Annotated in this window: 44 protein-coding genes (2 of these 44 cut by a window edge); 25 read left to right on the forward strand and 19 right to left on the reverse strand. The window is 65.1% G+C overall.

Features of this window, described 5'->3' with window-relative positions; all coding sequences use genetic code 11:
• Positions 1 to 586, forward strand: the final stretch of a protein-coding gene (locus DOM66_RS16500; protein ID WP_110690915.1) for a bifunctional DedA family/phosphatase PAP2 family protein. Its footprint begins 821 nt before the window's first position; 586 of the gene's 1,407 nt are visible here — the last part of the coding sequence; its start codon lies beyond the left edge, outside the window; the stop codon is at positions 584 to 586.
• An 8-nt stretch (positions 587 to 594) separates the two neighbouring features.
• Here DOM66_RS16500 and DOM66_RS16505 read toward each other — a convergent pair whose 3' ends face one another.
• On the reverse strand, positions 595 to 1,215 hold the full coding sequence (locus DOM66_RS16505; protein WP_110690916.1) for a flavin prenyltransferase UbiX: 621 nt from the start codon (positions 1,213 to 1,215) through the stop codon (positions 595 to 597).
• Entirely contained in the window at positions 1,205 to 2,572 is a 1,368-nt protein-coding gene (gene mpl, locus DOM66_RS16510) for a UDP-N-acetylmuramate:L-alanyl-gamma-D-glutamyl-meso-diaminopimelate ligase (protein WP_110676740.1), read from the reverse strand. The genes DOM66_RS16505 and mpl overlap by 11 nt, the downstream gene beginning before the upstream one ends.
• A 474-nt stretch (positions 2,573 to 3,046) precedes the next feature.
• Between mpl and DOM66_RS16515 the strand changes: the two genes are divergently transcribed.
• From DOM66_RS16515 to DOM66_RS16560, 10 genes are all read left to right on the forward strand, one after another.
• On the forward strand, positions 3,047 to 4,306 hold the full coding sequence (locus DOM66_RS16515; RefSeq protein ID WP_110690917.1) for a 6-phosphofructokinase: 1,260 nt from the start codon (positions 3,047 to 3,049) through the stop codon (positions 4,304 to 4,306).
• A 401-nt stretch (positions 4,307 to 4,707) separates the two neighbouring features.
• Entirely contained in the window at positions 4,708 to 6,087 is a 1,380-nt protein-coding gene (locus DOM66_RS16520; RefSeq protein ID WP_110676743.1) for a glutamine synthetase family protein, read from the forward strand.
• A 264-nt stretch (positions 6,088 to 6,351) separates the two neighbouring features.
• A complete protein-coding gene (locus DOM66_RS16525) occupies positions 6,352 to 7,461 on the forward strand; it encodes an ABC transporter ATP-binding protein (protein WP_232825258.1) in 1,110 nt (369 codons plus the stop codon).
• Between the two features lie 10 nt (positions 7,462 to 7,471).
• A complete protein-coding gene (locus DOM66_RS16530; RefSeq protein WP_110676747.1) occupies positions 7,472 to 8,401 on the forward strand; it encodes an ABC transporter permease in 930 nt (309 codons plus the stop codon).
• Positions 8,398 to 9,195: an ABC transporter permease gene (locus DOM66_RS16535; protein ID WP_110676748.1), complete on the forward strand. Its 798-nt coding sequence runs from the start codon at positions 8,398 to 8,400 to the stop codon at positions 9,193 to 9,195. The genes DOM66_RS16530 and DOM66_RS16535 overlap by 4 nt, the downstream gene beginning before the upstream one ends.
• A gap of 98 nt (positions 9,196 to 9,293) precedes the next feature.
• Complete coding sequence (locus tag DOM66_RS16540; RefSeq protein ID WP_110676750.1) at positions 9,294 to 10,367, forward strand: ABC transporter substrate-binding protein; 1,074 nt, start codon at positions 9,294 to 9,296, stop codon at positions 10,365 to 10,367.
• 76 nt (positions 10,368 to 10,443) lie between these two features.
• Positions 10,444 to 11,808: a glutamine synthetase family protein gene (locus tag DOM66_RS16545; RefSeq protein WP_110676752.1), complete on the forward strand. Its 1,365-nt coding sequence runs from the start codon at positions 10,444 to 10,446 to the stop codon at positions 11,806 to 11,808.
• A 70-nt stretch (positions 11,809 to 11,878) separates the two neighbouring features.
• Positions 11,879 to 12,940 (forward strand): polyamine ABC transporter substrate-binding protein, encoded by a 1,062-nt coding sequence (locus tag DOM66_RS16550; RefSeq protein WP_110676754.1) that lies wholly within the window; start codon positions 11,879 to 11,881, stop codon positions 12,938 to 12,940.
• 428 nt (positions 12,941 to 13,368) lie between these two features.
• Positions 13,369 to 13,914 (forward strand): glycine zipper 2TM domain-containing protein, encoded by a 546-nt coding sequence (locus DOM66_RS16555; RefSeq protein WP_110676756.1) that lies wholly within the window; start codon positions 13,369 to 13,371, stop codon positions 13,912 to 13,914.
• Between the two features lie 147 nt (positions 13,915 to 14,061).
• A complete protein-coding gene (locus DOM66_RS16560; protein WP_407071991.1) occupies positions 14,062 to 15,369 on the forward strand; it encodes an NAD(P)/FAD-dependent oxidoreductase in 1,308 nt (435 codons plus the stop codon).
• Positions 15,370 to 15,720: 351 nt separating this feature from the next.
• Here DOM66_RS16560 and DOM66_RS16565 read toward each other — a convergent pair whose 3' ends face one another.
• From DOM66_RS16565 to DOM66_RS16580, 4 genes are all read right to left on the reverse strand, one after another.
• Complete coding sequence (locus tag DOM66_RS16565; protein WP_110690918.1) at positions 15,721 to 17,469, reverse strand: methyl-accepting chemotaxis protein; 1,749 nt, start codon at positions 17,467 to 17,469, stop codon at positions 15,721 to 15,723.
• Positions 17,470 to 18,053: 584 nt separating this feature from the next.
• On the reverse strand, positions 18,054 to 19,793 hold the full coding sequence (locus DOM66_RS16570; RefSeq protein WP_188115208.1) for a methyl-accepting chemotaxis protein: 1,740 nt from the start codon (positions 19,791 to 19,793) through the stop codon (positions 18,054 to 18,056).
• A 201-nt stretch (positions 19,794 to 19,994) separates the two neighbouring features.
• Entirely contained in the window at positions 19,995 to 20,696 is a 702-nt protein-coding gene (gene hda / locus DOM66_RS16575) for a DnaA regulatory inactivator Hda (protein WP_110690920.1), read from the reverse strand.
• Positions 20,696 to 21,790, reverse strand: coding sequence for an AI-2E family transporter (locus DOM66_RS16580; protein ID WP_110690921.1), 1,095 nt, complete (start codon positions 21,788 to 21,790; stop codon positions 20,696 to 20,698). The genes hda and DOM66_RS16580 overlap by 1 nt, the downstream gene beginning before the upstream one ends.
• 137 nt (positions 21,791 to 21,927) lie before the next feature.
• Here DOM66_RS16580 and purM point away from each other — a divergent pair, with 137 nt between their 5' ends.
• The 5 genes from purM to DOM66_RS16605 all read left to right on the forward strand — a co-directional run bounded on the left by purM (position 21,928) and on the right by DOM66_RS16605 (position 28,232).
• Positions 21,928 to 23,022, forward strand: a complete 1,095-nt coding sequence (purM, locus tag DOM66_RS16585; RefSeq protein WP_110690922.1) for a phosphoribosylformylglycinamidine cyclo-ligase — start codon at positions 21,928 to 21,930, stop codon at positions 23,020 to 23,022.
• Positions 23,019 to 23,765, forward strand: coding sequence for a phosphoribosylglycinamide formyltransferase (gene purN / locus DOM66_RS16590; RefSeq protein WP_110690923.1), 747 nt, complete (start codon positions 23,019 to 23,021; stop codon positions 23,763 to 23,765). Before purM ends, purN begins: the two co-directional genes overlap by 4 nt.
• A gap of 281 nt (positions 23,766 to 24,046) precedes the next feature.
• Positions 24,047 to 24,826: an efflux RND transporter periplasmic adaptor subunit gene (locus tag DOM66_RS16595; protein WP_110676770.1), complete on the forward strand. Its 780-nt coding sequence runs from the start codon at positions 24,047 to 24,049 to the stop codon at positions 24,824 to 24,826.
• Entirely contained in the window at positions 24,823 to 26,139 is a 1,317-nt protein-coding gene (locus DOM66_RS16600) for an efflux RND transporter periplasmic adaptor subunit (RefSeq protein ID WP_110690924.1), read from the forward strand. The genes DOM66_RS16595 and DOM66_RS16600 overlap by 4 nt, the downstream gene beginning before the upstream one ends.
• Positions 26,139 to 28,232 (forward strand): efflux RND transporter periplasmic adaptor subunit, encoded by a 2,094-nt coding sequence (locus DOM66_RS16605; RefSeq protein WP_110690925.1) that lies wholly within the window; start codon positions 26,139 to 26,141, stop codon positions 28,230 to 28,232. Before DOM66_RS16600 ends, DOM66_RS16605 begins: the two co-directional genes overlap by 1 nt.
• Positions 28,233 to 28,239: 7 nt before the next feature.
• Here DOM66_RS16605 and DOM66_RS16610 read toward each other — a convergent pair whose 3' ends face one another.
• Positions 28,240 to 28,731 (reverse strand): GNAT family N-acetyltransferase, encoded by a 492-nt coding sequence (locus tag DOM66_RS16610; protein ID WP_110676776.1) that lies wholly within the window; start codon positions 28,729 to 28,731, stop codon positions 28,240 to 28,242.
• A gap of 70 nt (positions 28,732 to 28,801) precedes the next feature.
• Here DOM66_RS16610 and DOM66_RS16615 point away from each other — a divergent pair, with 70 nt between their 5' ends.
• Positions 28,802 to 29,104, forward strand: coding sequence for a DUF6916 family protein (locus DOM66_RS16615; protein WP_110690926.1), 303 nt, complete (start codon positions 28,802 to 28,804; stop codon positions 29,102 to 29,104).
• Between the two features lie 19 nt (positions 29,105 to 29,123).
• Here the strand turns inward: DOM66_RS16615 and DOM66_RS16620 are convergent, their stop codons facing one another.
• The gene (locus tag DOM66_RS16620) at positions 29,124 to 29,693 is read right to left on the reverse strand and encodes a phage tail protein (protein WP_110676779.1); all 570 of its coding nucleotides are present in this window, start codon (positions 29,691 to 29,693) and stop codon (positions 29,124 to 29,126) included.
• A 19-nt stretch (positions 29,694 to 29,712) separates the two neighbouring features.
• Positions 29,713 to 30,300, reverse strand: coding sequence for a phage tail protein (locus DOM66_RS16625; RefSeq protein WP_110690927.1), 588 nt, complete (start codon positions 30,298 to 30,300; stop codon positions 29,713 to 29,715).
• A 370-nt stretch (positions 30,301 to 30,670) separates the two neighbouring features.
• On the opposite strand from DOM66_RS16625, the gene DOM66_RS16630 reads away from it, so the two are divergent.
• The 3 genes from DOM66_RS16630 to DOM66_RS16640 all read left to right on the forward strand — a co-directional run bounded on the left by DOM66_RS16630 (position 30,671) and on the right by DOM66_RS16640 (position 41,535).
• A complete protein-coding gene (locus tag DOM66_RS16630) occupies positions 30,671 to 38,740 on the forward strand; it encodes an Ig-like domain-containing protein (RefSeq protein ID WP_110690928.1) in 8,070 nt (2,689 codons plus the stop codon).
• A 51-nt stretch (positions 38,741 to 38,791) separates the two neighbouring features.
• Positions 38,792 to 40,276, forward strand: a complete 1,485-nt coding sequence (locus DOM66_RS16635) for a TolC family protein (protein ID WP_110690929.1) — start codon at positions 38,792 to 38,794, stop codon at positions 40,274 to 40,276.
• 161 nt (positions 40,277 to 40,437) lie between these two features.
• Positions 40,438 to 41,535, forward strand: a complete 1,098-nt coding sequence (locus DOM66_RS16640; protein ID WP_245392472.1) for an aldo/keto reductase — start codon at positions 40,438 to 40,440, stop codon at positions 41,533 to 41,535.
• A gap of 125 nt (positions 41,536 to 41,660) precedes the next feature.
• On the opposite strand, the gene dcd is transcribed toward DOM66_RS16640, so the two are convergent.
• The 7 genes from dcd to DOM66_RS16675 form a co-directional block, all read right to left on the reverse strand.
• Positions 41,661 to 42,227, reverse strand: a complete 567-nt coding sequence (dcd, locus tag DOM66_RS16645) for a dCTP deaminase (RefSeq protein ID WP_106420371.1) — start codon at positions 42,225 to 42,227, stop codon at positions 41,661 to 41,663.
• A 182-nt stretch (positions 42,228 to 42,409) separates the two neighbouring features.
• Positions 42,410 to 43,213, reverse strand: a complete 804-nt coding sequence (apbC, locus tag DOM66_RS16650) for an iron-sulfur cluster carrier protein ApbC (RefSeq protein WP_110690930.1) — start codon at positions 43,211 to 43,213, stop codon at positions 42,410 to 42,412.
• 148 nt (positions 43,214 to 43,361) lie between these two features.
• Entirely contained in the window at positions 43,362 to 43,814 is a 453-nt protein-coding gene (locus tag DOM66_RS16655; protein ID WP_110676787.1) for a tellurite resistance TerB family protein, read from the reverse strand.
• Positions 43,815 to 44,071: 257 nt separating this feature from the next.
• Positions 44,072 to 44,587: an S-ribosylhomocysteine lyase gene (gene luxS, locus DOM66_RS16660; RefSeq protein ID WP_110676789.1), complete on the reverse strand. Its 516-nt coding sequence runs from the start codon at positions 44,585 to 44,587 to the stop codon at positions 44,072 to 44,074.
• A 110-nt stretch (positions 44,588 to 44,697) separates the two neighbouring features.
• Positions 44,698 to 45,426, reverse strand: a complete 729-nt coding sequence (locus DOM66_RS16665; protein ID WP_110690931.1) for a glutathione S-transferase — start codon at positions 45,424 to 45,426, stop codon at positions 44,698 to 44,700.
• A 203-nt stretch (positions 45,427 to 45,629) separates the two neighbouring features.
• Positions 45,630 to 45,899, reverse strand: coding sequence for a hypothetical protein (locus DOM66_RS16670; protein WP_110676791.1), 270 nt, complete (start codon positions 45,897 to 45,899; stop codon positions 45,630 to 45,632).
• 149 nt (positions 45,900 to 46,048) lie between these two features.
• Entirely contained in the window at positions 46,049 to 48,421 is a 2,373-nt protein-coding gene (locus DOM66_RS16675; protein WP_245392473.1) for a DNA polymerase II, read from the reverse strand.
• A gap of 244 nt (positions 48,422 to 48,665) precedes the next feature.
• Here DOM66_RS16675 and phnC point away from each other — a divergent pair, with 244 nt between their 5' ends.
• From phnC to phnE (DOM66_RS16695), 4 genes are all read left to right on the forward strand, one after another.
• On the forward strand, positions 48,666 to 49,532 hold the full coding sequence (gene phnC, locus DOM66_RS16680) for a phosphonate ABC transporter ATP-binding protein (RefSeq protein ID WP_223162043.1): 867 nt from the start codon (positions 48,666 to 48,668) through the stop codon (positions 49,530 to 49,532).
• A 340-nt stretch (positions 49,533 to 49,872) separates the two neighbouring features.
• Positions 49,873 to 50,802, forward strand: a complete 930-nt coding sequence (gene phnD, locus DOM66_RS16685) for a phosphonate ABC transporter substrate-binding protein (protein WP_110676796.1) — start codon at positions 49,873 to 49,875, stop codon at positions 50,800 to 50,802.
• A 133-nt stretch (positions 50,803 to 50,935) separates the two neighbouring features.
• Positions 50,936 to 51,814, forward strand: coding sequence for a phosphonate ABC transporter, permease protein PhnE (gene phnE, locus DOM66_RS16690; RefSeq protein ID WP_110690933.1), 879 nt, complete (start codon positions 50,936 to 50,938; stop codon positions 51,812 to 51,814).
• Positions 51,811 to 52,761, forward strand: coding sequence for a phosphonate ABC transporter, permease protein PhnE (phnE, locus tag DOM66_RS16695; RefSeq protein ID WP_223162045.1), 951 nt, complete (start codon positions 51,811 to 51,813; stop codon positions 52,759 to 52,761). Before phnE (DOM66_RS16690) ends, phnE (DOM66_RS16695) begins: the two co-directional genes overlap by 4 nt.
• Here phnE (DOM66_RS16695) and DOM66_RS16700 read toward each other — a convergent pair.
• The 3 genes from DOM66_RS16700 to DOM66_RS16710 all read right to left on the reverse strand — a co-directional run bounded on the left by DOM66_RS16700 (position 52,722) and on the right by DOM66_RS16710 (position 55,378).
• Positions 52,722 to 53,651 (reverse strand): AEC family transporter, encoded by a 930-nt coding sequence (locus DOM66_RS16700; RefSeq protein WP_110690934.1) that lies wholly within the window; start codon positions 53,649 to 53,651, stop codon positions 52,722 to 52,724. The two genes, phnE (DOM66_RS16695) and DOM66_RS16700, sit on opposite strands and share 40 nt — an antisense overlap.
• A gap of 82 nt (positions 53,652 to 53,733) precedes the next feature.
• Complete coding sequence (locus DOM66_RS16705) at positions 53,734 to 54,792, reverse strand: glycosyltransferase family 2 protein (RefSeq protein ID WP_157959083.1); 1,059 nt, start codon at positions 54,790 to 54,792, stop codon at positions 53,734 to 53,736.
• A gap of 157 nt (positions 54,793 to 54,949) precedes the next feature.
• Positions 54,950 to 55,378: a DoxX family protein gene (locus DOM66_RS16710; protein ID WP_223162047.1), complete on the reverse strand. Its 429-nt coding sequence runs from the start codon at positions 55,376 to 55,378 to the stop codon at positions 54,950 to 54,952.
• Positions 55,379 to 55,636: 258 nt separating this feature from the next.
• On the opposite strand from DOM66_RS16710, the gene metG reads away from it, so the two are divergent.
• Positions 55,637 to 57,671 carry the 5' portion of a methionine--tRNA ligase gene (gene metG, locus DOM66_RS16715; RefSeq protein ID WP_110690936.1) on the forward strand. It continues 41 nt past the right edge of the window, so the window shows 2,035 of its 2,076 coding nt (coding positions 1-2,035); it begins with the start codon at positions 55,637 to 55,639; the stop codon falls past the right edge of the window.

Here is a 57,671-nt window from a genome sequence, read left to right on the forward strand (position 1 = left end):
GGCCCTGGCGGCGATGCTGCAGCATCAGTGGCTGCTGGGCACCAGCGAGACACTGGCCAAGATCGGTGACGCACTCGGCATCACGCTGCTGATGGCACCGTGGCTGTTATGGCTGGCCTGGGCACGGCGTTTCGCCGCACTGCTGCATCTGGCCGGTGCACTGATCGCGGTGGCGGTGACCAACACCCTGTTCAAGGCGCTGGCGGGACGCGCACGGCCGGACACGCCGGACTATCTCACCGGTTCGATGTCCTACCCCAGCGCCCATACCTCCACCAGCGTGGTGGTGGTGGGGCTGACCGCCGCCTTCGCCGCCCAGGTCATGCCACTGCGCTACCGCGCCTACGCCTACTGGGCCGGTATTCTGGTCTGCACGCCCATGGCGCTGTCGCGGCTGGTGATCGGGGTGCACTGGGCCAGCGATCTGATCGGTGGTGCCCTGCTGGGTCTGATCGTGTGCGCACTGACCCGCATCAGCTACCAGCGCTGGCAGCGTCAGGACCTGGAGATGCCGCCCTGGCCCTGGCTGGCGCTGGCGTCGCTGCTGCTGGAGACGGGGCGCGTGCTGCTGTTCCCGCCGGTATAAGAGGCGGCCTACTCGCCCCAGCTGGGCATCAGGCGCTGGGGAATGCCGAGCTGGCCGAGCACCCGAGCGACCACGAAGTCGACCATGTCGGCGACGCTCTGCGGGCGATGATAGAACCCCGGCGAGGCCGGCATGACGACCGCCCCCATGCGCGTCAGCGTCAGCATGTTCTCGAGATGGATCTGCGACAGCGGCATCTCCCGCGGCACCAGGAGCAGCGGGCGGCGCTCCTTGAGCGCCACGTCCGCGGCCCGCTCGATCAGGTTGTCACTGGCCCCGCAGGCGATCGCCGACAGCGTGCCGGTGGAGCAGGGGCAGACCACCAGCGCGCGCCAGTCGCCGGAACCGGAAGCCACCGGCGCCAGCCAATCCTCGCGCCCGAAGCAGCGAATCTGCCCCGCTTCTGCGCCGAAGCGCTCGCTCAGCGCCGCGGCCAGACGCTCCGGCTGGGCCGGCAGCTCGAGATCGCTCTCGATCGCGATCACCCGGTGCGCGGCCTTGGAGATCATCACATAGAGCGGCTGGCCGGCGGCGGCCAGGCACTCGATCAGGCGCAACCCGTACTGGGCCCCTGAGGCGCCGGTCAGCGCCACCGCAATCGGCCCGCCGCGTGAGGCGTCACTCTGCATGCTGTACCTCCAGCGCCGCGAGCAGCTTGGCGTGAATACCGCCGAAACCACCGTTGGACATCACCACGATGCGATCGCCCGGGCGCGCCGCAGCCACTACCTCGCCAATCAGTGCATCGAGGTCGGTCACCACATGGCTACCGGCATGCCCCGCCACCACCTCGCTCAGCGACCAGTCCAGCCCCGGCGGCTGATACCACCAGACCGCCTCGGCCAAGGCCACGCTAGCGGCCAGACGTGACTTCATGGTGCCCTGGCGCATGGTGTTGGAACGTGGCTCGATCACCGCCAGCAACCGGCCGCCGTGATGGTCCCGCGCCAGCCCCTCGAGCGTCAGCGCGATCGCCGTGGGGTGATGGGCGAAGTCGTCGATCACCTGGATGCCAGCGACGCTGCCGCGCAACTCCTGGCGCCGCTTGGGCGCCAGGAAATCGGCCAGCGCGCGGCATGCATCTGCCGGTGCCACCCCGACATGGCTCGCCGCTGCCACCGCAGCGGCGGCATTGGCGGCGTTGTGGCTGCCGCTCATCGCCCAGCTCACCGGGTAGCGCTCACCGGCATGCTCGAGGGCGAAGGCGCGGCTATCGTCAGCATCCAGCGCCAGACGCCAGACGCTCTCCGGCAGCGTGCCGATCCGCTCCACCGGGGTCCAGCAGCCGCGCGCCAGCACCCGCTCCAGGGCGGGCTCACCGGCGGCCACGATCAGCCGCCCATCGCCGGGCACGGTGCGCACGAAATGGTGGAACTGGCGCTCTATCGCCGCCAGGTCCTCGAAGATGTCCGCGTGGTCGAACTCGAGATTGTTGAGAACGGCGACATCCGGATGGTAGTGCACGAACTTCGAACGCTTGTCGAAGAAGGCCGTATCGTACTCGTCGGCCTCGATCACGAAGGGCGCCCCGGCGCCCCCCAGCCGCGAGGAGACGCCGAAGTTACGCGGCACACCACCGATCAGAAAGCCCGGCTCGAGCCCGGCTGATTCGAGAATCCATGCCAGCAGGCTGGCCGTGGTGGTCTTGCCGTGGGTACCGGCTACGGCCACCACCGGGCGCCCGCCAAGCACATACTGGGCCAGCCACTGGGGCCCGGAAACATAGGGGATACGTGCGTTGAGCAGCGCCTCGACTTCCGGATTGCCGCGGGACAGGGCGTTGCCGACGACCACCAGATCCGGCCTCGGGATCAGGTTGTCGGCGCGGTAACCCTCAATCAGCTGGATACCGGCATCTTCCAGTTGGTGACTCATCGGCGGATAGACATTGGCGTCGGAGCCGGTCACCCGGTGCCCGAGCGCCTTGGCCAGGCGTGCCAGGCTACCCATGAAAGTGCCGCAGATGCCCAGAACGTGAACGTGCATGCCCTCTCCCTCGGGACGATTTAGGCTTGGCGGGGGCTTGTCGTGTCGCGCCCCGCCAGACGGCGGCCGCATAGGGCCGCGATGACGAAGCGGCGAGCCTAGCACGCCGTCGACGGGTGGACCACAGAGCCCCGACCCACGGCCGCGAGCGCACTCCCGGCATCCGTGGTTCCCCGTCTCTCATCCTCCCCCTGACGCGCCCCTGATAGACGCCAACACCGGGCGGCTCAAAAAAATGACCGCCGTGGTGACCAGCGCCTCGTATTAACAGCCATTGGCCTTTCGGCTATGCTTGGCCGCGCAACCGTGACTCGCACCCCCGACACTCGCCCATCGCGGCCGCGCTGCGCCCGCCACCGCGGGGCGTCACACGGCGCGCACCGGCGGCGCCATGGATGTCGCCGCCCCACTGCGTCCGACCAGACCGACGCGACGCCGTGTGTGAGATTCCAATCCCAGGAGATGAGAGCCGATATGGCCAAGCACAATGCCTTTTACGCCCAGTCCGGTGGCGTCACCGCCGTCATCAACGCCAGCGCCTGTGGTGTGATCGAAGCCTGCCGCCGCCATGCCGACCGCATCGGGCACGTCTATGCCGGCCATAACGGCATCATCGGTGCCCTCACCGAAGATCTGATCGACACCAATCAGGAGAGCGACGAGGCCATCGCCGCCCTGCGTCACACCCCGGGCGGCGCCTTCGGCTCCTGCCGCTACAAGCTGAAATCGATCGAGAGCCATCGCGCCGAGTACGAGCGACTGATCGAGGTGTTCAAGGCCCACGATATCCGTTACTTCTTCTATAACGGCGGCGGCGACAGCGCCGATACCTGCCTCAAGGTGTCGCAACTCTCCGAGAAGATGGGCTATCCGCTCACCGCCATCCATGTGCCCAAGACGGTCGACAACGACCTGCCGATCACCGACAACTCCCCCGGTTTCGGCAGTGTGGCCAAGTATGTCGCCACCTCCACCCGCGAAGCGGCGCTCGACATCGAATCGATGTGCGCCACCTCGACCAAGGTCTTCATCTTCGAGGTCATGGGTCGTCACGCCGGCTGGATCGCGGCCGCCGGCGCCCTGGCCGGCGAGAGTGCCGAACAGGCGCCGCACGTGATCATCTTCCCCGAGATCGCCTTCGACCGCGCCGCGGTCATGGCCCGCATCGATGAGGCGGTGAAGCGCCACGGCTTCTGCGTGATCGTGATCTCCGAAGGCGCCCAGTACGCCGATGGCACCTTCCTCGCCGATGCCGGCAGCACCGATGCCTTCGGTCACAAGCAGCTCGGTGGCGTGGCGCCGACCCTGGCCGGGATGGTCAAGGCAGACCTCGGCTACAAGTACCACTGGGCGGTGGCCGACTACCTGCAGCGTGCCGCACGCCATATCGCCTCCCGCACCGACGTCGAGCAGGCCTACGCCGTGGGCAAGGTGGCGGTGGAGCTGGCGCTGGACGGGCAGAATGCGATGATGCCGGCGATCAAGCGCGTCTCCGAGGCCCCCTATGAGTGGCAGATCGAGGCAGCACCGCTGGCCCAGATCGCCAACCACGAGAAGTTCATGCCGCGGGATTACATCAGCGAGGATGGCCTGCATATCAGCGAGGCCGGACGCCGCTATCTCTCCCCGCTGATCCAGGGCGAGGACTTCCCGCCGTTCGAGAACGGCCTGCCCAAGGTGGCCAAGCTGGAGAAGGTGCGGGTCGCACGCAAGCTGCCCGACTTCACCGTCTGATCCGCACGCCGTGATCAGCGCCACCCGAGCGGCACTGATCACGGCGCGTCTGTCCAGGCCGGATGCCTGGGCAGACGCTGGCCATACTCCCGACGACCAGCGCTTCTCCGCGGCCAGTGCCTTTTTGGCGACCAGCCCTTCGCCCCGTTTGGCGACCAGCCCTTCGCCCCGTTTGGCGACCGGCCCTTCGCCTTGGCCCTGTCAAGAATAATGCCCACCCTGTCCACTCTCCCCGGACTCTTCTCGGATACCACCAGCTTCGCACCGCCTAGCCTAGGCATTGGCGTAACGAATGGCGCATTCCAAACGCTACACCGGCGTAAAATATTCGGTAACGGATTTGACAACGGCGGGCCCATTTGGAATAACGAAGAGATCCCACCACCTCATTGTGTGCCCCCATGTGCGACCCAGAGCGTCTCCAGGAAGCCCAGGATTTCCTGGCCCAGCACCCCGAGGTGCAGAGCGTCGACCTGCTGATCAGCGACCTCAACGGCGTGCTCCGCGGCAAGCGCGTGCCGCGCGACAACGTGGTCGGCGTGCTCGAGGCCGGCATGCGCCTGCCGGCCTCGGTGTTCGCCCTCGACGTCTGCGGTAACACCATCGAGGAGACCGGCCTGGGGCTGGCCTCCGGCGACGGCGATCGTACCTGCAGCCCGGTGGCCGGCACCCTGGTCACCACGCCCTGGGCCAAGCACCACAATCAGGCGCAGATGCTGATGACCATGGAGGAGGACGATGGCACGCCCTTCGCCTGCGATCCGCGCCAGTTGCTCAAGCGCCTGCTGGCACGCTTCTCGGCGCTGGCGCTGACGCCGGTGATCGCAGTGGAGCTGGAGTTCTATCTGATCGACCGCGAGCGCGACAGCGTCGGTGCCCCGCAGCCGCCGCGCTCTCCGGCCACCGGCGAGCGCGCCAGCCAGAGCCAGCTCTACTCGGTGATCGAGCTGGACGAGTACGCCGACTTCCTCGAGGACATCACCCTGGCCGCGCAGGCCCAACGCCTGCCGATCGATACCGCGCTCAAGGAGTGCGCGCCGGGGCAGTTCGAGGTCAACCTGCTGCACCACGCCGATGCACTGCGCGCCTGCGACGAGGCGGTGATGCTCAAGCGCCTGATCAAGGGCGTGGCGATCCGCCACGGCTTCGAGGCCACTTTCATGGCCAAGCCGTACAGCCAGGAAGCGGGCAACGGCACCCACGTGCATATCAGCCTGCTCGACGCCGCTGGCAATAACGTCTTCGCCACCGCCGACGGCGGAGATCTGGGCAGCCCGCTGCTGCGCCATGCGATCGCCGGCCTGGCCGAACTGATGCCGGCCTCGATGGCGATCTTCGCCCCCAATCTCAACTCCTACAGGCGCTTCCAGCCCAGCCTCTACGTGCCGATGGCCCCCACCTGGGGCTACGACAACCGCTCGGTGGCACTGCGCATTCCCTCGGGCTCTCCGCGGGCGCGGCGCATCGAACACCGGGTCGCCGGTGCCGACGCCAACCCCTATCTGCTGGTGGCCGCCCTGCTCGCCGGGATCGAGCACGGCATGGCGCATGAACTGACGCCGCCGGCGCCGATCACCGGCAACGCCTACGAGCAGGTCGAGCCGAGCCTGCCGATCAGCTGGCCCCAGGCGCTGGATGCCTGGCTCGAGAGCGAGGTCTTCATCGACAGCTTCGGCGAGACCTTCCATCGGGTCTACCACGCCAACCGGCGCGCCGAATACGAGCTCTCGCGCCAGGCGATCAGCGCCCTGGAGTACCGCTGGTACCTGCGCAACACCTGAGATCGCGCAATACCCGCCACGCACATTCACCGGACACAGGCCCAGGAGAACGGCATGACAATCACAACGCCCCGTCTCACCCACCCGGCCCACGCTGCGACACCGCGCCAGCCTCGGCGAGATTGGCGCAGTTCCCCGCTGCATCGCGGCTAACGTTGGGTTACGCTTCGTCCTGTCGCGCCACCGCCATGCCGCCCGCCTCGCGCGGGCCAGCCGCGCCGGCGTCGACAGCCTCGACCACCGGGTATGGGAATCTCGCGACCTATGACTGTGTCTCCTTCTGCCGAGCCCGACGCCGTCGACACCCAACGGGTGCGTGACGCCTCGGCGATCGCCCTGCGCAACCTGCACAAACGGTTCGGGCGCGACGCCGTCGCCCTCGATGGTGTCGATCTCGACATTCACGCCGGCGAGTTCTTCACCCTGCTCGGCCCCTCCGGCTGCGGCAAGACCACGCTGTTGCGGATTCTTGCCGGGCTCGAAGCGCCCAACGAGGGCTCGTTGACCATCGGCGGCAAGGACGTCACCACGACCCCGCCGCATCTGCGCAGCGTCAATACGGTATTCCAGTCCTATGCCCTGTTCCCGCATCTCTCGGTGCATGACAACATCGCTTTCGGTTTGCGCATGAAAGGCGTGGCGGCCGCCGAGCGCGAACGCCGGGTGCAGGAGATCGCCGACTTCATCAAGCTCGGCGCGCTGATGGAGCGACGCGTCAACCAGCTCTCCGGCGGCCAGCGTCAGCGCGTCGCCCTGGCCCGGGCCCTGGTCTGCGAACCCGATGTGCTGCTGCTCGACGAGCCGCTGTCGGCGCTCGACGCCGGCCTGCGCAATCAGCTCCAGGTGGAGCTGCAGCGGACGCAGAAGCGCCTCGGCATGACCTTCGTCTTCGTCACCCACGACCAGGAAGAGGCGATGGTGATGTCGGATCGGATCGCCGTCCTCGATGGCGGCGTGATCCAGCAGGTGGGCCCACCGCAGACCGTCTACGAGCATCCGATCAACGCCTTCGTCGCCCGCTTCATGGGCCATGTCAACCTGTTCGAGATCGACTCGGTCAGCGGCGACAGGGTGACCACCGCACTGGGCCAGCTGCGCCTGGAGCAGCCACTGGCGGAGCACGAACGCCACGGCATGCTGCTGATCCGCCAGGAGGTGATCGAACTGGGACCGGAGGTGCCGGAGGGCTACAACGCCCTCGAAGGCGTGGTGCGCGAGCGCCTCTACCGCGGCAGCCGGGTGGAGTACCGACTCGAGGTCGACGGCGTGGTGCTGCTGGCCACCGCCAGCAACCTCGGCCAGCGCCTGCACGCGGTGGGCGACCGGGTAACGGTGAGCATCTGCCCTGAAGACATCGTCAGGCTCGACGCCTGAGGAGACGCGCATGAGCAAGCCCGAATCCCCCTATCCGCTGGCCGCCCACAGCCGCTCGCTGTCGCCGGATACGCGCCATCTGCTGTGGAGCGTCGCCCCCGGCGTGATCTGGATCGTCGTCTTCCTGGTGCTGCCGAGCCTCTATCTGATCGGCGTCGCCTTCATGACCAATGGCCCCTACGGCCAGCCGCAGATGCCGCTGACCCTGGACGCCTTCAGCCAGCTCGCCGGCTTCGGCTTCCTCGGCTGGAGTCCGGGCAATCTCTATACCCTGCTGCGCTCGCTGTGGCAGACCCTGCTCGCCACTGGCCTGGTGATCCTGGTCGCCTACCCGCTCGCCTATCGCATCTCGATCAGCCGCGAGAAGTGGCGTGCGCTGATGCTGCTGGCGGTGGTGGTGCCCTCCTGGACCAATCAGGTCATCCGCGCCTTCGGCTGGATGAACCTGCTCTCGCCGGGCACGCCGCTGGCCGAGCTGGCCCAGTTCTTCGGCCTGATCGGCCCCAACATGGGGCTCTATCCGTCGAACTTCGCGGTCACTCTGGGGCTGATCTACAACTTCCTGCCGTTCATGGTGCTGCCGCTCTACGCCGCCTTCGAGAAGCTCGATTACGCCCTGGTCGAGGCGGCGCGGGATCTCTACGCCTCGCCGCTGCGTGCCTTCTGGCTGGCGGTCTTCCCGCAGACCCTGCCGGGACTGCTGGCCGGCACGGTGCTGGTGTCGATCCCCGCCTTCGGCATGTACGTGGTGCCGGAGCTGCTCGGCGGCGGCCGCGCCATGATGCTCGGCAACCTGGTCGCCAGCCAGTTCGCCGGCGGCTCCAACTGGCCGCTGGGGGCGGCGGGGGCACTGATCATGCTGCTCGCCACCTTCGGCGGGCTGTTCGCCATGCGCCGGATCGGCAAGCGCCTGAGCGGCGGTGAGGAGGTGGTGATATGAGACGTGGCGCCTTTCACCGCGGCCTGACCCTGTTCTGGTGGGTCGTGATGGCCTTCCTCTACCTGCCGCTGGCGGTCATCGTGTTCTACTCGTTCAACGCGGCCAACAGCTCGGCCTACTTCGCTGGCTTTTCGCTGCGCTGGTACGACAAGCTGATCCACAACGACCAGCTGCTCAGCGCGCTCAGCAACACCCTGGTACTGGGGATCGCCTCCTCGACCCTGGCGCTCGGCATCGGCACCCTGATCGGTTATGGCATGTACCGCCATCGGGCGCGCAAACTCGGCTGGCTGATCGTGCTGATCTATCTGCCGATCGTGATGCCGGACATCGTCTTCGGGATCTCGGAGATGGCGTTCTTCATCAGCATCGACCGCCAGTTCGGCATCCTCGGCCCCAGCCTGCTGACCATGATCATCGCCCACGTCACCTTCCAGATTCCGTTCGTGGCGCTGATCGTCTACTCGCGTTTCGTCGGCCTCGACCCGACGCTGTTCGAGGCAGCCAAGGATCTCTACGCCTCGCCGTTCCAGCGCGCCCGCTTCTTCCTGCTGCCGACGCTGAAGCCATCGCTGATCGCCGCCTTCTTCCTCTCGTTCACGCTGTCGGTGGACGATTTCGTGATCAGCTTCTTCAACGCCGGCCCCGAGAACGCCACCCTGCCGATCTATATCTGGGGAGCGATCCGCCGCGGCGTGTCGCCGGAGATCAACGCCATTGCCACGCTGATGATCGGCGCGGTGCTGATCGCGGCACTCTTGAGCCTCATGTTCAACCGACACAAGCAGCACTGACATCGCGCGCCGGCGCCCAGGCAGCCGGCGCATGCGATCTGACGATTTCGTCGGGCCCCGCCGGGCCCGGTATCGACATCACCCGGAGGTATTCGTCGATGAAGCGCACAACAATCACAACCCGCGTCGCCCTGACCCTGGGCGGCATGCTGCTGGCGAGCTCGGCCTTCGCCCAGGACGCCAACAAGCTGTACCTGTTCAACTGGACGGAGTACATGGACCCCAAGATCATCCAGGCCTTCGAGAAGAAGTACGGGGTCGAGGTGATCCAGAGCTACTACAACTCGCTACCGGAGATGACCGCCAAGCTCAATGCCGGCGGGGTTTCCCAGTACGACATCATCGTCCCCTCCAACTACTACGTGCCGCGCCTGATCGACAGCGGCCTGGTGCAGAAGCTCGACAAGTCGCAGATTCCCAACCTGTCCAACGTCATGCAGCAGTTCGCCGACCCCAGCTACGATCCGGGCGCGCAGTACTCGGTGCCCTACCAGTGGGGCACCAGCGGTATCGTCTACGACACCAACGTCTTCCCCGACGCCCCCAAGAGCTGGTCGCTGCTGTTCGATCCCAAGGTCAATACCGACCAGCCCTTCGCCCTGATGGGCGATGGCCAGGTCAACATGGGCGCCGCCTGCGCCTATCTCGGCTCGGGTTACGACTGCACCGGGGCCGAGGCGTGGAAGCCGGCGGCCAAGTTGATCCTCGACACCAAGCACCGCGGCACCTTCAGCGGCTTCACCGACGGCACGCCGGTACTGCAGCAGATCCAGCGCGGCGTGGTGCGCGCCGGCATCTCCTACAACGGTGACTATCTGCAGCAGAAGCGCGAGAACCCGGAAGCGTTCAAGCACATCGCCTTCATGATCCCCGACGAAGGCACCGAGATGTGGGTCGACAACATGATGATCCCGGCCAAGGCACCGCACCCGGCACTGGCGCACAAGTTCATCAACTTCATTCTCGACGCCAAGGTCGGCGCCGAACTCTCCAACTTCGTCCAGTACGCCAGTCCCAACAAGGCCGCACAGCCCTATCTCGACGCCGACCTGACCCAGCCCCCGGCGCTGCCCGACGAGGCCGACCTGGCGCGTCTGAAGTTCTCGCCCAGCCTGAGCGGCCAGGAGCTGCAACTGTTCCAGCAGCTGTGGCAGGAAGTGCAGTCGCGGTAAGCAAGCGTTACCCGTCGGCGCCAATCGGCGTCGGCGGTCTCCCAGACGGCGCCGAGCGCGCCACAAGGACAGCGTCATGAGCGAAACACCGCATCACGTGCTCGAGGAGTGGTTCAGCCGCCACGGCATCACCGAGGTGGAGTGCCTGGTGTCCGATCTCACCGGTATCCTCAAGGGCAAGATCATGCCCGCCGGCAAGTATCTGCGTGGCGGGCACACCCGCCTGCCCGACTCGATCTTCATCCAGACGGTCACCGGCGGCTATCCCGATGACGACGATATCCGCTTCTGGAACCCGGCCGAGCTCGACATGCAGCTGGTGCCGGACCCCGACTCCGCTTATCTGGTGCCCTGGGCCGACGACCCCACGGCGCAGATCATCCACGACTGCCTCTACATGAACGGCGAACCGGTGGAGCTCTCGCCGCGCCATGTGCTCAAGCACATTCTCTCGCTCTACGAGGCCCGCGGCTGGCAGCCGATCATCGCGCCGGAGGTGGAGTTCTACCTGGTCAAGACCAATACCGACTCCGACTACCCGCTGGAGCCGCCGATCGGGCGCTCGGGACGCCAGGAGAGCAGCCGCCAGTCGTTCTCCATCGACGCGGTCAACGAGTTCGACCCGCTGTTCGAGCAGATGTACGACTACTGCGAAGCCCAGCAGCTGGATATCGACACCCTGACCCATGAAGAGGGTGCCGGTCAGATGGAGGTCAATTTCCGCCACGGCGACCCGCTGCGTCTCGCCGACCAGGTGGTCATCTTCAAGCGCACCCTGCGCGAGACCGCGCTGCGCCACAACATGTACGCCACCTTCATGGCCAAGCCGATGGCCAACGAACCCGGCAGCTCGATGCATCTGCATCAGAGCCTGCTCGACCGCGACAGCGGCGAAAACCTGTTCGCCGGCAGCGGCGGTACCCCCAGCAAGCTGTTCCACCACTATATCGGCGGGCTGCAGCAGTACCTGCCCTCGGCCATGCCGTTCTTCGCCCCCAACGTCAACTCCTACCGCCGGCTGATGCCTGGCGGCAGCAACAGCTCGGTGCCGATCAACACCGAGTGGGGCTACGACAACCGCACCGTCGGCCTGCGCGTGCCGGTCGGCCCGGCGCCCGGCACGCGGGTCGAGAACCGCCTCGCGGGCGCCGACGCCAACCCCTATCTGGTGATGGCGGCCTCCCTCGCCTGCGGTTATCTCGGCATGCTCTCGCAGATCGAGCCGCGCCCGCCGCTGACGGGCTCGGCCTGGTCGATGGGGCATACCCTGCCAGACGACATCGGCCCGGCGCTCAATGCGCTGAGCGAGTGCGCCCCGCTGGCAGACCTGCTGGGCGAACGCTTTACCCGTAGCTATCTGGCGGTGAAGCGCGCCGAGCACTCGGCCTACTTCCGGGTCATCAGCTCGTGGGAGCGCGAGCACCTGCTGCTGCGGGTCTGACCCCCACCGGCGGCCGCGCGACACACTGTTGGCTGCGTCGCGCGGCCGCCTCGACACGAGGTGACACCGCATGCGCCCGACCGCTGCCCTCTGCCTGAGTACGCTCTGCCTGACGCTGAGCGCCGCTGTCCAGGCTCAGACGCCGGACAAGCTCTACCTTTTCAACTGGACCGAATATGCCGACCCCGGCGTGATCAAGGACTTCGAGCAGCAGTACGACGTCGAGGTGGTGCAGAGCTACTTCACCTCGAACGCCGAGATGTTCGCCAAACTGGTCGCCGGCGGCGACGCCCAGTTCGATGTGGTAGTGCCCACCGACTACTATGTGCCAAGGCTGGCGGCGGCCGGCCTGATCCAGCCGTTGGGCGACGGCATCGAGGGGCGCGACAACCTGATGCCGGCCTTCCGTCATCCCAGCTACGACCCCGAGGACGCCTACAGCGTGCCCTACCTGTGGGGCGTCACCGGGATCGTCTACGACAGCACGGTATTCCCCGACCCGGCCCACTCCTGGTCGCTGCTGCTCGACCCCGAGATCAATCCGGACCAGCCCTTCGCGCTGCTCGGCGGCGACCCGCAGGTGCTGTTCGGCATGGCTTGCGCCTACCAGGGCCAGGGCTTCGACTGCACCCAACGCGACGCCTGGATCGCCGCCGCCAAGCTGGTGAGCCAGACCCTGCATCGCCCCAACTTCAGCGGCTTCGCCGACAGCACCGCGGCCATCGACCAGATCGCCCGCGGCGTGACCCGTGCCGCTGTCACCTACAGCGGCGATCTCGACTATCGCAAGGCGGATGCACCGGAGACCTATGGCAAGCTCAAGTTCTTCATTCCGGAAGAGGGGTCCCAGCTCGGCGTGGATACGCTGGTGATCCCCAAGCGTGCGCCCCATCCGCAGCTGGCGCGCGACTTCATCAGCTTCATGCTGCGCCCGGAGAATGCCGCACGCTCGGCGACCTACGCCTACTACCGCACGCCCAACCAGGCGGCACTGCCACTGCTCGACGCCGATCTGCGTGAGGCTTCGCAGCTGAGCGACGCCCAGCGCGCCAAGCTGACGCCAGCACCACAACTGAAGGGCGACCAATTGCAGCTGCTCCAGCAGTTGGCCAACGAGGCGCGCAGCCGCTGAGGCGCGCGCCCGAGCACTCGCCTTCAACCGCTAAAAGCCCCGCCAGACGGGGCTTTCACACCAAGTGTCGCGATCTGCAGACGCCTGTTTGTCAATATGAAAACAGCGTTCAACAATCCGTTGCACCCTTCTCTTCGTCGCCGCCCGACCTACACTGAGCCTATCGAGTGGTGGCGTCTCCCACGCCGCTGCCACCGAAGGAAGGCGGTGCGCCGCCAACAGGACAAGGACGTCGCCCCTGGCGCGTCGGCTCACCTGGACGTGAGCGACGAACGACACGCGCATAGATAGCGCGTCCCTCGCCAGTGGTACTCACTATCAGTAGTCACTGTCAGCACTCGCTACCAGTACCTGGGATCAGCGCAAACCGCGAGGTTTCCGTCCCTGGCTCGACGGAACACGAGCCGGTCCGCAAGAGGAGCAAACTCATGCAGAAATCGATCATCATCGGCGGTGTCATCGCCGCCCTCGGCGTCGCCGGCGGCGTTGCCATTGGTGCCTACCAGTCCGGTGACAGCCAGCCGCAGTACGCCGACATCATCAGCGTCGATCCTATTACCCAGACCTCCGAGACCCCGCGTCAGGAGTGCCACGAGGTGACCGTCACCCATCGCCGCCCGGCGCAGGACGAGCACCGCATCGCCGGCACCGCCATCGGCGCCATCGTCGGCGGCGTGGTGGGTAACCAGTTCGGCGGCGGCAGTGGCAAGAAAATCATGACGGCCGCCGGTGCAGTGGGTGGTGGTATCGCCGGCAATCAGGTCCAGGGACAGATGCAGCAAGGCGACACCTACACCACCACCGAACAGCGCTGCAACACGGTCAAGGACACCAAACAGGAGACCGTCGGCTACGACGTGCGCTATCGCTACGACGGTGAAGTCCACGAGGCCAAGCTCGACAAGAAACCCCAGGGCGAACGCGTCTCCATGCGTAATGGCGAGCCCCAGTGGCAGAGCGCCGGCGGCGCCTGACGCCCCCGCTCGCCCCGCTCCCTCCCACCGCGCCGGCAGCTTCTGTCGGCGCGGTCTGCGTCTATCCGGGCAGTGGCGGTTGAGCCGCGCAGCGCGACCGGCTACCCTCTTTTCATTCGTCGAATAAATTCAACACGCGAGCCCGCCATCGTGCCCCAAGCCTCTGCTGCGACCTTCCCTGATCGGCATGTCGACTCCTACTACGCCGCCTCCGCCAACCCAGCCCCGGAACGCCCGCCGCTGCATGGCGAGATCAGCGCCGATGTGTGCGTGATCGGCGGCGGTTTCAGCGGTATCTCGTCGGCACTGCATCTGGCCGAGCGGGGCCTGCGTGTGGTGGTGCTGGAGGCGACACGCATTGGCTTCGGCGCCTCGGGGCGCAATGGCGGGCAGATCGTCAACAGTTACAGCCGCGACATGGACGTGATCGAGGCCAAGTATGGCCAGACCACCGCCCAGGCGCTGGGCAGCATGGCGTTCGAAGGCAATCGCATCATCCGCTCGCGCATTGCTGACTACGACATTCGCTGTGATCTCAAGGAGGGCAACCTGTTCGCCGCCTGCAGCGACAAGCAGATGCAGGGGCTGGTCGAGCACAAGGCGCTGTGGGAGCGCTACGGCCACCGCCAGCTCGAGCTGCTCGATGCCCAGAGCTACCGCCGCGAGATCGGCTCCGAACGTTACGTGGGCGCGCTATTCGATCACTCCGGCGGGCATCTGCACCCGCTCAATCTGGTCCTCGGCGAGGCCGCCGCCTTCGAATCCCTCGGCGGGGTGATCCACGAGCACTCGCCGGTGGTCGAGATCCAGCACGGCGATCCGGTGATGGTACGCACCGCCCAGGGGCAGATCCGCGCCGAACGCGTGATCGTCGCCGGCAACGCCTATCTCAATGGCCTGCTGCCGGAGCTCGAGGGCAAGAGCATGCCCTGCGGCACCCAGGTGCTGGCCACCGCGCCGTTGGACGCCGATACCGCCCGCGAGCTGCTGCCCAACGACGCCTGCGTCGAGGACTGCAACTATCTGCTCGACTACTACCGCCTCTCGGCCGACAACCGGCTCATCTACGGCGGCGGTGTCACCTATGGCGGCCACGACCCGGCGAGTATCGAAGCAGTGATCCGACCCAATCTGGAGAAGACCTTTCCCCAGCTCAAGGGGGTCAAGGTCGACTACACCTGGAGCGGCAATTTCCTGCTGACACTCAACCGACTGCCGCAGTTCGGCCGTATCAACCACAACGTCTACTATGCTCAGGGCTACTCCGGGCATGGCGTGACCTGCACCCATCTGGCCGGACGCCTGATGGCGGAGGCGCTGAGCGGTGAGCTCGAGCGCTTCGACGCCTTCGCCAACCTGCCGCACACCCCCTTCCCCGGCGGCCGCCTCTTCCGCGTGCCGCTGACGGCCCTGGGCGCCTGGTACTACCGGATGCGCGACCAGCTCGGCTGGTGATACTCCTTGCCTGGCGGGCATGCCGCCAGCGCCATAGCGATCGATCACGGGTCGACATGCCGGTCTGACTCGGAGCCAAGAGTCAGACCTGATTCACAGACTCGGCAGGCAAACGCAAGGGGCGGCCACTGGCCGCCCCTCGAGCTAGGTTTTGTACGAAAACTACCTGCGCTCGGCAATACGGCGTTAAAAATCGGCTCACTGAACAACGTTCAGAACGTCCGAAGGACGGCCCGAAGGGCGAGCGGAGCGAGTAAAATGCTCATTTGCCCCCCGCGTTTTCGCCGATTTTTGCCTTGTCTTGCCTTCGCTCGCTGACTTTTCGTACAGAACCTAAGATCTACCCTCGGATCAGAATGTCTGCCACGCCTCTTCGTCTTGGTGACTGCGCTTGGCCGTTAGCGATGCCGGCTGCACGTTGGCGGATTTCGGCTGAGTATCGGGTGCCACAACCGCTTCCTCCGCAACGTCTTCCCCGAGCACAAAGGTATCGACCAGGCCGCGCAGGCGCTCGGCTTCCTGCTGCAAATCGGCCGCTGCGGTCGCCGACTGCTGCACCATGGCGGCATTCTGCTGAGTCATCGCGTCCATCTCCGCCACCGCGGTATTGATCTGAGCGATGCCGCTGTTCTGCTCCTTGGCTCCCGCGCTGATCTCACCGATGACATCGGTGACCCGGTTCACGCTGTCGACGATCTCGCGCATGGTGGTTCCGGCACGATTCACCAGCTCGCTGCCGCTGCGGGTATGCTCGGCCGACTGTTTGATCAACTCACGAATGTTTTTCGACGCCTCCGCCGAACGCCCCGCCAGCGAGCGCACCTCGCTGGCCACCACCGCGAAGCCGCGCCCGTGCTCACCGGCGCGCGCCGCCTCGACGGAGGCGTTCAGCGCCAGGATATTGGTCTGGAAGGCGATGGAATCGATCAGCCCGATGATCTCCTCGATCTGCGCCGCCGACTGGGTAATCTCGCTCATCCGCGCCTCGACCTGGGCCATCGCCTGCTCGCCCTCTTGCGCCACATTGCTGGTCGACTGCACCAGTTGACTCGCCTGGGTGGCGGAATCGGTGGCATGTGCCACCGTGGTGGTGATCTCCTCCATCGAGGCGGAGGTCTGCTGCAGGCTCGCCGCCGACTGCTCGGTGCGCGACGCCAGCTCGCCGCTGGCATCGGCGATCTGGGACGACGTTGCGTGAACGCTGCGGGTACTCGAGCGCACGTCACGCAGTGTTTCCTGCATGCGCCCGACGAAGGCGTTGAACTGGGTCGCGAGTTCGCCCACCTCGTCGCGGCTATCGACGGCGAGGCGGCGGGTCAGATCGCCCTGGCCGCTGGCGATATCCCCCATCGCCTCGGCGGTGCGCCGAATCGGACCTAGCAACCGCCGCACCAGCACGCTGGCGATCAGCGCCGCCAGCAGCACACCCCCGGCCCCCAGCAGCAACGAGCGCCACAGCATGGCGTGGCGATTGCTCGCCGCCTTGACCTCTGCCGCCGCCATCGCCTGATCGATGGAGGTGGCGTAAATGCCGGCACCGATCATCCAGTTCCAGCCGTCGATGCTCTCGGCGTAGGAGTATTTGCGCTCGACTTTGCCGGTGCCGGGATTGGGCCACAGATAGCTGTAGCGTCCCCCGCCTTGCTGGGCGACCCGGATCAGGTCGGCGATGACATGGTTACCATCGGCGTCCGTCACCCCGAGCATATTGGTCCCCTCCTTCTTGGTGTCGGGGGCAAACACCAGATTGGTGCCATCGAAGGTATAGGCAAAGATGTAGTTGGTGCCGTCGAAGGAGAGCCCGCGCAGCAGATCGCGCGCCTTGGTCTGGGCGGCCTGAGGATCGCTGCCGGCGTTCTCGACCAGCGGCGTGATGGCGGATTTGGCCAGATCGACGATGCCCTTGACCGCCTTGACCTGACTGTCGATCAACAATCGCCGCTGCTCGGCCAGATCTCGACGACTGTCATTGAGGTTGGAGACGATATTGACGCTCACCAGCGCCACGATGATGACAAACAGCGGTATCAGCGTCAGCGCCACGATCTTGGTCTGCAGGCTGAACGCGTGTCTGGCGTGCAAAACGGAGGGTGCCTTCATGCGTACGCTCTCGGTCGTTGGAGTTATCGAGTGAGATCCAGCGACGCGTGACCCTCCCGGCCAGAATCCGATCCCTCGCCGCTAACGACACACCCAAACGATTCAACCCGGCAGAATCACGCGCCCACCAAGGTCGATATCGGTGACCATTGATTTAACTTGAATCAACTTTAGTCGCTAGCCCCCTGCCCCAGGCCACCATTCTGCCGCGCCCTGTATATCGGAATGCACCTGCCAGGCGGCGGCAAATACCTGCTCGACATCGACCTGGACACCACGATGACAAGACACGCCCGCCGACAGCGCGACGGGGCCGTCCTTTCTCCGTACTCACAGGTGAATCTGGCTGGCGCCGCGCTACGCTTTATCTGAAAAAGGCCTGCGCTCGCCCATACGGCGCTAAACATTGACTCGCTGAACAACGTTCAGAACGTCCTTAGGACGGCCCGAAGGGCGAGCGGAGCGAGTAATATGCTCATTTACATCTCGTAAACGGGAGCGCCAGCACGGTCCGTCTGTCGTCAATTTTCGCCTTAGCTACGCGCCCCGGTCCTGCCATCGCTCGCCGTTTCTTCAGACAGCGCTTAGAATGTCTCCCACTCACCCTCGGCGCCGGCGCCTTCTCTCTTCAGCGTGACCAATTCAGCGCGGGCAGCTCTCGGCCCTGACACCGATGCTTTAATCGCGCCCTCCCCGCCGAGCACGAAGGTGTCAACCAGGCTGCGCAGGCGCTGGGCTTCCTGCTGCAGGTCGGACGCTGCGGTTGCCGACTGCTGCACCATGGCCGCGTTCTGCTGGGTCATCGCATCCATCTCCGCTACCGCGGTATTGATCTGAGCGATGCCACTGTTCTGCTCCTTGGCCCCGGCGCTGATCTCACCGATGACATCGGTGACCCGGTTCACACTGTTGACGATCTCGCGCATGGTGGTCCCGGCCCGATTCACCAGCTCGCTGCCGCTGCGGGTATGTTCGGCCGAACGTGTGATCAGCTCGCGAATACTCTTCGACGCCTCTGCCGAACGCCCCGCCAGCGAGCGCACCTCGTTGGCCACCACCGCGAAGCCGCGTCCATGTTCGCCGGCGCGCGCCGCCTCGACGGAGGCGTTCAGCGCCAGGATATTGGTCTGGAACGCGATGGAATCGATCAACCCGATGATCTCCTCGATCTGCGCCGCCGACTCAGTGATCTCGGTCATCCGCGCCTCGACCTGAGCCATCGCCTGCTCACCCTCCTGAGCCACCTGACTGGTCGACTGCACCAATTGACTCGCCTGGGCGGCCGAATCGGCGGCATGCGCCACCGTGGTGGTGATCTCCTCCATCGACGCGGATGTCTGTTGCAGACTCGCCGCCGACTGCTCGGTGCGCGACGCCAGCTCACCGCTGGCATCGGCGATCTGGGACGAAGTTGCATGAACGCTGCGGGTGCTCGAGCGCACGTCGCGCAGGGCTTCCTGCATGCGACCGACAAAAGCGTTGAACTGGGTGGCGAGCTCACCCACCTCGTCGCGGCTGTCGACGTTCAGGCGGCGTGTCAGGTCGCCCTGGCCATTGGCGATATCGCCCATCGCCGCGGCGGTACGCCGGATCGGGCCGAGCAGCCGCCGCACCAGCCAGACCGTGAGCAGGGCCGCGATACCCATCGCGGCTCCGCCGAGCAACATCGACTCCCAGATCGATGCCTGCAGATGCTGAGTGGCTTCACCCTCGGCGCTCTCAATTTCCCGATTGATCGAGGTGGCGTAGACGCCGGCACCGATCACCCATCCCCAGGCATCGATACCCTCGACGTAGGAGTATTTGTGCTCGTCGGCACCGGTGGCAGGGTTGCGCCACAGATAGCGATAGATGCCTCCGCCCTGACGCGCGGTCTCGAGCATATGCGAGAAGATGTGGTTGCCTTCGGCGTCGCGCACCTGGCTCATGTCACTGCCTTCGAGTTGCGGTTGGCGCGGCTGGACCAGATTGGTGCCATCGTAGGCGTAGACGAAGACGTAGTTGTCGCCCTCGAACGAAATAGCCCGAATCAGCGCCTCGGCCTGGCGTTTTGCCGCCGCCACATCGCCGTTGGGCGGGTGCTGGACCAGCGGCATGATCGCCGACTTGGCCGTCTCGACCACATACCTCACCGCTTGCTCGCGGTCGGATGTCAGGCGTTGACGCTGCGACTCCAGAGCGGCACCGCTGGCCTGATGCGTCTTGAAGATATTGAAAGTGACCAACAGTACGCTGAGCAGCAGTAGGGGTATCAATACCAAGGCAAGGACCTTGGTCTGCAGGCTAAACGCCAGACGGCGCGAGGGAGTGTTCGATGTGCTCATGATGGCCCTCCTGGCCATAGCGGGAACTCCCTGAGAGCGCCATTGCGACCTGCCGAGAGTTCTGTCGTGATACGTGGGGTGCCTCATGCAAGTAGGAGCACGGGCCAGCCCCAATATCGGCGGCAGCACACAGAACTTAATTAAACTTTGACATCCGGAGCGACGAACGCCCCATGTCAGCGACACACAGCGCGGTAGGCGTCACCACTCCAGCGCCTGCTTGACGAAGGGAATGGTGAGCTTGCGCTTGGCGGAGAGCGAGGCGCGATCCAGGCGCGCCAGAATCTCGGAGAGCTGGTCGAGCTGGCGCGGGCCGCGATGCAGGATATAGCGCGCGACCTCGTCGGGCAGCTGCATGCCGCGTACTCGGGCGCGCAGTTGCAGCGCGCCCAGTCGCTGGGCATCGTCCAGCGGCTGGACGTGAAAGACCATGCCCCAGGTCATGCGCGAGGCCAGGTCCGGCAATTTGATATCGAGCTGACGCGGCGAGCGATCGGCGGCGATCACCAGCCGCTTGCCGGCGTCACGCAGGCGGTTGAAGCCGTGGAACAGCGCCTCCTCCCAGCGCTTGCGCCCGACCACCAGCTGCAGGTCGTCGATCGCTAGCAGATCGAGCCGCTCGGGCTCTTCGAGGATATCCGGCGGGAAGTGCCCCAGCGCGTCCAGCGGCAGGTAGAGCGCGCGCTGGCCACCGGCGTCGGCGGCATGGCAGGCCGCCTGCAGCAGATGGCTGCAGCCTACCCCGCTGCCTCCCCAGAGGTAGAGAAAAGGCTCGCCGGCGCTCTCCCGCTGTGACGCCAGGTGAGCCACCAGCGGCGCGTTGTCGCCGGGGAAATAGTTGGCAAAGGTGGCGTCGTCGCGTAGACCAACGCCCAGCGGCAGCTGTGAAGGTCCCGGGCGCATCAGCTCTCCTGCTCCCCGTCCCAGCCTTCCGCCGGCGCCTCGACCCGCGCCCGATCATAGAGGCGACTGTGGCGATAGCGATGGTAGGCGAAGCGCAGCAGCACCATGATCACCGCGGCCATCGGCAGTGCCAGCAGGATGCCGGTGAAGCCGAACAGCTGTCCGCCGGCGAGCACGGCGAAGATCACCGCCACCGGATGCAGGCCGATCTTGTCGCCCAGCAGCAGCGGCTGCAGCAGCGTGCTCTCGGCCACCTGGCCGATACCGAACACCACCAGCACGCCCACCAGCGGCAGCCACTCACCGAACTGGAAGAACGCCACCACCCCGGCGGTGAGCACCCCGACGATCACGCCGAGATAGGGCACGATGCTCGCCAGCCCTGCCATCAGGCCGATCAGCAGTCCGAACTTGAGCCCCACCACACTCAGACCGACGGCGTAGATCACGCCCAGACTCAGCATCACCAGAAGCTGGCCGCGCAGGAAAGCGGAGAGCACCTCGTCGCACTCCACCGCCAGCGCCGTGACCCGAGGTTCGACATGCCGCGGCAGCAGCTCGCGCACGTAGCCCTTGAGCCGATCCCAGTCGAGCAACAGATAGAAGGTGACCACCGGAATCAGCGCCAGGTTGCCGATCCAGATCGCGAACGCCAGCCCCGAGCGCGAGGCCTGGGCGAGAAAGGCCGCGGCGTAAGTACCGGTCTCGCGCCAGTTGCTCATCAAGGCGTTGCGCAGCTGATCGAAGTCAGCACTGAAATCGACGCCGGTGAGCTCGCGCACTTCCGGCAGCACCGTCGTCTGCACCCAGTTGAGCACCTCGGGCAGCGCTGCGAGCAGCTGCCCCAGCTGACGCCCCAGCATCGGCAGCAGCACCAGCAGGCTGCCGACCATCACCAGCGCCAGCAGCAGAAACACCAGACTCACCGAGAGCCGTCGCGACAGCCCCCGCGCCTCCAGCCAGTCGGTCACCGGATCGCCCAGATAAGCCAGGATCAGGCTGACGAAGAACGGCATCAGGATCGGCTCGAGCAGCACCAGCAGCCAGACGGCCAGCGCGGCACCGATCAACCCGCCTATCTGTAGTTTACTCATCGCGCTCTCGCCATTCCCTGACTGCCCGCTAGGATGTAGGCAATGCTACAATGCGCCCCGCTGAACATCACCCCCATTCATTGGCGGGACGCTGAGTCACCCGCAGCGTCTCCCCGGCTCCGCGAGAAAGGTCCCCTATGACGCGCTCCTCTCCCGATTCTTCGAACGCGCCCCGTTCGTCCAGCTCCCCCTCCCTGACCTACCGGGACGCGGGTGTCGACATCGATGCCGGCAACGCGCTGGTCGAGCGGATCAAGGGCGTGGCCAAGCGTACTTCGCGGCCGGAAGTGATGGGCGGCCTGGGCGGCTTCGGTGCGCTGTGCCAGCTGCCGAGCGGCTACCGCGAGCCGGTGCTGGTCTCCGGCACCGACGGGGTCGGCACCAAGCTGCGCTTGGCGATGGACCTGGGCAAGCATGACACCATCGGGATCGACCTGGTCGCCATGTGCGTCAACGATCTGGTGGTCGCCGGCGCAGAGCCACTGCTGTTCCTCGACTACTACGCCACCGGCAAGCTGGATGTCGATATCGCCGCCGACGTGGTGACCGGTATCGGTGAGGGCTGCAGCCAGGCCGGCTGCGCCCTGGTGGGGGGCGAGACCGCCGAGATGCCGGGCATGTACGAAGGCAGCGACTACGACCTGGCCGGGTTCTGTGTCGGCGTAGTGGAGAAATCCGAGATTCTCGACGGAAGCCGGGTCGCTGCCGGCGACGTGCTGCTGGGCCTGGCCTCCTCCGGGCCGCACTCCAACGGCTACTCGCTGATCCGCAAGATTCTCGAAGTGGGCGGCGGCCAGCTCGATGCCACCCTCGAGGGCCAGCCGCTCGCCGACCTGCTGATGGCGCCGACCCGCATCTACGTCAAGCCGCTGCTCTCGCTGATTCGCGACAGCGACGTGGCCGTGCACGCGCTTTCGCACATCACCGGTGGCGGCCTGCTCGAGAACGTGCCACGGGTACTGCCGAACGACCTCGCCGCGCGGGTCGACGTCACCACCTGGCAGCGCCCGGCCGTGTTCGACTGGCTGCAGCAGCAGGGCAACGTGGCCGAGCACGAAATGTACCGGGTGCTCAACTGCGGTATCGGCATGGTGGTAGTGGTGCCGGCGGACCAGGCCGACGCCGCCATCGCCCACCTGCAACAGGCCGGCGAGCAGGTCCATCGCCTGGGTGAGATCGTCACCCGCGGCGAGGGTGACGACGCCGTGCAGCTGGAGAACCTGCCGGCATGAGCGCAGAGCACCCTTCCTCCCATCAGGACACGTTGAACGACTTCGAGGCCGCGGCCGCCGAGAAGCCCCGCGTGGTCGTGCTGATCTCCGGCAACGGCAGCAATCTGCAGGCGCTGCTCGATGCCCAGACGCATGACGAGCTGGGCGGCGAGATCGTGGCGGTGGTCTCCAACAAGGCCGACGCCTACGGGCTCAAGCGGGCCAAGGATGCCGGTGTCGATGCCGTGGCGCTGCCGCACCGGGAGTACGACTCCCGCGAGGCCTTCGACGCCGCGCTGATCAAGGTGATCGATCGCCACGACCCCGATCTGGTGGTGCTGGCCGGCTTCATGCGCATTCTCACGCCGATGTTCGTCGATCACTACCGCGGGCGGATGCTCAATATCCACCCGTCGCTGCTGCCCGCCTATCAGGGCCTGAACACGCACCAGCGCGCACTGGACGATGGCGTCGCCGAACATGGTGTCAGCGTGCACTTTGTCACCGAAGAGCTGGATGGCGGACCGGTGGTGATCCAGGCCGCGGTCAAGGTCGAACCCGGACAGGATCTCGACGCCCTGATCGACAAGGTCCATGCCCGCGAGCATCTGATCTACCCCATCGCCGTGCGCTGGTTCCTCGAAGGCCGAATCAAACTCGGCGCCGAGGGCACGGTAACGCTGGACAACATGCCGCTGCCGCCGAACGGCCTGCGCATGTCCCACGAGGATGCCGCCGAGGAGCTCGACGAGGATCTGGAGTGAGCGCTTAGGCATCCGCCCCAGTCGCCCGGTCTCCGCGATAGCTGCCCGAGTTCACGCCGGGAGCCCGAGATCGGGCACCCGGCACTGAACCGAACGGCGGCAGCTGCGCGCCCAGGAACACATTCGAAGCACGCCTGGCGATTTTCAAGGCATCTGAAACTTTCGACCTGAACACCCCTCACGAACACGACGAATAACCCCCTTTTTTGTAGTCTTTAGATGAATTTGCCACCCCCTTCCCCTGCCATAGACTACGAATCTATCAGGCAAGGATGTGTGACATGCTGCTTCGCTCTGCCCGCTGGCTGACTCTCGGTCTTCTCGCGCTCTGCTTGAGCCCTGCGCTCTGGGCCGAGGATTCGCTGCTTGGCCCCCTCGACAACACCACCAGCGACGGCGAGCGCCAGGTACGCGGCGTGTTGCGCGCCCACAATCATGCGGTGATCAGCAGCGAGTTGGCTGGGCGTATCGTCGAGATGCCCTACAGCGATGGCCAGAGCTTCGCCAAGGGCGATCTGCTCGCACGCTTCGACTGCAGCGCCTACCAGGCTCAGCTCAATGCCGCCCAGGCCGCCGCCCGCGCCACCCGTGAAGAACTGAATCACAACAAGCAGCTTGCTGCCCTCAACTCGGTCGGACGCTTCGAAGTGGCCCTGGCCGAAGCCCGTCAGGCCCAGGCCCAGGCAGAGACCCAGGTGTATCAGGTGCAGGTCAAGCGCTGCAGCGTCACCGCGCCCTTCGCCGGCAATGTAGTGCGGCGTCGCGCGCAGCCCCACGAGAGCGTCGCCAGCGGCACACCGCTGCTGGAGGTGGTGGATAACAGCACGCTGGAGATCTACCTGCTGGTGCCTTCCAGTTGGCTCAGTCGCCTGCAACCGGGGCAGACCTTCGACTTCATCCCCGACGAGACCGGCCACCCCCTCGTGGCCAAGATCAAACGCCTCGGCGCGCGTATCGACGAGGGCAGCCAGACCCTGTTGCTGATCGGCAGCCTGCCCGAGAATGCCAAGGGCCTGCTGGCCGGCATGAGCGGCACGGCACGGTTCCAGGCGTCGCCGTGAGCGTGTCTCCAGCCACACCCGAGCGCGTCTTCGCGCAGTTCCTCGGCCTCGAACGCCAAGCGCGCAAAGCCGCAAGCACCGAACAGCTGGCTTTCGCCATGGTCAATGACGGCCAGGCGCTGTTCGGCTTTCGTCACGCCGCTCTGCTGATCGCCGGCAAGGTGCGGGCGCTGACCGGCGTCAGCGTGGTGGAGCCGCACGCTCCCTTCGTCGCCTTCGTCGAGCGTGCGGTCGGGGCCCTGCACAAGCAAAATCGACTGGACGAGAGCCATAACGTCGACCCCGCTCAGCTAGGCGAGCAGATACGTCTCGACATGAACGCTCTCTCCGCCCCGCACGCCTACTGGCTGCCACTGAAGAATCGCAGCGGCGACATCTTCGGCGGCCTGTGGCTGGCCCGTGACCGGCCTTTCGACGACGCCGAGCACGCCCTGCTGGCCCAGCTGGCAGACACCTATGCCCACGCTTGGCTGGCGCTGCAACCGCGTAAGTCCTGGCGCCTGCGTTGGCCGCGCAAGAAGCTGCTGGCCGTGGCGGCGGCACTCTGCCTGCTGCTGCTGATCCCGGTACGCCAGTCGGTGCTGGCCCCCGCCGAGGTGGTACCGCTGGGCGGTCGCGTGGTGGCCGCGCCACTCGATGGCGTGATCGCCGAGTTCCTGGTCAAACCCAACCAGCGCGTTGCGGCTGGCGACCTGCTGGTGCGCTTCGAGGCCACCAGCCTCAAGGCCCAGGCCGATGTCGCCGAACGCGCACTGGACGTGGCCGAAGCCGAACTCAAGGCCAACAGCCAGCGCGCTTTCGTCGATGCCGAGTCCAGCGCCCGCCTGGATCTGCTGGCCGCGCGCGTCGAGCAGAAACGCGCCGAGCGCGACTATGCCCAGCAGCTGCTGGCACGCAGCGAGGTACGCGCCGAACGCGAGGGGATCGCCGTGTTCGCCGACGCCGAGCGCCTGACCGGCAAACCGATCCAGACCGGCGAGCGGCTGATGCAGATTGCCGACCCGAACCGGGCCGAACTGCGCATCGAGCTGCCGGTGGGGGATGCCATCGCCCTGCAGCCCGGCGCCGAGGTGGCGCTGTTCCTCGACAGCGACCCGCTACACCGTCATACGGCGCGGCTGGAGCGCGCGGCCTATGAGGCACAGAGCACCGCTGCCGGGCAGCTGGCCTATCGTCTCGATGCCGCCTTCATCGCAGCATCGCCACGTATCGGCCTGCGCGGCACCGCCAAGCTGTTCGGCGACCGCGCGCCGCTGGCCTACTACCTCCTGCGCCGGCCTTTGGCCGCCGCACGCCAGAGCCTGGGTCTGTGATGCTGCCCGCGCTGCGCCCCGACCTGCAGCTCTCGCCGGCCGCCCCCGGCCTCGATGGCGCGCCGCAGTGGACACTGGCCGACCCGCTACGCGGGCGCTACTTCAAGCTCGGCGCCGCTGCCGTGCGCCTGCTGCGCCACTGGGCGCTGGGCGAGCCACAGCGCGTGCTGGCGGCAGCCAACGCTGAGCCCGGCCTGCCCCTTGGTACAGACGAGTTGACCGAGATGCTGAGCTTTCTCAGCCAGCACGATCTGGTCGCCGCCCTGGATGACAAGCAGCGTGCCAGCTATGCCATGAAAGCCGCCGCCCAACGCCAGAGCCCGTGGAAGCGGGTGCTGCACCAGTACCTGTTCTTCCGCATACCGCTGTGGCGCCCGGACCCCTTTCTCAATCGTGCCTGGCCGGTGCTGGAACGCCACGGCCCCTGGCTGCTGCGCTGGGGGCTGCCGCTGGTGTTCGCCCTGGGCCTGTTCCTGGTGATCCGCGACTGGCAGCGCTTTCTCACCACCTTCCCGCACCTGTTCAGCCTCGGCGGCGCCCTGGCCTTCGGCGTGGCGCTGACCTTCGCCAAGCTCTGCCATGAGTTCGGTCATGCCTTCATGGCCAAACGCGCGGGCTGTCGAGTGCAGAGCATGGGGCTGGCCTTCATGGTCATGCTGCCCATGTTCTATACCGATGTCAGCGATGCCTGGCGGGTGCGTGAGCGTCGTTCGCGCCTGCTGATCGGCGCCGGCGGCGTGCTCGCTGAGCTGCTGCTGGCGGTGCTGGCGCTGCTGGCCTGGTCACTACTGCCCGATGGCCCACTGCGTACCTCGGCCTTCATGCTGGCCAGCGCCACCTGGATCACCACCCTGGTGATCAACCTCAACCCCTTCATGCGCTTCGATGGTTATTTCTTGATCAGCGATCTGTGGGGTGTGGACAACCTGCAGCAGCGCGCCTTCGCCCTGTGCCGCTGGCGCCTGCGTGAAGCGCTGTTCGGCTATGGCGAATCGGCGCCCGAGCCCTGGACGCCGGCCATGCGCAAACGCCTGTTGATCTGGGGCTATGGCGCGTGGATCTGGCGCGCAATCCTGTTCCTCGGCATCGCGTTAGCGGTCTATCACCTATTCTTCAAGGTGCTCGGCATCTTTCTGATGCTGGTGGAACTGCTCTGGTTCATCGGCCTGCCGATCTGGCGTGAACTGAGGCAGTGGTGGCAACGCCGCGAGCAGGCCGACCCACGCAAGACGCTGCTCACCGGCCTGGGGCTGGGCGCAATACTGCTGGTGCTGGTCGTGCCCTGGCGCAGCTCGGTGGAGATACCCGCCCTGCTCGAAGCCTCCCGCACCCACGCCCTGCACGCCCCGGTGGCCGCACGCCTGAAGGCCTTGCACGTACAGGATGGGCAGCCTGTCGCGGCCGGCGACCTGATCATGGAACTGGCGTCACCCGATCTGGATTCGCGTCAAGCCATCGGCCGCCGCGAGATAGAGATTCTGCAGCTCCAGCTGCGCCGTCTGTCGGCTCGCAGCGAAACGGCAGCCGATGCCGGCGTTCTCGAACAGCGCCTGGCCGAGGCCGTGGCCGAATACCGTGGCCTCGCCGCGCAACGTGAGCGCCTGCAACTGAGGGCACCCCAGGCCGGCGTGGTGCGCGATCTGCAACGCGACCTGAGCGTGGGCCGCTGGCTGCATCCTGCCGAGTCGCTGGCACGTATCGTCGAACCCGGGCTGCGCCTGCGCGGCTACCTGGCAGAAGAGAATCTCTGGCGGGTCGAGGCCGGCAACAGCGGGCGTTTCATCGCCGATGACCCGATGCGCTCTGCCATGCCGGTACGCCTGGACGACGTGGATGCCACCGGCGTCGCCTACCTGGAACAGGAAGCACTCAGCTCGGACCACGGCGGCCCCATCGCCGTGCGCCGCGACGCCCAGCACCACGCCGAGCCCATACAGGCACAGTATGGAGTCCGCCTGTCGCTGCTCGGTGAATCCACCCACCCCGATCATCCCCTGCGAGGCATGGTGCTGCTCGAGGGTGAGCATCAGTCCCTGCTGGGCGCTGCCTGGCGGCGGATCGCGGCGCTCGGTGTGCGGGAAAGCGGTTTCTGAAGCGGGATCAGCGCGATCGCTGTGGCTCACAACGCATCTGTAGCTGGACATCGTCCTGCCCACCGGATTGCACGTAAAACCCCAAGCGCAAGTACAGGCGCAGCGCGGGATTATGCCGCATCACCGCCAGCTCCAGCGCCTTGCCCTGCAGATCGGCATAGTCGATCAGCTCCTTCAGCAGTCGCTCGCCCAGACCCTGCCTGCGGTAGCGCGCTTCCAGGCCGATATCCAGCAAGCGAATGGATATCGCCCCCTCGTGCCAGGTGAGCGACCCGACAGGCTGAGCGTCGATCAGTACGACCTCCGTGCGAGCATCCGGATAATGATTGGCAAAAACTCGGCGCTGTAGTTGCCACTGCTGCTCTAGTAATTCAGGACAGGTGGCCTGCAAGTCCGGCAATAACCCGCGCAACTGAGCGAAGAGTTGACGTAACCACGGGCCATCGGTCTCATTGGCAACGCGGCGCTGCAGGTTCGCGATAGCCTTTATCTCGGCCATGGGCTGATATACTTTATTGTCATGGCTAAAGCCTCCATCCCACTATGTAATACATAAAAAGAGTGACTGCATGCTCATCGACACCCAAGGCCTGACAGCCGAAGCGTTCAATGCGGAAATCGGCCAGGTGTTCACAGCAGAAACCGTGCCCGACCCGGTGCAACTGACACTTCACAAACTGGTGGAGGGCACGGGTACGAACGGTGGTCACCGCCAACCTTTCGCGCTGATATTCACCAGCCCCATGAACGTCATGCTGCTGGAGGCCCAGTACCGCCTCAAGAGCGCGAGCGGTCTTGAATACCTGCTCTACCTGAGCCAGATCGTCTCCCCGGGGGACGGCCTGCGCCACTATCAGGCCCAGTTCAACTAGGCCTGATAGTGGCGAGCGATCACGACCTAGGGGGATAGATCCCCTCGATACAGATGCACTGCGTCAACGTCAATACCGGCTGCAGGATGTCCACGGACTGGTTCTGACCACTGACAGCCAGTTGCGCACCCACTTGCAGTTGCGCAGGCAGCCCTACCGTGCCTGACGCCGGCGCGTAGATCTGCACCGTTGCCGGATCACGGCCAGAAGCACCCACGCTCTGCCCAAGCGTGGCGTTCGCCGAGGCCTGGCTAGCATCGGCTGGCGTCGCTGTTGCCTGCCAGGTAACGTCCGCATGGGCAGTCCCGGCGTGCTCGTGCACAGGCAGGTTATAATATTGCAGCGTGGTTCTCTCCGTCCCGCCCATAGCACCCTCCCGATATTGACCGCCTCCCATGGCCACTCTGCCGTTGAGATTGGGCAAACCAAAGGTGGTGCGGCCATCCCCGCCATAGATCGTGCCCAACAGCGAATACAGCGCCGAGTACTGGGCAATCGACAAGAGCTGTCCGTTACAGATCATCCAGCCGCGCGGCGCGAAGTTGCCGGCAAAGGGGGCGATAACCCCCATATAGCTGTCGATATCCATTGCAATACTCCTCGAGCCATCAGTCGCGTGGGGGAAACATGCCTTGCAGGCAGATGATGTAGTTGATGACGGTGAAGGGCTGGAGGATGTAGAACGGCTGACTGCCACCCGCGTTACCCACGGTCACGGAGGCCGTCGTGCTAAGAGGTAGGCTGACCGAACCAGGCGTCGGCGCGTAGATCTTCACATCGACGGACTCTCGACCCAAGGCGCCAGTGGCACTGGCCAATACGGTGTCAGCTGTCGGCGTGGCCGTGGTGGCAGCCGCGCTACTGGCCGGCAAGGAGGCGCTGGCCGAAACCGTGGCGGCATGGTTGTGAGCGGGCATATGCAGTTGTGTCAGGGTCACGGTTTCCTGCCCGCCCCCTTGCCCCAATTGATAAGTCGAAGTGCCTGGCGACTGCCCCTCCCCGATGGGCACACGGCCTTGCAGGTTGGGCAGGGCGAAGTTGCTCTGACCGTTCCCCCCATAGATCGTGCCAATGACGGCGAAGAGCGCCTGATACTGATTGATGGGCAGCAACTGCCCCTGGCAAAAGGCCCAGTTGCGCGGCGCGAAGGGGGGTGCCCAACCACTGATCGCACCAATGTAGGACTGATCGCTCATGACTATTCCCTTGATTTTTTAGCCACATGGCCACGGAGTCATCCACACCGCCCTATCCTGCTTGCGGTTCATTGTCATTAAGACTCATCGTGTCTATTAGTGCGAGCAAATATTTATTTCGCTTGCCATCTCCCATTCTTCGATATGAACCCAGTAGACTGCGTTTACTGGCCGTTAAATCCCACGACGTCCTGTTACTTTGGCATACCCGTTCACTACTCCACGCGCGGCCCGGCGCTCGAAGAGTGCGGGCACGCTGAATCCGAGTGAGGAGTGTCTAGTGTTACGGAAACTGCTGAAAGTCTCGACGAGCGCCAAGACTCATACTGGCCCGTCGCATGCCCCCCTGGCCATCAGTCTCGAAGCGCGCATGATGTTCGATGGCGCCGTAGCCGCTACCGTTGCCGATACGGCTGACAACCAGCCCGCCGACACTCCTGATTCGGCAAACACCAGCGACGCCTCGCATGACACTCTGGCCGCAGCGCCGAAGAGTGCCACGTCCGACCAGCGTCAGGATCTGGTGTTCATCGATGGCCAGGTGGCCGACAAGGAACAACTGATCGCCTCGCTGCGCCCCGGAGTCGAGGTGGTGGTACTCGACGGCAGTGGCGATGGCCTGCAACAGATCGCCGAGTACCTGCAAGGCCGGCAGGATATCGATGCCATTCATATTCTCAGCCATGGCGACGATGGCCTGCTGAAACTGGGCACGACTACGCTGGACAGCCAGAACGTCGGCAGCCACTCGGCCGAGCTGGCCGCGATCGGGGCCAGCCTCGGTAGCGACGGTGACATTCTCCTCTATGGCTGCGACATCGGCCGCAGCGACAGCGGTGCCGCCCTGGTGGAACAATTGGCGATACTGACCCAGGCGGACATCGCTGCCTCGTCCGACAGAACCGGCGCTGCCGCGATGGGCGGGGACTGGGAGCTGGAGCGGCAGAGTGGCGAAATTTCCGCTCATGACGTGCTGGATATGGCGCAACTGGCGAACTACGACAATCTGCTGGCGCTGCCCTCGCCCAACCAGTCGTTCAGCGATACCTACTGGAACAACAATACCGGCGGCAACACCGTCGACGGTTTCAACATTACCGAATCGACCGGCGCCACCCGGGCCAGCTCACCCAACTCCATCTATTTTCAAGACAGCTCGGTGAAGGATGTCGATGACAACTACTACTACGAGCTGACCTGGACCGCGGACAATGACGACCTGGGGACATTCGACCTCGACGGCATGGTGATCCAGAGCTTCGGTGGTAACTATCGCCTCGATTTCAGCGCCACCTCTGGCGGTGTCGACGTCTCTGAGTCATTCACCTACAGCTCTGCTCAAGGGCCACTGACCGTCGATCTGGATGCATCCAAATTCAATGACATCTCGTCGTTCACCCTGCGCGTGACCAACCTGAGCGGTGCTACATCGTTGGCCAATATGGACCTGCAGCAGCTGAATCTGACAGATCTGAGGGGAAGCAATAGCCCTCCCACAATTGGCAATCTCAACGGCGACAGCGCGGCCTGGGCCGGAGTCGGCAACAGCGTGCTCCTCGACGCAGGCAGCAACGCCAGCCTGAGCGACAGCGAACTCGGGGCTCTCAACGGCGGCAACGGCAACTGGTCCGGGGCCAGCCTGGTCATCCAGCGTGACGGCGCGGCCGTGGGCAGCGACGTGCTGGGCTTCGACACCAGCGGCGCCCTGTTCAGCGTCAGCGGCAACAATCTGCAGTCCGGCGGCCAAACCTTCGCCACCTTCTCCAATACCGGTGGCGTACTGACCGTCAACTTCACCAGCAGCACCACCACAGCGACCACGGCGCTGGTCAACGACGTGGCGCAGCGAATCACCTATCGCAGCGATACGCCGGCCGGTGATGCCAATCTCCGCTATACCCTCGACGATGGTTCCGGGGCTCGCAACTCGGCCAATGTTACGGTGACGAGCGATACCATCTACATCACCAACACTGGTGACACCGCCACCATCGATGCCAGCAATGGTGTGAGCTTCAGCGAGGCCGTGGCTATCGCCGCCGCCGACAACACCGGCAGCCAGACCCTCGTCTTCGACAGCTCGCTGGCGAACCAGACGCTCAACCTCAATACGGTGAACCTTGACGAGAGCCTGACCTTCGACATGGATCAGGCCAGCGGCCTGACGCTCAGCGGTGGCACCATCACCCTGGCAGGAGGAACCACCCAGACCTTCACCCATGGCAGCGGCGATACTGCGACCATCAGCAACCGCATCGCCGGCAGTGGCGCCCTGACCAAGGCGGGCGCCGGCAACCTGATCCTGTCCGGCACTGGCAACACCTTCTCCGGCGGCGCCAACATTTCCGCGGGTACCCTGGCCGTCGCCAATGGTGATGCCATTGCCAACGACAGCAGCGTCTCGATCGCCGCGGGCGCCACCCTGGCGCTGAACAGTAACGAGACCATAGGCAACCTTTCCGGTACGGGTGCAATCGACCTGGGCAGCAGCACCCTGACGACGAACCAGACAGCGGATACCACCTTCTCCGGCAATATCAGCGGCAACGGCGGCCTGAGCTTCAACCAGACCGGATCAGCTAATCATTCGCTGACCCTCTCCGGCAGCAACAGCTACACCGGCAGCACCACGCTGCTCAATTATGGCTGGCTGAGGCTAGATGGCGACGCATCGATGTCCAGCAGCAGTGCGGTACGGGTCAACGGCAACAGCGTGCTGACCCTGCTCTCGGGTCAGACCATCGGCAGCCTGGCGAGCAACAGTGCCAACGCCAGCATCCAGCTCGGCAGCCATAGCCTCACCAGTGGGGGCGACAACAGTTCAACCAGCGTCTCCGGGATCATTTCCGGCAGCGGCTCACTGATCAAGCAGGGCAATGGCGTTCTCACCCTGGCCGGCGACAACAGCTATTCCGGCACCACCACCGTCTCCGCTGGCACCCTGTCGATCGGTGGTGATGCCAACCTCGGCACGGGCGACCTCACCCTGGCTGGCAGCACGCTCGACATCACTGGCACCACGACCGTCGATAATGCCATCGCCTTCACGGGCAACAGCACCATCGATAACAGCAACGCCGTCACCCTCAGCGGTGCCATCAGCGGCGCCTATGACCTGACGAAAACCGGCGCAGGTACCCTGACCCTGTCCGGCAGCAATAGCTACGGCGCCACCTATGTCAGCGCCGGCAACCTGAGCGTGGACAACGATGCCAACCTCGGCTCGGGTGCGGTCAATCTAGCCGCCGACACCACGTTGGCGCTCACCGGCGCGACCACCGTCGACAACGCCATCGTCCTCGGCGGCAATGCCACGGTCACTGCCGCGACCAATGCCACCCTGTCAGGCGTGGTCAGTGGTGCCTACACCCTGAACAAGACAGGTGCCGCGACGCTCACGCTGTCTGGCAACAATACCTACGGTGCGACCACCGTCGGCGCCGGTACCCTAAGCGTGGCCAGCGACGCCAACCTCGGCAGCGACACGCTGACCCTGGCTGCCGGCAGCACTCTGGCCACCAGTAACGCCACCACCATCGACAACGCCATTGCCCTGAGCGGCAACGCCACGGTGAACACTGGCGCCGCGACCACCCTGTCCGGGGTGATCAGTGGCAGCAACGACCTGACCAAGACAGGTGCTGCAACCCTGACGCTGAGCGGCAGCAATACCTATAGCGGCAGCACCAGCGTCAGCGCCGGCACCCTGAGCGTCGCCGGTGACGGCAACCTCGGCGCCGGCAGCCTCAACCTGGCCAACGGCACCACCCTGCAGATCACGGGTAACACCACCATCGACAATGCCCTGGCCTTGGCCGGCGTGGCCACCATCAATGCCGGCGCGGCCTCTACCCTGTCCGGCACCATCAGTGGCACGGGCAGCCTGACCAAGGCGGGCTCCAGCAACCTGACCTTGTCGGGTAGCAACACCAACACGGGCACGACCAGCGTGTCTGCCGGCACCTTGGTCGTGGACGGCAGCACCAGCAGCGCTACCATTGTGGCCAATGGCGCCACCCTGGCCGGCGGCGGCATCCTGGGTGGCGACGTCATCGTGCAGAACGGCGGCACCCTCTCCCCGGGCAATAGCGGCGCCGGCACCCTGACCGTGAATGGCAATCTGACCCTGGATGCAGGCAGCACCCTGGCATTGGATATCGATGGCGCCAGTGCTGGCACCGGCTACGACCAGGTCGTGGTCAATGGCACCGTCGACGTTTCCGGCGCGACCCTGACGGTCAACCATGGTTATGCCGCCGGCAATGGTGAGATCTACAAGGTCATCCTCAATGACGCCTCCGATGCCATCACTGGCACCTTCAGTGGCCTCAGCGAGGGCAGCACCTTCAACGCAGCGAGCAATGGCACCCAATTGACCACCAGCTATGCCGGCGACACTGGCAATGACCTGACCCTGACCGCCCCCACCGTCCCGACAATCACCAGTGTTTCGTCCAGCACGGCCAACGGAACCTACAAGATCGGCGACACCATAGTCGTCACCGTCCAGTTCAGCAGCACCGTGAACGTCAACGGCATCCCGACCCTGACCCTGGAAACCGGCACCACTGATCGCGTACTCAACTACCTTTCCGGCTCGGGCAGCGACACCCTGAGCTTCAGCTACACCGTACAGGCCGGTGACAGCTCCGCCGACCTCGACTACGCCTCCACCTCGGCCCTGAGCCTCAACGGCGGCAGCATTCAGGACGGCACCAGCCAGGCCGCACTCCTGACCCTGCCGACACCTGGCACCGCCGGTTCCCTCGGCGCCAACAAGGCCCTGGTGGTGGACGGCGTGCGCCCGGCCGCCAGCGGCATTACCCTCAGCGACACGACGCTGCGGATCGGCGAGACCGCCACCGTCACCGTCACCTTCAACGAGGCCGTGCAGGGTCTGGACATCGTCGACTTCAGCGTGGCCAACGGCAGCCTCAGCGGCCTCAGCTCAAGCGATGGCGGCCTGACCTGGACCGCGACCCTGACGCCGAGTACCAATATCGCCGACGCCAGCAACCTGATCACCCTGAATAACACCGGCTACAGCGATGCGGCAGGCAACGCCGGCAGCGGCAGCACCGATTCAGCCAACTACGCCATCGACACTCAGCGCCCGAGCGCGACCATCGCCTTGAGCGACACGGCATTGGCTGCCGGTGAGACGGCGACCGTGACCGTCACCTTCAGCGAAGCGGTCACCGGCCTGACCACGGCGGACTTCGGCGTGGCCAACGGCGTACTGAGCGATCTCAGCTCCAGCGATGGTGGCCTGACCTGGACCGCAACCCTGACGCCGAGCACCAATATCGCCGATAGCAGCAACGTCATCACTTTGGATAACACTGGCTACAGCGACGCGACCGGTAATACCGGCGCCGGCACCACCGACTCCAACAACTACGCCATCGACAGCCAGCGCCCGAGCGCCACCATCGTGGTCGCCGACACCGCCTTGAAAGCGGGCCAGAACACCACGGTCACCGTCACCTTCAGCGAGGCGGTGACCGGCCTGACCACGGGTGACTTCAGCGTGGCCAACGGCGCGCTCAGCAACCTCAGCTCGAGCGACGGCGGCATCACCTGGACGGCGACCCTGACACCGAACGCCAACGTCACCGACACGACCAATCTGATCACTCTGGACAACACCGGCTACACCGATGCCATCGGCAATACCGGCACCGGCACCACCGACTCCAATAACTACGCCATCGATAGCCAGCGTCCGACTGCCACCATCGCGGTAGCCGACACCGCCCTGGCCATCGGTGAAAGCAGCGCGGTAACCATCACCTTCAGCGAGGCAATCACCGGCCTGACCACAGCAGACTTCAGCGTGACCAATGGCACCCTCAGCGGCCTCAGCTCAAGCGATGGCGGCCTGACCTGGACCGCGACCCTGACGCCGAGCACCAATATCGCCGACGCCAGCAATCTGATCACCCTGAATAACACCGGCTACAGCGATGCGGCAGGCAACGCCGGCAGCGGAACCACCGATTCCAACAACTACGCCATCGACACTCAGCGCCCGAGCGCGACCATCGCCTTGAGCGACACGGCATTGGCTGCCGGTGAGACGGCGACCGTGACCGTCACCTTCAGCGAAGCGGTCACCGGCCTGACCACGGCCGACTTCGGCGTGGCCAACGGCGTACTGAGCGATCTCAGCTCCAGCGATGGCGGCCTGACCTGGACGGCAACCCTGACCCCCAGTACCAACGTCACTGATACCAGCAACCTGATCACCCTGGATAACACCGGGGTACAGGATGCCGCTGGCAACGCCGGTACCGGCAGCACCGACTCCAACAACTACGCCATCGACAGCCAGCGCCCGACCGCCACCATCGCGCTCGCCGACACGGCACTGAAAGCGGGCCAGAACACCACGGTCACCGTCACCTTCAGCGAGGCGATCAATGGTTTGACCACGAGTGACTTCAGCGTGGCCAACGGCGCGCTCAGCAACCTCAATTCGAGCGATGGCGGGCTGACCTGGACGGCGACCCTGACGCCCAGCACCAACGTCACCGACACGACCAATCTGATCACTCTGGACAACACCGGCTACACCGATGCCGCCGGCAATACCGGCACCGGCACCACCGACTCCAACAACTACGCCATCGAGACCCAGCGGCCAACTGCGAACATCGTGGTCAACGACACCGCCCTGGCCATCGGTGAAACCACCGCCGTGACCATCACCTTCAACGAAGCGGTGAGCGGGCTGAGCCTGACCGATTTCAGCGTGGCCAACGGCACCCTGAGCAACCTGGGCTCCAGCGATGGCGGCACCACCTGGACCGCGATCCTGACGCCCAGCGCCAATATCACCGACAGCAGCAATGTCGTCACCCTGAATAACACCGGGGTGCAGGATGCCGCGGGCAATATCGGCAGCGGCAGTACCATCTCGAACAACTACGCCATCGATACCCAGCGCCCGACCGCGACCATCCAGTTGAGCGACACCGCGCTGGCTGCCGATGAAACGGCGACCGTGACCATCACCTTCAGCGAAGCGGTCACCGGCCTGACCACGGGCGACTTCAGCGTGGCCAACGGCGCCCTGAGCGATCTTAGCTCCAGCGATGGCGGCACCACCTGGACCGCGACCCTGACCCCTGACGCCAACGTCACCGCGAGCAGCAACCTGATTACCCTGAACAATCCAGGAGTGCAGGACGCAGCCGGTAATACCGGTATTGGCGGCACCCTATCGGGCAACTATGCCGTCGATACCGTGGTTCCCACCATCGCCAGTGTCGACGTGCCAGCCGGCGTACAGTACAACGCGGGCGATACCCTGACATTCGTGGTCAACGCCAACGAAGCCGTTCTGGTCAATGGCACGCCAAGGCTGGCATTGGATATCGGCGGCAGCACGGTTTTCGCTGACTACGTGGCAGGCTCTGGCACCACGACCCTGATCTTCCAGTACAGCCTGCAACCCGGTCTCGACGATGCGGACGGCATCACCGTGTCCGGCCTGCAGAACAATGATGGCAGCTTGCGCGATGCGGCCGGCAATGCCATGAGCCTGACCCTGAACAATGTCGGAGAGACTGCCGGCGTGCGCATCGATACCACCGTGCCTACCGCGACCATCGTGCTGGATACCACCGCCAGCGCCGACGGCAACGTGAGCTATACGCTGACCTTCAGCGAAGACGTCAGTGGCGTCGACCTGTCGGACTTCACTCTGATCAGCACGGGGAGCGCCCAGGGTAATCTCGGCAGCCTGGAGCGAATCGATGCGCGCACCTACAGCGTCACTATCATCAATGTCAGCGGCAGCGGCAGCCTAGCACTGGCACTCAACGACACCGCTACCGGCATCAACGACACCGCCGGCAATGCGCTGCCGGGTGGCCTGGTCGGCCAGCCCTACACCCAGTCCCAAATTCAGGGTGATCCGGAGTTCCGCATCAACCCATCGACCCCGCTGACGCAGCCCGGCGTCGGCGCGATATCCGAGCCGACACGAGCGTCGGCGCCGCCTTCTCTGTTTACCTCGCCCCTGCGCCCCACCCCGCTATTCGAGGTGCCCAACCTGGGCAGTGGCATACCGCCAGTGGGCGATATCTTCATCCGCAATGGCGCCCTGGCACCCAGCTATATCGCCCAGGTCTTCGCCAGCAGCGCTGCGAATCTGGGTATCGGCGCGGCGACTGAAGCGTCCACTATCGGCGGTAGCGAGAACACCTTCGGCAGCAGCAACTTTTCGGCGCTGTTCGATGGCATCGCCCCGCCTACACAGGGCGACATTCAGCTCCGCCCGGGCCCGGACACCAACGAGGTAAGCCAGAACGCGCTTCAGGGCGCACCCACCCTGGCTCAGCAGTTGCAGGAGATACAGGAAGACGAGTGGCGCCAGGTCAGCAGTCTGACCCTGGCATTCGCGCAGATGGCCGAGCCGACATCCAAGGTCTAGCAAAAGACCGAACAATAATCGATAGATGCCGTACCAAGGGGAAGTTCGAGGATGAGTCGTCAAAAGCAACTTTTCGCAGTCAGCCTGTTGACTCTGGCCATCAGTGGCTGCGCCGTCACCAGCCAGCCGATCGATCACAGTGTCAGCGAACAGCGCGCTCAGCAGGATCTGCGCACGATGTTCAAGGACCAGGAGCCGCTCAGCGGCCCGCTCACGCTGCATGAAGCCATGGCCCGCGCCGTGAAATACAACCTCGAGGGGCGTTTGAAGGTCATGGAAGAGGCCATGGCCCAGCGTCAGGTCGATCTGGCCACCTTCGACATGCTCCCGCGCATGGCGCTGTCAGCCGGTTATGCTGGCCGCAGCAACGTCAGCGCCTCCAGCAGCGAGAGCATTCGAACCGGGACTCAGTCACTCGAGCCTTCGACCTCACTGGATCGCGACCGCCGCGTCGCTGACCTCACCATGGTGTGGAACGTACTCGACTTCGGCGTCGGTTATGTCAATGCCAAGCAGCAGAGCGATCGACGCCTGATCGTGCAGGAGCGCCGGCGCAAGGTGGTCCACACCATCATTCAGGACGTGCGTTCGGCCTATTGGCGGGCAGTAGCGGCCGACCGTCTGCTAGGCCAGATCGACAGTCTGATGGCACGAGTCGATCAAGCGAGTGAGAATAGCCGCCGCCTCAGCGATCAGCGTATCGGCGACATCATCCAGACGCTGAGCTACCAGCGCGCCCTGATCGAAGCCACGCGACAGCTCGAGGAGCAGCGCCGTGCGCTCTCGCTGGCCAAGACCGAGCTCGCGACGCTGATCAATCTGCCCCTGGGCACCGAGATCGAGCTGGCACCCGCGGCGGGCTATCAGGTGCCTCAACTCACGGTCGACCTCAGCCAGCTCGAACAGGCGGCCTTGACCCATCGCCCCGAACTGCGCGAGCAGGACTACGAAACCCGCATCAGCGCCGCCGAGACCCGCAAGGCCATGCTGCGCCTGCTGCCCGGCCTCGAGTTTTCCGCCGGCGCCCACTACGACAGCAACTCCTTTCTGGTCAATCAGAGCTGGGCCGATTATGGAGTGAAGGTCACCTGGAACCTGTTCAACGTGCTCTCCGGGCCAGCCGCCATCGACGCGGCCAAGGCCGGCCAGGCAGTCGTGGAAGCGCGCCGCCAGGCAATGTCGATGGCGATCCTGGCGCAATTGCATGTCGCCAATGCCAATTTCCGCGAAGCGCAGCGTCAGTTCGCGACCAGTCAAGAGTTGGTCAGCCTGGATAGCCAGATCGTCGAACAGCTGCGCAATCGCTATCAGGTACAGAGCATCGGCGAACTGGAGCTGATCCAAGGCGAGCTGAATACGCTGCAGGCCGATCTGCGCCGCGACCTGGCCTACGCCGACCTGCGCAGCAGCTATGGTCAGCTCGCCGCCAGCGTCGGCTTCGATCCGCTGCCCGAGAGCCTTGCCTCCAACAGCATCGACGGCATTGCCGAAGCGCTCGCCAGTCGTGAAGCGCAGTGGCAGTCGGGCCAGCTGTAGCCCCCACCGCAGCGTGCGTTGGCCACCAGCGCCGCCCTGGGCGGCGCTTATTCAGGCACTTCTCCATGCCCCCCGACTTGCTCCCGGGCCGATCTTTGCCAGACTGAAAGAGCCCCGCTCGCCTCGCGGCGGGGCCTGATTCAGCCAGGCAAGGAGGCCATATGAGCATGCAATATCGTCCGCTGGGCAACTCGGGGCTGATGGTCTCGAGCCTGACCCTGGGCACGGTGCCGTTCGGCGGTAGCCACGGTTTCGAGAAGGCGGCGAGCGTCGACGTCAAGGGCGCCCGACGCCTGCTCGACATCGCCTTCGATGCGGGTGTCAATCTGGTCGACACCGCCGACCTCTACTCCCATGGCCAAGCCGAAGAGATCACCGCCAAGGCGCTCGGCGACAAGCGCCAGGACATCATCCTCGCCACCAAGGGACGCAGTCCCCTGGGCGACGACCCCAACGCCAGCGGTGCTTCGCGTTACCATCTGATCCGCGCGGTGGAGGCCAGCCTCAAGCGCCTGGGCACCGACCACATCGATCTCTACCAGATCCACAACTGGGACGGCGTCACCCCGGTCGAGGAGACGCTGGAGGCGCTGCACCATCTGGTCACCAGTGGCAAGGTGCGCTACTGGGGCACCTCCAACTACACCGGCTGGCAGATGATGAAGACCCTGGGCAAGGCCGAACTCCACGGCCTGACCAAACCGATCAGCCAGCAGATCTACTACACCCCGGAGTCACGTGAAGCGGAGTACGAGCTAATGCCGCTGGCGCTGGATCAGAACCTCGGCTCGCTGATCTGGGGACCGCTGGGTGAGGGCTTCTTGACCGGCAAGGTACGCCGCGGCCGGCCGACGCCGCCGGACACCCGCCAGGGTAACGGCTGGCCCGAGCCCTATGTCCACGACATGGAGCGCGCCTACGACATCATCGAGACACTGATCGCCATCGGCGAAGCCCACGACTGCTCGCCGGCGCGGGTGTGCCTGGCATGGCTCAAGGATCGCCCGGGCGTCACCTCACTGATCGTCGGCGCGCGCAGCGAAGCGCATCTACACGACAACCTCGCCGCCGCCGAGCTGACGCTGAGCGAGGCCGAGCAGCGCCAGCTGGAGCAGCTGACGCGCCCCGCCCCGCTCTACCCCTACTGGCACCGGGTGGTGGCCGGCATGGATCGCCTCGACCCGGCAGAGAAGCCGTTTCTCGACGGCTACGCCGAGACCATCAAGCACCGCAGCGACGATCGTGCGGCGAACGTCTGACTGGCCTGATTAGGCACGGCAAGGCCCAGAAGCGGGCGGCATCGCAGGCAAAGACGGGGCGCCTCCCTGGCGGAGGCGCCCCGTCTGTCGTCACGTGGCCGGCCCTGGGGCCGTCGCGGGCGTGATCAGGTGCGCGGCAGGGTCACCCCACGCTGCCCCATGTACTTGCCGCCGCGATCCTTGTACGACGTCGCGCAGACCTCGTCGGATTCGAGGAACAGCATCTGCGCCACTCCCTCGTTGGCGTAGATCCGCGCCGGCAGGTTGGTGGTGTTGGAGAACTCCAGCGTCACGTGGCCTTCCCACTCGGGCTCCAGCGGCGTGACGTTGACGATGATGCCGCAGCGCGCATAGGTCGACTTGCCCAGGCAGATCGTCAGCACGCTGCGCGGAATCCGGAAGTACTCCACGGTGCGCGCCAGGGCGAAGGAGTTGGGCGGGATCACGCAGGCGTCGCCCTTGACGTCGACGAAGCTCTTCTCGTCGAACGCCTTGGGATCGACCACCGCCGAGTGGATGTTGGTGAACACCTTGAATTCGTCGGCACAGCGCACGTCATAACCGTAGCTGGAGGTGCCGTAGGAGATCACGCGCTGGTCGTTGGCGTAGCGAACCTGGTCCGCCTCGAAGGGCTCGATCATGCCCTCCTGCTCCGCCATCCGGCGAATCCACTTGTCGGATTTGATGCTCATGCAGGTGTCCTTGGAGCGGCGTCACGGGGAGCCACGGCTCCCCCGCGCCGGGTCGAGAAATGGGTACGGCTGAATCGGCCCGCCATCATAGCGGCCCGCCCGCGCGAAGGGAACGCCGGGCGCCGGCACAGCGCCGCGCAGCCGTCACCCAATCGACGGACCCGGTACTTGTCAGGCCGTGGCTAATCGCTGAACGAGATGCTCGGCCCGGTGCCCCCGCTCTCGGCGACACCGCTGGCCACCGCGCGGGCGATACGCCGGAAGGTCTGCGCCACCTCGCCATCGGGTTCGGCGATCACACTGGGCTGGCCGCCGTCGGCCTGCTCGCGGATCGACAGCGTCAGCGGCAGCTGGCCCAGCAGTTGGGTCGCGTACTGCTCGGCGATGCGCTCTCCGCCGCCGCTGCCGAAGATCGGCTCGCTGTGACCGCACTGGGAGCAGACGTGAAGACTCATGTTCTCGACCACACCCAGCACCGGCACGTTCACCTTGCGGAACATCTCGATCCCCTTGCGAGCATCGAGCAGTGCGATGTCCTGGGGCGTGGTGACGATCACCGCGCCGTCCACCGAGACCTTCTGCGCCAGCGTCAGCTGGATGTCGCCGGTGCCCGGCGGCATGTCGATGAACAGAAAATCGAGGTCATCCCACAGCGTCTGGTTGAGCAGCTGCTGGAAAGCGCCGGAGACCATCGGCCCGCGCCAGACCATGGGCTGATTGATATCCACCATGAACGCCATCGACATCGCCTGGATACCGTGTGCGACGACCGGCTTCATGTTTTTCTCGTCGACCACCTCGGGGCGGGTATTCTCCGGCAAGCCCAGCATGCGCGACTGGCTCGGCCCGTAGATGTCCGCATCCAGCAGCCCTACCCGATAGCCTTCGGCGGCCATGGCCAGGGCCAGATTGGCGGTCACGGTGGATTTGCCGACGCCGCCCTTGCCCGACGCCACGGCCACGATGTGCTTGATGCCCTCGGTCACGCTCCCTCCTTGACTCACTGTCGACGGCCACGGTCACTCGGACCGCGCTTTGGCGGCAGTATAACGGCCACCCATGGGGATACCCTAGAGCTGAGGTCGGAAATTCCGGCCCACTGGCAAGTGCCGGCATCCGTGACGACGGCGGCGCTCAGCCGCGCGCTTCGAGCACGGCGAGCTTGGTGCGGATGAAGTCGCTGTGACTCACGTAGAGCAGATCGGCCAGGCGCCGGATGCGGTGCTCCTCGAGGGCGGCGAGTTCATTGTCGGCGTAGGCCAGCCGCCACATGGCAGCGACCAGCTCGACCCGCTGGGCATAGCTGAAACGCTCGTTGAGCAGCGAGACATACTGGAAATGGTCGACCGCATGCTCGACCTGCTCCTCGGCCTCCGCGATCAGCGCATCGGCCTGTTCACCGCTCAGCGAGAACTGGCGTATCAACATCTCGCGCAGGGTCGCGAGCTCCTGCGGATCGACCTCGTAGTCGGCGCGCAGTACCTCGCTGAGCAGCGCCGCCACCGCCAGCTGCGGGGTGACCGCATCGTGATGATCGTGCGCGGGCGCGAGCACTCGCTGAAAGAACTGCTGAACCGTATCGAGCATGAGCGTGTCCTGATGCAAAGACGATGAATGACGGGCCGGGTCGAGCGCCGATGACAAAGGGATAATAACGCCCGACGCCACTACCGTTTTGACAACGCAGGCGCCGAAGGTTCGCCGCCGCGCCCCGCCCGAGAGTCTCTAGCAGCCAGGCCCAGAAAAGGCAGCCCCAGACGCGACAGTATCTCCCACGACGGACCCAGAAACGACGAGGCCCGCGGCAACAGTGCCGCGGGCCCCATAATCACGCGTCGAACGCCTCAGGCGCCGTGCGCGGCCAGGAACTCCTCGGTCAGCTTCAGCTCGCTGTTGGAGTTGACGCCGATACCCCGGGTGGTGACATTGCGCGCGATCTGCTGCGCCTCGCCCAGCGAGTGCATCTCGGCGGTGCCGCACTGGTAGATATTGAGCTCGGGGATCGATGCCTGATCCTCGAGTGCCAGCACGTCACGCATCGAGGCTTCCCAGGCCTCACCCACTGCCGCTTCGTCGACCTGCCCGATCAGGCTCATGTAGAAGCCGGTCCGGCAGCCCATCGGCGAGATATCGATGATCTCGACGCCGTCACCGTTGAGGTGCTGGCGCATGAAGCCGGCGAACAGATGCTCCAGCGTATGGATACCACGCTCGGAGAGGATCTCCTCGTTGGGGATGCAGAAACGCAGGTCGTAGACCGTGATGTCATCGCCGTGGGGCGTGCGCATCTGCTTGGCCACGCGCACCGCCGGTGCGTTCATCTTGGTATGGTCGACCATGAAACTATCGAGTAATGGCATCTTTGCCTCCTTGTCCGCTAATCGGAAGTGTCTCTACTGTAGCACGCCAGCCGTACGAGTCAGAAAGCCGCGGCCCCACCACCGCAGCCGCCTTCGGCGAGGAGCGGCACTCAGCCATCCAGCTCGGAATAGTGGCGGAAGATCCCCGACGGGTTGAACGCCTGACGCCGCTCGGACATCAGGTAGCTGGCCAGCCGCGTGCGCGATCCCACCCGGTCGACCAGGGCCACCAGTGCCGGCAGCTCCGGCTCCCGCCGCCCCATGGCCCGCGGGAACGCGTAGCGCAATCCGGTCATCACCTGGAACAGCGACAGGTCGACGTAGCTATGCGCACCGCCGACCAGATAGGCCTCGCTACCGGCGTTCACCGCCAGCACCCGCTCGAAGTAGTCGAGGAACTTGGGCAGGCGCTCCTGGACGAAAAGCTTACCGCGGCGCTGCGCCTCATCGCGCTGATCCTCGTAGTAGAGCGACGTCCCGATCGGATGGTGGGTGTCGTGAATCTCGGCCACGAAATCGCTGAGCGTGAGCTGCAGGCCATGGGCGCGCCGCTGCAGCGCCGCATCGTCGGCGATCAGCCCCAGACGCGGCCCGAGAAACAGCAGAATGTTGGCGACCTGCGAGATCATCTCCTCGCCTATCTTGAGTACCGGCGGTGCGAAGTGCGGCTGGCCTGACGCGCCGGCATGCAGACACTCGCTGACCGCACCGGCGCCGCCACCCTGTGCCGCCGGCAGCAGTCCGATATCGACATACTCGACCCCGGCATCCTCGAAGGCCAGACGCACGAATTCACCGCGCCCCTGGATACCCGGCCAGTAATAGAGTTCGTAACGCATGGGGTTCGCACCTGAGATCGAGAGAAGAGATCGGAAACGGGCCTCGAGAATGAAGCCCATGGAGTTTCAGCGTAGCAGCTCACGCCCGCAGACGCGGCCGCCACGCCACGCCACGCCGCCCACGCCATCAGAACCCAGCGGCATTCCGCTGGCCCCCTCCCCGGCGTCGTCGAAGACACCCTCAAGCACACAGGCCCGACCGCTCAACGGCAGGCCACCGCCTGACGCAGGGTGCTCTTGACCCACAGACGCTGGCCATCCGGCGTCTTGCCCTGATCGTTCCACTGCTGGGTGGTCTGAACGCAGAACGAGCCCAGATTCTCGATCGCGGGCGCCGCCGCCTCTGGGCGCTCGCCGCCGATCCGCAGCACGTCGGTATTGTTGGACTGATAGTTGGGCGCAAAGGTATTGGACGCGCACCCGCCAACGGCCAGGGCCGTGACAGCGGCGAACAGGATGTGGCGCAATGCCATGGTGATGATTCCTCGGAAAGCGCGCGGCGCGGGCCACGACGCATCACCGGCACGGTTGCCGGCAGCGCGTATTTAGCACCGCCCCTTGGCCCTGTCAACGGCCACCCAACGCCCCCAGGGTTTGGCGAGGCCCACCCCGGGGCTGCGTCTCAGAACAGCCCCAGCTGCTGGTCGATCAGACGCGTGAAGTCATCATCGACAAAGGGCAGGATAGCGTCGGCCACCGGCTGGAGCTGACGGCTCACATAGTGCTGATAGTCGATCGGCGAGCGCCGCGCTTCCAGCGGCTCGGGCCCGTTGACGGTGATCACATAGCGGATCCAGCCGCCGTTCTGGTACTGCAACGGCCGTTCGAGCTGGCGGTTGAACTCGTCCGCCAGCCGTGCGGCGCGCACATGCGGAGGTACGTTGCGCTGATAGTCACCGAGCCGACGCCGCAGCCGCTTGCGATAGACCAGGTCGTCGTCGTGCTCACCAGCCAGGGTCTCGCGCACCAGCCGCCGGACATAGTCGCGATAGCCCTCGCCGACGAAGATCCGCCGGTAGAGTTCGCGCTGGAACTGCTGTGCCAGCGGCGACCAGTCGGCGCGCACCGACTCCAGCCCCTTGAACACCAGACGCTCGCCGCCGTCGGCATGCGCCACCAGGCCGGCATAGCGCTTCTTGCTGCCCTCTTCGGCGCCGCGAATGGTGGGCATCAGAAAGCGCCGGTAGTGGGTCTCGTACTGCAGCTCCAGCGCGCTGTCGAGGGCGAAGCGCTCACGCAGGTGATCGCGCCACCAGGCATTGACCCGGGCGACCAGCCGCTGGCCGATCGTCGCTGCGGCCTCCTCCGCGTGCGCCTCGCCCAGCCAGACGAAGGTGGAGTCGGTATCGCCGTAGATGACCGTGTAGCCCTCGGCCTCGATCAGCTCCCGGGTACGGTGCATGATCGCGTGACCGCGCATGGTGATCGAAGAGGCCAGTCGCGGATCGAAGAAGCGGCAGCCGCGTGAGCCGAGCACGCCGTAGAAGGCATTCATGATGATCTTGAGCGCCTGGGCGAGCGGCGCGTTGCCTTCGCGCTTGGCCGCCTCGCGCCCCTCCCACACCTGCGCCACGATCGCCGGCAGCGCATGCCGGGTGCGCGAGAAGTGCGCGCCCAGAAAACCGGGCACGGCCTGCGCGGGATCGGGATCGGCGAGCCCCTCGATCAGCCCCACCGGATCGATCAGGAAGGAGCGGATGATCGACGGATAGAGACTCTTGAAGTCGAGCACCAGCACCGAGTCGTAGAGCCCCGGGCGCGAATCCATGACATAGCCACCGGGGCTGTCCTCCCCCGCGCGGCTGCCCAGATTGGGCGCCACGAACCCCAGCCGATGCATTCGCGGCAAATAGAGATGCGAAAATGCCGCCACCGAACCGCCGCTGCGATCCGCCGCCAGCCCGGTCACGCTGGCCCGCTCGAGCAGGAAGTCGACGATCCGGGTGTGCGCGAAGATCCGCGTGACCAGCTCGCAATCCTTGAGGTTGTAACGTGCCAGCGCCGGCTTGTCCTCGGCGAACATGCGATTGATGTCGGCCATGCGCTGATAGGGATTGTCGATCGCCTTGCCCTCACCCAGCAGGGTCTGGGCGACGTTCTCCAGGCTGAACGAGGGAAAGCTCCAGGTCGCCTGACGCAGCGCCTCGATGCCATCGATGGCGAGACGTCCGGGAATGGTCACGAAGTAGTGGTTGGGCTGGTGGCCATGGGCGCGCCACTCGAGCGGCGCCCCGCCGCGGCCCAGGGTCAGCGGCACGTCGAGCCGCTCGGCGTGGCGCTGCAACTGACGCAGGTCGAACTGGATCACGTTCCAGCCGATGATCGCGTCGGGGTCGAAACGCGCGACCCAGGCGTTGAGCGCATGCAGCAGATCGGCCCGCGAGTCGCAGTAGATCAACTCGAAGTCGCGCTCGCGGTCGGCTGCACCGCCCGCCCCCGCCGGCGGCCCGAGCATATAGACGATGCGCTGGCCGCAGCCGTGCAGGCCGATCGAGTAGAGCTCGCCGCGCTCACTGGTCTCGATGTCCAGCGAACAGAGCGAAAGCGCTGGACGATAGTCCGGCGCCGGGCGCAGCTGTGCCTGCTGCAGCGAACCGTCCGGGTTGGGCACGCCGCTGACCATCACTGGCGCCGTGATGAAGCGCTCCATCAAGTAGCGCTCCGGCGGGCGCACGTCGGCCTCGAACAGCTCGATGCCCGCCTCGCCCAGACGCCGTTCGAGCTGCATCAGTTGTCGATGCGAGTGGCAGTAGAGCCCCAGCAGCGGCCGCCCCGAGAAGTCGCGCAGATCGAGCTCGCGCAGCGTCACTTCCGGCTCGCCGCGCAGCAGCCGCTCGACCTCGGCCCGCGCCTCGCGCCCCACGAAGGCCACCGACACCTGCGGCGGCAGCTCGACCCGGCGTGGGCCGGCGTCCGTCGCCAGCCATAGCCAGACCCGCGTGCCCGCCGGCGCGTCCTGCCAGTGGCGGGTCAATACGAAACCCTTGTATGTCACACCCGTCGCAACCCCACCGCACCATCGACCGCTAGCATACCGGTAATCCCACTCAGCGCGAAAAAGCGCCGCCGCACCCCGTAGCGTGACCGGCCCGAAAGCGGATACCTGCCAGCTCGAGCCGTTTCGCGAAAGTGTAACCACACGGTTACATTGCCGCGTTTTAATCCAGCTCACCCAGGCATTCGCCGCTGGCAACGCCCTCAAACCAGCGTGAGCGACCGTCGACAAGGCCATCGTGACCATGGACTCAATGCATTTCGAAGTCTCCGCCCGTCAATCCAGCATCGCCTCGGCGCCGCTATCACCACAGGTGTCCTGTACCGGCGAGCGCCTCTTGAGCGTGACCGGCCTGGAGGCCGCCTACGGTGATCGTCGCGTCCTGAAAGGCCTCGACTTCTCCCTCCACGCCGGCGAGATGGTCGCCATCATCGGCCGCTCAGGCGCCGGCAAGTCGACACTTCTGCATGTGATGAACGGCTCCGTACCCGCCAGCGGAGGGGAAATCCGCTATCACTCCGAGGGCGGCGGCGAACGCGACATTCTGGGTGCCAACGCCCGCCAGTGGCGTGACTGGCGCAGCGAGTGCGGCATGATCTTCCAGGACTTCTGCCTCGTGCCACGCCTGGACGTGATGACCAATGTCCTGCTCGGGCGCCTGCATCACACCTCATCGCTCAAATCCTTCTTCAAGATCTTCAGCACCAGCGATCGTGCCCGTGCCGTCGCACTGCTGGAGTGGCTGGGCATGCTGCCGAAAGCGCTGCAGCGCGCCGAGAATTTGTCTGGCGGGCAGATGCAACGCGTCGCCATCTGCCGCGCGCTGATGCAACAGCCGCGTCTGCTGCTGGCCGACGAGCCGGTGGCCTCGCTCGACCCCAGGAACACGCAACGGATCATGGAGGCCCTGCGCCAGATCAGTCACGAGGGCATCGGTGTCATGGTCAATCTGCACTCGATCGAGCTGGTCAAGCAGTACTGCACCCGAGCCATTGGGCTGTCTCAGGGTGAAATTCTGTTCGACGGAAAACCTGATCACATCGATGAGCCGCTGCTACAGCAGCTCTACGGTGACGAACGCGACGGCGACGACAGAGACACGCTGCATTAGTTGCCGTTCGACGCTCTCGTGGCGATGACGTAGCCCTCGTCATCTCACAGGCGGCACCACACGAGAGCAATGTCAGCCGGCGCTGCTTCGGCGGACCCTCCCGTCAGCCCAAGGCAGTTTTCTTCAACCTACTTGCTTGTCAGCGGCAGGCTTTGCCAGTGCATGTATGTGTCGATGAATCAGTTTGCCAATGAAACCGTTTTTCGATGCATCAAAGCATCAACAACGAACCCGTTGATGGCGCCTCTTGTTCACGCTCTCTGATGCAGAGAGCGCGACTCAGCGCCCTGTGTCATCCGCCGTTTTTCCATCCATCATGTGTTATTCAGGTGATCGAACCATGAAAAAGACGTTGAAAGCCGCCACGCTGTTGCTGGGTACACTGCTCGCTTTCCAAGCCAGTGCAGAGAGCGCACCGAAAGTGCTTAACCTGGGTATTCTCGGCGGCCAATCCGCCACCCAGCAGATCGGTAACAACCAGTGCGTCAAGACCTTCCTCGACGACAAGCTGGGCGTCGATACGAAGTTGCGCAACGCCTCCGACTATGAAGGCGTCATCCAGGGCCTGCTCAGCGACAAGATCGATCTGGTGATCAACATGTCGCCCTCTTCCTACGCCTCGGTCTATATCGAGAACCCCAAGGCCGTCGATCTGGTGGGCATCACTGCCAACGACAGCGACGATGCCAAGGGTTACTACTCGGTGGTCCTGGTGAAATCCGATAGCCCCTACCAGACACTCGAGGATCTCAAGGGCAAGACCTTCGGCTTCGCCGATCCCAACTCGACCTCCGGCTTTCTGATTCCCAACCACACCTTCCAGAAGAAGTTCGGCGGTTCGATGGACAACGATTACGATGGCTTCTTTTCCAACGTGACCTTCTCCGGCGGTCATGAACAGGACATCCTGGGCGTGCTCAACGACCAGTTTGCCGGCGCCGTCACCTGGAGTTCGATGGTCGGTGATCGGGAAGAGGGCTATTCGGCAGGCGCCTTTCGCCGACTCGTTCAGCTCGACCATCCTGATCTGATGGACAAGGTGCGCATCATCTGGCAATCGAAGCTGATCCCCAACGGCCCGATACTGGTACGCCACGATCTGCCGGATGACTTCAAGAAGCGTCTGGTCGCCGCCCTCCACGAGCTCGACAAGAACGATCACGACTGCTTCGTCAAGGCCGCCGGTGGCAAGCTTCACATCGTCCCGGCCTCGGTGTCCGACTATCAGGACATCATCGACATGAAGCGTGAGCTGCTCGATCACCGCTGAAGGCGCCCCCTGGCCCCTCGCTGACGGCCCTCGGGCATCGCCGCTAGATGCACCGACAGACGGACACGCTATAGCCGTGTCCGTCTTCTCTCCATGCGATGCGTCGCCCTCAGCCCACCGAACTGGCACCACCATGAAAACGCTCTCGTCCCACCCGGAATTCGAACGCTACTACCGTCGCATGCGGCGCATCCAGCAGCGCGAGTCGACGATCTGGTCACTGGCCATCCTGGGGCTCTACCTGGGTTCCACGCACTTCTCGGAATTTCATCTCACGACGCTGTGGCATGCGCTTCCTCATCTGTTCGACTATCTCTTCAAGACCCTGCCGGTACTCCATCTCGCCGATCTCTTTGCCGACGTACATACCAAGGGCTCGCTCGCCTACTGGGGCTATCGACTCCATATCCAGCTACCGCTGATCTGGGAAACGCTCAATCTGGCCTTCGCCGCGACCATCATCTCGGCCATGCTGGCGATCTTGCTGGCCTTTCTCGCGGCCAACAACGGTCCCGCCCCCAGGCCGCTGCGGCAAGCCATTCGCACGGTCAGCGCCTTTCTGCGCACCATGCCCGAACTCGCCTGGGCGGTGATGTTCGTGATGGCCTTCGGCGTCGGCGCCATTCCGGGCTTTCTGGCCCTGGCGCTGCACACCATCGGCAGCTTGACCAAACTCTTCTACGAAGCGATCGAAAGCGCGTCGCCCAGACCAGTGAGCGGGCTGCTTGCCTGCGGTGCCGGGCCAGTGCAGGCGGTTCGCTTTGGGCTATGGCCACAGGTCAAACCCACCCTGCTCTCCTACAGCTTCATGCGCCTGGAGATCAACTTCCGCCAGTCCACCATTCTCGGCCTCGTCGGTGCCGGCGGCATCGGGCAGGAGCTGATGACCAATATCCAGCTCAGCCGTTACGACCAGGTCAGCATCACGCTGATACTGATCATTCTGGTGGTGTCGCTGCTCGACAGCCTCTCGAGCCGAATTCGCCGCCGCGTTCTGGAGCCGACATCGTGACGAGTCTCATCAAGGCGCCGACCCCGGCAGAGGTGGCCCGGATCGAACGCCAAAATCCCGAACTCTTTCGCGCCCAAGGGCGTTACCTGCGACGACTGGGCCTGTCGGGCCTCGCCGTGGTGGTGTTCTATGGTCTCTTTTTACTGCAGTACGGTATTTCGCCACAGCAGGCGCTGATCGGCCTTGGCAAGCTGGGCCACTACTTCCTGCACATGTTTATCTGGCGGGACTTCTGGCACTGGCCCTTCGACTACTATCTCACGCAGATCTTCATCACCGTGGCGATCGTCTTCACCGGCACCCTGACCGCCACGCTGATCGCACTTCCCTGCTCGTTCCTCGCCGCGCGCAACGTCATGTCGTCCGTGTGGCTGCGTCCGATCGGCTTCCTGATGCGCCGCCTCTTCGATATCTTGCGTGGAGTGGATATGGCGATCTGGGGCCTGATCTTCGTCAGTGCCGTTGGCCTGGGTCCACTGGCAGGCGCCCTGGCGATCCTGGTGCAGGACACGGGGCTGCTCGGCAAGCTCTACGCCGAGGGGCACGAAGCGGTCGCCAAAGAGCCGACCCGTGGCTTGAACGCCGTCGGTGCCAACAGCCTGCAGAAGTATCGCCTCGGGGTCTTCACCCAATCCTTCCCGACCTTTCTCTCCCTGAGCCTCTACCAGCTGGAGTCCAACACGCGCTCGGCAGCCGTACTCGGTTTCGTCGGCGCCGGTGGAGTTGGCCTGATCTACGCCGAGAACATGCGGCTATGGCACTGGGATGTGGTGATGTTCATCACGCTCTGCCTGGTGGTGATCGTGATGCTGATCGATGCGCTCTCGGCGCAGCTACGCAAGCGCTACATCCTGGGCAAGGAGATTCCGGATTTCGAACCCGCCACCCCCCGCCACCCGGGGCCGCCCTACAGCGCCAGCACCCAGGGTAGTACCAGACCCAGATAGAGCGGAATCAGCAGCGGCGCGGCGAGCGTGGTCAGCAGCACGGCGATGGCCCCCTTTTCGGGGCGGATATTCAGCTCCATGGCGATCACCACCACGTTGGCCGCCATCGGCACCGCCCCCACCAGCAGGAATGCCAGCACCAGCGAGTCGGAGGCGTCGCCCAGCAAGCGCAGCGCTACCGCCAGCGCCAGGGTCGCCAGCGGCCAGACCACGAAGCGGGTCACCACGCAGCCGACGACGAAGGCGACATCCACCGCGCGCCAACTGATGCGGCCCAGCGTCATGCCGATGATCATCATGCCGAGCACGGTGAAGCAGTACTTGAAGTAGCCCAGCCCTTCACTGACCGGCTGCGGCACCTGCCAGCCCAGGGCGCTGATCAGCATGCCACCGGCAAAGGCGTAGATCAGCGGCAGCCGGGCCAGCCGAGACAGGCTCTCGCGCACCGAGAACTGGCCCCGCGCGCTGATGTAGAAACCGACCGTGAACTCGTAGAGCGAAATGCCCAGCATGCAGAACAGATACTGCGTCACGCCCTCCGGCGGCAGCAGCACCAGCGCGATGGGGAAGCCGAAATAGCCGGTGTTGCCGGTGCCCGCGGAGAAGGCCAGCAGCGCCCGCTCCTGTTCGGCGTAGAAGCGTCCCGCCACGGCGTTCACCGCAAGACACAACAGCGACGAGAGCAGCACCACGCCGAAGGTGAGCGCCAGCTTGTCGATGCTGGGTTGCCCCTGGGTCAGGGCGTTGAAGAAGGTCAGCGGCGAGATCAGGTAGATCAGCAGCGTGGCGATGGGGCGCGGATCGAGCTTCAGTCGCCGCGCCGCCACCCAGCCCAGGGCGACGAAGGCCAGCAGCATCCACAGCGATTGAGAGAGATCGACATCGGGCATCGAGGGGGTTCCAGGCAGTCAGCGGCGAGACACTTCGGCCGCTAACTGTAACATCCGCTCCCCGCCGTCGCTCGCCCCCTGCTCAGCCCGAAGCCGCAGTGCGCCCGAGCGCCTCTGCACCGCCGTGGGCGGCGAGCCGTGCGGCCAGGGCCGCTTCATGGCGGGTGCCGCGCAGGAAGCGGGTGGCGCCATCCGGGTCGCCCTCCTCGACCAGCGCCAGCAGCATCGCCACCGCCCGTGCGGCGCGCTGGCGGATCGCCTCGCGGTCGCGCTCGATCAGCGCACTGATCTCCAGCCGCTGCATGAAGTCACGCTTGGCCCGGTCATAGGCAGCGAAGACCTCGCCCGGCCAGACCATCCGCCGCCCCACCTTGACGTTGCGGTGCGAACGGTAGCCCGGACGGTTGGTCTTGAGCTGCTGCTTGCCCGAGGGGCGCCCGCGCAGCAGCAGCGCCAGGTACTCCTCCTCGGAGCGGTACATGCGGTGGATCACATAAGCCTGACGCGGGACGATCGCCGAGTTGTCGGCCAGCTCCGGCTGGGTGTCGCTGTAGACCATCGGATGGCCATCGGCGTCGAGCGGCACCACGTCGCGGCCGAAGATCGGATGGTGCACGCGCACGTGCTGGATCTCGATGCCCTGAATCGGGAACAGCGTCTTCAGGTGCGACGAGAGTTCGTAGCCGGCGCCGTTCTGCAGCGCGCAGAACGCCTGCGCCTGGCCCAGCTCGCAGTGCCACAGGAAGCTGATCGGTCGCGGCGTGTCGCCGCACAGTCGCGCGATCAGCTGATCCACGCGGGTCGCCAGATCCTGCGCCGTCCAGAACTCGTCGATATCCAGGAACATCAGCCAGTCGACCCCCGCCGCGCGGGCGTCTACCAGCGCCTTGGCGTAGGCGATGGTCTGCAGCTTGCGCCCGACGCTGGGGTCGCACAGATCGACCCAGTCGATGAACTCGAAGGTGACCTGGGGGTACGCCTGCCCGATACGCGCGAGCACCGCCGCCGAGGCGTCCGAGGTGCGGTTGAGCAGGACGTGGATCTCATCGAATCCCACGTGCAGGTGATGAAAGACCCACTCGGCCAGATAAGGCCCTTCATCCTTGGCCACGGCACACAGCCGTATACGCGGTTTGTTCAATGACCCATCCTCGACGATTGGTGAAGCGCACTTGCCTGCCACTAGCCACCGAGAATGGGATACCCCCTCCACCTTCTCAAGATGGTTTACTTCACACTCGTGACAGCAGGGATTCTGACCCGCCGCACCTTGACGCCTATCCTTGCCCTCTCCCCGGTCACCCCTGGCGGTCGCGGCGGCGCCACAATCCCGCCCCGACGACGATGGCGAACAGAATCCAGAGCTGGAACGGCAGGCGCCAGAGCAGCAACCAACCCGGCACTGCGGGGAAGGCGTCAGCGTGCAGCCACATGTAGACGTTGGCCGGGGTCACGCACAGCGTCAGCAGCACCAGCCCCCACCCGGCCAGGCGACGCCAGCGCGGCAGCAGCAGCCCCACCACGCCGAGCAGCTCGAAGACACCGCTGACCCACACCGCCAATCGCGGCCAGGGCAGCGCCGGCGGAATGATTGTGACCATCGCATCGGCATAGAGAAAGTGTGCGATGCCGCCGAGCGTGAACCACAGCAGCACGAAGCCCAGGCATACCCAGCGCCCCCACGGCATCGGTGAGCGTGCCGAAGGGCGGCTTGCCTCTGTCTGCATCAAGGGCTCTCCTCTTTTCTCAGAGACGGTCGTTTCACGACAGTCGCTTGGCGGCGGTCGCTTCATGGCAGGCGATTCACCGCGACCGATCCGCACCAGCGGCACGTCAGGTGACCACACGATCGCGGCCCGCGGCATGGGCAGCGCGCATCGGCGTCAGCGATGCTACAATCGTCGCCCAAGTCTACAGCCTATTCATCCCGGCGGCGTCTCCAGTGAGCTCCGCGGGGATTTCGTCACGGGAATCGTCTAGTCACCATGTCGAACAACGCTTCGCTCTCGCGCCAGATTCTGGTCACCAGTGCCCTGCCCTACGCCAACGGCTCGATTCACCTGGGCCACCTGCTGGAGTACATCCAGACCGATATCTGGGTGCGCTTCCAGAAGAGCCGCGGCCACGAGTGCCACTATGTCTGCGCCGACGACGCCCACGGCACCGCGATCATGCTGCGCGCCGAGCAGGAGGGCCTGACGCCGGAGCAGCTGATCCAGAAGGTGAGCGACGAGCACCAGGCGGACTTCGCCCGCTTCGGAGTCGCCTTCGACAACTACCACTCGACCCACTCGGAAGAGAACCGGGCCCATAGCGAGCGCATCTACCGCGCCCTGCGCGACGCCGGTCATATCAGTACCCGCGACATCGAACAGATGTTCGATCCGGTCAAGGGCATGTTCCTGGCCGACCGCTTCATCAAGGGCACCTGTCCCAAGTGCGGCACCGCAGACCAGTACGGCGACAACTGCGAAGCCTGCGGCGCCACCTACACCCCGGCGGAGCTGATCAACCCGGTGTCGGCGATCAGCGGCGCCACCCCCGAGGTACGCACCTCGACCCACTACTTCTTCAAGCTGCCGGATTTCGAAGACTTCCTGAAACGCTGGACGCGCTCCGGCCGGGTCCAGCCGCAGATCGCCAACAAGCTGCAGGAGTGGTTCGATGCCGGGCTCAACGAGTGGGACATCTCCCGCGATGCGCCCTACTTCGGCTTCGAGATCCCCGACGCCCCAGGTAAGTATTTCTACGTCTGGCTGGACGCGCCGATCGGCTATCTGGCCAGCTTCCAGAATCTGTGCGAGCGCGAAGGCCTCGATTTCGACAGCTACTGGAAGGCGGACTCCGACGCCGAGGTCTACCACTTCATCGGCAAGGACATCGTCTACTTCCACGCCCTGTTCTGGCCGGCGATGCTCGAAGGTGCCGGCATGCGCACGCCGAGCGGCATCAACTGCCACGGCTTCGTGACCGTCAACGGGGCCAAGATGTCCAAGTCCCGTGGCACCTTCATCAAGGCGCAGACCTATGCCGAGCATCTCAACCCGGAGTATCTGCGTTACTACTTCGCCGCCAAGCTGAGCTCCCGCGTCGACGATCTCGATCTCAACCTCGAGGACTTCGCCGCCCGCGTCAACGCCGACCTGGTCGGCAAGGTGGTCAACATCGCCAGCCGCTGCGCCGGCTTCATCAACAAGCTCGCCGGCGGCCAGCTCTCCGCCCAGTGTGCCGAGCCGGAACTCATCGCCCGCTTCATCGCCGCGGGTGACGAGATCGCCGCCGACTTCGAGGCCCGCGAGTTCGGCCGCGCCATGCGCCGGATCATGGAGCTCGCCGACGAAGCCAACACCTATATCGCCGACCAGGCGCCCTGGGTGCTGGCCAAGGAGGGAGGGCGCGAGCAGGAGGTGATCGACATCTGTTCAGTGGGCATCAACCTGTTCCGCACGTTGATGGTCTACCTGCAGCCGGTGGTACCGGCGATGGCCGAACAGGCGCGTCACTTCCTGCAGCTCGACTCGCTCGACTGGGCCAGCCGTCAGCAGGTGCTCGAGGATCACGCCATCGGCAAGTTCAAGCCGCTGATGACCCGGGTCGAAAGCGACAAGATCGCCGCCATGATCGAGGCTTCCAAGGAGGTGCTCGCCGAGGAGAAGAAGCTGACCGATGGCGGTGACGCTCGGCCGGCCGGACCCTCACCCTTGGCCGAGACGCCGATCGCCGACGAAATCGCCTTCGGTGACTTCCTCAAGGTGGATCTGCGTATCGCCGAAATTCAGCGCGCCGAATATGTCGAAGGCTCCAACAAGCTGCTCAAGCTGACCCTCGACCTGGGCGGCGAGACACGCACGGTCTTTTCCGGCATCCGCAAGGTCTACGCCCCCGAGGCGCTCGAAGGCCGGCTGACGGTGATGGTCGCCAACCTGGCGCCGCGCAAGATGCGCTTCGGCGTGTCCGAGGGCATGGTGCTGGCCGCCGGCGACGCCCCTGATCAGAAAGACGCCGGCATCTACCTGCTGT

Origin of the sequence: Salinicola endophyticus (assembly GCF_003206575.1) — a bacterium.
Classification (GTDB): Bacteria; Pseudomonadota; Gammaproteobacteria; order Pseudomonadales; family Halomonadaceae; genus Salinicola; species Salinicola endophyticus.

Excerpts from the sequence above, each read along its gene's own strand:
- DOM66_RS16505 (WP_110690916.1), bottom strand. The coding sequence starts at position 1,215 with ATGCAGAGTGACGCCTCACGCGGCGGGCCGATTGCGGTGGCGCTGACC.
- mpl (WP_110676740.1), bottom strand. The coding sequence starts at position 2,572 with ATGCACGTTCACGTTCTGGGCATCTGCGGCACTTTCATGGGTAGCCTG.
- DOM66_RS16515 (WP_110690917.1), top strand. The coding sequence starts at position 3,047 with ATGGCCAAGCACAATGCCTTTTACGCCCAGTCCGGTGGCGTCACCGCC.
- DOM66_RS16520 (WP_110676743.1), top strand. The coding sequence starts at position 4,708 with ATGTGCGACCCAGAGCGTCTCCAGGAAGCCCAGGATTTCCTGGCCCAG.
- DOM66_RS16525 (WP_232825258.1), top strand. The coding sequence starts at position 6,352 with ATGACTGTGTCTCCTTCTGCCGAGCCCGACGCCGTCGACACCCAACGG.
- DOM66_RS16530 (WP_110676747.1), top strand. The coding sequence starts at position 7,472 with ATGAGCAAGCCCGAATCCCCCTATCCGCTGGCCGCCCACAGCCGCTCG.
- DOM66_RS16535 (WP_110676748.1), top strand. The coding sequence starts at position 8,398 with ATGAGACGTGGCGCCTTTCACCGCGGCCTGACCCTGTTCTGGTGGGTC.
- DOM66_RS16540 (WP_110676750.1), top strand. The coding sequence starts at position 9,294 with ATGAAGCGCACAACAATCACAACCCGCGTCGCCCTGACCCTGGGCGGC.
- DOM66_RS16545 (WP_110676752.1), top strand. The coding sequence starts at position 10,444 with ATGAGCGAAACACCGCATCACGTGCTCGAGGAGTGGTTCAGCCGCCAC.
- DOM66_RS16550 (WP_110676754.1), top strand. The coding sequence starts at position 11,879 with ATGCGCCCGACCGCTGCCCTCTGCCTGAGTACGCTCTGCCTGACGCTG.
- DOM66_RS16555 (WP_110676756.1), top strand. The coding sequence starts at position 13,369 with ATGCAGAAATCGATCATCATCGGCGGTGTCATCGCCGCCCTCGGCGTC.
- DOM66_RS16565 (WP_110690918.1), bottom strand. The coding sequence starts at position 17,469 with ATGAAGGCACCCTCCGTTTTGCACGCCAGACACGCGTTCAGCCTGCAG.
- DOM66_RS16570 (WP_188115208.1), bottom strand. The coding sequence starts at position 19,793 with ATGAGCACATCGAACACTCCCTCGCGCCGTCTGGCGTTTAGCCTGCAG.
- hda (WP_110690920.1), bottom strand. The coding sequence starts at position 20,696 with ATGCGCCCGGGACCTTCACAGCTGCCGCTGGGCGTTGGTCTACGCGAC.
- DOM66_RS16580 (WP_110690921.1), bottom strand. The coding sequence starts at position 21,790 with ATGAGTAAACTACAGATAGGCGGGTTGATCGGTGCCGCGCTGGCCGTC.
- purM (WP_110690922.1), top strand. The coding sequence starts at position 21,928 with ATGACGCGCTCCTCTCCCGATTCTTCGAACGCGCCCCGTTCGTCCAGC.
- purN (WP_110690923.1), top strand. The coding sequence starts at position 23,019 with ATGAGCGCAGAGCACCCTTCCTCCCATCAGGACACGTTGAACGACTTC.
- DOM66_RS16595 (WP_110676770.1), top strand. The coding sequence starts at position 24,047 with ATGCTGCTTCGCTCTGCCCGCTGGCTGACTCTCGGTCTTCTCGCGCTC.
- DOM66_RS16605 (WP_110690925.1), top strand. The coding sequence starts at position 26,139 with ATGCTGCCCGCGCTGCGCCCCGACCTGCAGCTCTCGCCGGCCGCCCCC.
- DOM66_RS16610 (WP_110676776.1), bottom strand. The coding sequence starts at position 28,731 with ATGGCCGAGATAAAGGCTATCGCGAACCTGCAGCGCCGCGTTGCCAAT.
- DOM66_RS16615 (WP_110690926.1), top strand. The coding sequence starts at position 28,802 with ATGCTCATCGACACCCAAGGCCTGACAGCCGAAGCGTTCAATGCGGAA.
- DOM66_RS16620 (WP_110676779.1), bottom strand. The coding sequence starts at position 29,693 with ATGGATATCGACAGCTATATGGGGGTTATCGCCCCCTTTGCCGGCAAC.
- DOM66_RS16625 (WP_110690927.1), bottom strand. The coding sequence starts at position 30,300 with ATGAGCGATCAGTCCTACATTGGTGCGATCAGTGGTTGGGCACCCCCC.
- DOM66_RS16630 (WP_110690928.1), top strand. The coding sequence starts at position 30,671 with ATGATGTTCGATGGCGCCGTAGCCGCTACCGTTGCCGATACGGCTGAC.
- DOM66_RS16635 (WP_110690929.1), top strand. The coding sequence starts at position 38,792 with ATGAGTCGTCAAAAGCAACTTTTCGCAGTCAGCCTGTTGACTCTGGCC.
- DOM66_RS16640 (WP_245392472.1), top strand. The coding sequence starts at position 40,438 with ATGAGCATGCAATATCGTCCGCTGGGCAACTCGGGGCTGATGGTCTCG.
- dcd (WP_106420371.1), bottom strand. The coding sequence starts at position 42,227 with ATGAGCATCAAATCCGACAAGTGGATTCGCCGGATGGCGGAGCAGGAG.
- DOM66_RS16655 (WP_110676787.1), bottom strand. The coding sequence starts at position 43,814 with ATGCTCGATACGGTTCAGCAGTTCTTTCAGCGAGTGCTCGCGCCCGCG.
- luxS (WP_110676789.1), bottom strand. The coding sequence starts at position 44,587 with ATGCCATTACTCGATAGTTTCATGGTCGACCATACCAAGATGAACGCA.
- DOM66_RS16665 (WP_110690931.1), bottom strand. The coding sequence starts at position 45,426 with ATGCGTTACGAACTCTATTACTGGCCGGGTATCCAGGGGCGCGGTGAA.
- DOM66_RS16670 (WP_110676791.1), bottom strand. The coding sequence starts at position 45,899 with ATGGCATTGCGCCACATCCTGTTCGCCGCTGTCACGGCCCTGGCCGTT.
- phnC (WP_223162043.1), top strand. The coding sequence starts at position 48,666 with ATGGACTCAATGCATTTCGAAGTCTCCGCCCGTCAATCCAGCATCGCC.
- phnD (WP_110676796.1), top strand. The coding sequence starts at position 49,873 with ATGAAAAAGACGTTGAAAGCCGCCACGCTGTTGCTGGGTACACTGCTC.
- phnE (WP_110690933.1), top strand. The coding sequence starts at position 50,936 with ATGAAAACGCTCTCGTCCCACCCGGAATTCGAACGCTACTACCGTCGC.
- DOM66_RS16700 (WP_110690934.1), bottom strand. The coding sequence starts at position 53,651 with ATGCCCGATGTCGATCTCTCTCAATCGCTGTGGATGCTGCTGGCCTTC.
- DOM66_RS16710 (WP_223162047.1), bottom strand. The coding sequence starts at position 55,378 with ATGCAGACAGAGGCAAGCCGCCCTTCGGCACGCTCACCGATGCCGTGG.